Source organism: Pseudomonas sp. SA233, from assembly GCF_054792385.1.
Map to the genome: position 1 here is coordinate 225,714 of NZ_CP096450.1, position 56,633 is coordinate 282,346.

Genomic DNA, 56,633 nt, shown 5'->3' on the forward strand with positions numbered 1-56,633 from the left:
AAAAGTTGGGCTGGTGTTGCGTGTAGCGTAGCCATGCTCGCACTGGCCAAGGCGCTTCAAGTCTTGGTGTGCCGGTACATCTGGCCAGGCTTCCGAGCAACGCTCGCAGATTGAGCTCACCAGGCTCTCATAACCACCGAATTCGCAATCCGGACCTTGCAGGTGGCCAACACCTGCATCCATCCAAGAGGGACAATGATGGCCACCATACTCTCCCAGCAACAGCAGCAGCGTCGGGAGCATGCCGAGCTCAGCATGCAGCCCATCAGCCGGGAAAAGCCTCCAACCATCAGCAAAGAGTCGACGCTCTGCGAGGTGTTCATCAAAGAGTTCAACCAGATCCCGGGGTGGACGTGTTACCCCGAAGCGGCGGGGTTCGATGTGCTGGTGGTGCACGACGATGGCCGTCAAATTGGCGTCGAGGCGAAGCTTTCGCTGAATGCCAAAGTCGCCGACCAGATCCTGCCCAACCACGGGGACGATTTTTGGGAAAGCCCGGGGCCAGATCATCGCCTGGTCATCGTCAGCAAAATTACCGATGCCAGTGCCGGCATAGCCAAGATGCTCCGTCGGCTTGGTGTCAAAGTACTCTGCCCCTATGAATCATGGACAGCGCAGGGCTATGTGCACACGTTCGGACTTGATCATCGGCTCTTCTACGCAGAACGCAGTGCTGCCTCTGATGAACGCATGTTCGACTGGTCGCCTGCAGAGCGCTGCCGAGTACCCTCCATTGTTACAAACCTGCCAGCAGGGGTTCCATCACCTTTGCGGCTCACGCCCTGGAAAGAATCGGCACTGAAAGTAGTGGTCCTCATGCGCAAGCAAGGGTTCATTACCGCCAAACAAATCGCGTCATTCGGCATTGGCGTCAGCGCGTGGACCCAGCCGTCAGGTAGTAAGAGACCGTGGCTAGCTAAAGGCGAGGTCCGCGGTCAGTGGGTTGAAACCGAGCATATGCCGGCCTTCGACAAACAGCATCCTGATATGTACGCCAAGGCGCTTACCGAATTCGAAGCCGAGGCAGGGCAGAGCAAGGTGTCTCCATGACCAGTTCAATATATTCGCGTGCGCGAAAGACGGCCGGCGAAGTCGGATTTTGGGCAGTGCTAATCTGCAGCATCTTCGTGTACCCGACAGAGCTCAATGAGCTGCTGGGTATTTCGTCCCTGCTGGCGCCTGGTGAACTCTTGAATGGGCCCAACGACTGGACACTGTTGGTGCGAGCTAGCCTTGGTCTCGTGGTTGGCGTGGCAGTAACAATCATAGTGTGGAAGCTGCTGGCGGTACTGCTCCCAATGACGGTACAGCATCAACCTGCTGAAGACGGCGGCTCCGGTCAAGGTGAGTGAAATGGCGCTCTTGCACTCATAGACGCTGATGGAGCTGCCCATAATCTGATTCGTAAATCTGTCGAGCCGTTTGCCAATGATCAGAGCCAGGCATGAGCAAGCTATGACCGCACTTTGCTCAATACATCCTCGATCCAGCCTGGCTCACCATATGCCGGCCGGGCGAACGGCTTCCAGTTTTCAGCCTCCTCGATCGCGACAGCCAAGCCCGCAGCGGAGATTTTGAAGCTGAGCTTTCGCCTATCAGCTACCAGAAGCCCCTTGTTCGCTAGTCCACGGGCGATGCCTAGCACGACCAGGGGAGGGGGATAGTAGCTTCGCCCGATCCATGGTTCGAACGGATCGAGGTACTCAGTGGGCTGCTGTTGTCCCTGGTGCAGAATGCGCAGGGCAGTAAGCGACATCGGCTTGCTGGCCGCGTCAATTTTAGACTTCTGCATTGGCAGGCCTTTGAGCACCCTGGCTACCCTCCTGCCGTCAGTTGTGAGCCTGACAAATAGAGAGAGCAGGTCGCCCATGCCTATCGGCCGGTGATCCGTGCTCAACAATCCTCGGTTTTCTAGGGAGTGCCACGTTGAGCCGGCGCCATGACCGACCAGCTTCATTTCAGCGAGTGCGTATCGTAATGGGCCGTCGTACGTCATCTTTCGGACCCGTCCGTCAGGACCATATTCCAGCCACCGCCATTGACTCGCTGGAGCGGAGCCTGGCCCAGAGTTCACTTCCTCGGCTCGCTGGTCTTCGTCATACGCCACAATGAGGTAGGCACGCTGGCGCTCGTTGAGTGATTCAGCGATCTCGGATATTCGGGTGATCAGCTTTTCTTTAGCCATGGCCCTGTTTCGATTCTTGGCACCTACTTAACTTAAGCACTGACGCTTGCCTTTGCCCCGCGGGCCGATCGCCGGCCTAGTCGAGATCGCGGTCTCCACCGCTCTCACCCGCTGCCACTCATACCTCCCTCCACTTTATTGCTCGATGCTCAACATCTCCATGGACCAGGTCATCGCAAGACCTGCTTCATCCAGGAGATCAGCATGTCCCAGAAAATCCAAGCAACTCAAACTGCAGTTCTGGTCGGTGACCGTGAGCAAGGTACGATGCTCGCTGCACTTCGCCACTACCAGGAGTTTCTCCGGAGTGGTGCGTCTGCAGCTCCCGGCCTGCTTGATATCGCAAGCAACGCCGGTCAGCTCACCCCCCTGTCAACCCAAGAGATCGAAGTGCTGTGCGAGAAGGTTAATTTCGGGTCGACCGTCAAGGAGCTCGAATCGTTCGTCGCCAACGCGAAAGCTAAGTGACGGGTGGCGGTATGCATCCCATCATCGAAGCCTCGCGATTGATGAAAGGCGCCCAGATCACCCGCAAAGCAGCAGTTCATGCCAATGGGGGCACCATCTTCCTCTGGGAGCTATCAACCGGAGACACGCTGGAAACCATTCGTTCAACGCATGGCTTCTGTTCAACCGCGTTGAAGGCCATCCCCTTTATCGAACGCGTCAATTACTACAGCGCCATGCGCGGCACCAAGGTAACGGGTAGCTACCAGCTACACGCTTAAAAACGCTCCATCCAACCCGGCCAAGCGCCGGGTTTTTTCTTGTGGATTTACGCGGGCATGAAACGCATCTCCCTAGGCAAGTTCAACGCCTGATGGCGGCACGGTGCCCCGGCACCTCACATGTATGGAGCAGGCGATGGCCACTCTCACCGCAATTCAAGCACGCAACAAGATTCAGGATCACCTGTTGAAGGGGGCGGGTATCTACGCCTACCACCCGCAGCTGGGTGAGCGCTACTTCAAAGCCCGTGTGTGTGACGGGAAGTTAGAGGTTTACAACGGCTACAGCTGGTTCGAGGTGCCTCGCGGTACGAAGTTCAACAACGGCAATGGTTCGGCGGGTGACTTGTTCACTTATTGATCTGCCAGCAAAAAACGCCTTTCAGGAGATACACATGAGCACCCGCACCCCTGTCGCAAAACTGGGCAAGACCATCAACGCCGCTTCAGTCGAATTCAAGGTAGGCCGCACCGTTTACCAGGTTGACGTACCTGCCGGCACCAAATGCTGTTACCTCGTAGGGGGGAGCAATGGTGGTCGCTGGGTCGTAGATGATCTGTCGTTCCTCAACCCCAACTCGACGCTGTATCACGATGCCGAGCACTACGGCATTCCAGTTCCGGCAGACAACGTAACGGAGGCACCTCGGCGCACGTAGTCGGCCGAGTTCTTGCGACTCACCAGCACAGCTTAACTGCTACACCGACACCCTCGAACCAATGGTTCGAGGGTTTTTTTATGCCGCCGACTGGGTCCGGGAACCGGGCGCAGGATGTAGCAGTCCACCCGTCGAGGGCGTTTCGCTTTCGAGGCCCCCTCCAGAGGCGAGTTCTGGCGCTAGAGGCAGCTGGCAATCACCACACACCAGGTTGTACTGGTCACCACCAAGGACAGATTTTTTGCAGCCCGCGCACGTGTATTTCGTTCGTGCCCAGGCTTGTTTTCTCGCACCTCGGCGCCCGCCGCCCGGACCGACCGCTGCAGCGAGTGTGATATCCAGACCTTGATCGAGCAGCTCACGAATGAGGAGACTCATTCCCCCGTTCTCAACCAGGTAGTGCGACACCTTTTGCCCGGTCATTCGACCACCCGGCAGACCGGTACTGGACGGTTGCAGGCCGATTTCAACCATCTTATCGGCCCAGACCTGGTCGTGATATGCCCGCCGCGGGGGCTGCCCGGCATGCTGGCGATACTGATGACAGGCTTGATGCGCCAGCGATTCGATCATCTTGCTGCTCGATAGGTGCGCCCCAATAGCGATCAGGTCGAGGGCCGGGCAGAGCTCACCACTCGGAAGAGCGCCAGGCCGATAGTGGCCATCGGATCCTAGCCGTGTCGAAAATCTGATTTCACAGCCAGGCAATGCCCCAGAAAAGAAGCGCTCGTTGATGACGCGATAGGCCTGGTGCAGCTGCTGCAACGGGTGAGATGGCGGCTGTACGGTTTCCATAACTCTCATTTAATACTAGCTGCGTATAGTCACGCGTTGTCGGTATTGTTAGTATATGTTCACACGTACACATAATCTATCTGCATCATTTCCAATTCTGAGGTTGACGATGAAAAAGCTCGCTGTTGCTATCGCTCTCGCCAGTTGCTCGCTGGCTGCATTCGCCCAGGCCCCTGCGCCCGCAGCAGAGGCGGCTCAGGCCCCTGCAGCAGCCGCTCCAGCAGCAGTTGCAGCGCCAGCAGCTGCCGCTGACATCGAGATCATGACCGTGATCAACACGCTCAAGAGCAAATACCCCTCCACCAACTTCACCAACGTGGAGCGAGCGCCGATCGACGGCATCTACGAGATCACCATGGGCAAGAACATTGCCTACACCGATTCCTCCGGTCGCTACCTGATGTTCGGCAGCATCTACGACATGCAGACCCGCAAGGACCTGACGGCGCCCAAGCGTGCTGCCGCCGAAAAAATCGACGTCTCGAAGTTTCCGCTGGCCGATGCGTTCACCCGCGTGAAGGGCGATGGCTCCCGGAAGCTCTACCTGTTCTCCGACCCGGATTGCCCGTACTGCAAGAAGCTGGAAACCGAGGTCCTCAGCAAGTTGGACAACGTGACCATTTACACCTTCATGTATCCGCTGGAGTCGCTGCACCCACAGGCTCGTGCCAAAGCTGAATCGGTCTGGTGCCTGCCTGAAGCTGGGCGTGCTGCTGCATGGGAAGCGTTGGCGCAAGGGACCCAGCCGCCAGCGAAGAATTGCGACAACCCAATCGAGCGCAATATCGCGCTGGCCGAAAGCATCGGCTTCCAGGGCACCCCTGCGATGGTGAGCGAAGACGGGCGGAAAATGCCGGGCCTGGTATCGGCCGAACGTCTGGAAGCCTGGCTCAACGGCGGCTCCTGATCCCCTCCGACAGTCTTCTCCACGTGGCCATTTCGATGGCCACGTTGGTTTTTGATCACCCGATCATCAAGAGCCCCGGGCTGGGCATTCTCATTGGAGTTGTGATGAAGCTACGCCGCTTATGCGTATCCGCTTTCTTTACCGCCCTCTACCTCGCGTCATCCACCCTTCATGCCGAAGAGCTCGGCAAGTACGGAAACACCTGGGAGATCCAGGAGCAGGATGCAATCGACATGATCCAAGGTCGGTTGAGAGCGATGGACAAGAAAGGCGAACTCGACAAGTTCTGGAACGACTACCGCGACAAGCAGTTGGCCGGAGCCGAAAACCCCAAGCCATTACCCGGCATTGGCCCCGTCGTTGAGCCACAGATCAGGATGTACGACCCGACCTACACGTACCCTGAAACCGTCAAAGACCATTTGGGCAACATCCTGGTGCCGGCGGGCACTCGCATCAATCCGCTGGACCACATCACCCTGAGCAAAGCGATCATCTTCATCGACGCCCGCGATCCCAAGCAGCTGCAGTACGCCAAGAAGCGTACCGACGAGCACCCCCGGGACAAAGTTGTACTGGTCGCAGGTTCGTTCCTGAAGCTCGATCGGGAGTGGGGGCGCCCGGTCTACTTCGACCAGATGGGCATTCTCACGAAGAAATTCGGGATCGAGCGCGTTCCCGCGGTCCTGACCCAAAAGGGTAGGGAACTCCAGATCGAGGAGTTGAAGCTATGAAAAAACTGCTTATGGCCCTGGGCTTTGTCGCAACGACCCTGCTCAGTACGGTCAGCTCTGCTGAAGAAGGCGTGTGCACCGGTAAATTCCCGAACCTGATCTCGGACGTCTGCTGGTCCTGCATGTTCCCGATCAAGCTTTTCGGTTCGACGGAGCTCATCTCCGATGGCCAGGAAGACTTCGACAGTGGCAACAAAAGCGCATTCTGCACGTGCGACAACCCGCCCAAGGTCGGCATTCCCACCTCGTTCTGGGAGTTCGACATGATGACCGACGTTACCACGGTACCGGGATGCTTCCCCTTGCTTGGTGGGGTGAAGGTCAACGTAGGCGTGAACGCAGATGCCTTCGGCTACATCTCTGACGATCAGAGCAGCGGCATCGGCAGCACCCGCGACTCGTTCATGCAGGTCAACTTCTATATCAACCCGGCCATGTATGTGATGGGCGCCATCCTGGATGACACGTGCATGGACAACCGCGGTATCGACGTGCCCTGGATGTCGTTCGCGGACCCCACCCACAACGATGACGAGCTCGCCGGCATCCTGACCCCCTACGCGTTCCCCTTCGGGAGCATGCTGGCGATCGGGGCCATGTCCGCCGATGCCGTTGCAGCGTCTGCAGGCTTCCCGCTGTCGACGATCTTCTGGGCCGCCGGCTCGTACGGCCACATGTACCCGTTGACCGGCCGTAACGAGGCCCACCTGAGCATGGAGCAAACCGCCAGGCTGCAAACCACGCGCATCCTCGCAAAACTGCACGCTGCTGGCACCCAATGGGCAGCAATGGGGGGTGACGCCATGTGCGGCTACTACCCGCAGATCATCATGGACAAGCGGCAGTACAAGCTGACTCGCCTCTACCCCAAGCCTGAGACCGCAAAAATCGCAGGCAAGTGCTGCTCCCCTATCGGGCGGTCGACCATTTTGACCGAATCGAACACTGAGTTCCCTCTCCCAGGATACAAGGACTTTGGCTATGGCATTTTCCGTAAACGCGACTGCTGCGGCGGCGCTACTCTTAGCAACTAGCCTCTTCGCCGGGCCTGCCGTGTCCCAGCAGCTGGAAATGCCTTCCAACGAAGCTATCCAGAAGATCATGCAGGAGCAGGCGGCATCTCGTAGTGCCGCTCTGAACGGGAAGATTGACCCAGTGAAGGCGGGCACGTTCAAGGCCACTGTACCGGTCATCGACGCGCCACCTCCCACCAAAACCGAGTCGCTCGACGACGTCATTGCGCGATTCAACGCTGCCAAGGACGGGAACAAGGGTGGCCATGGCGCGAACGACTTCATCATCTTCGTGTCGTTCTCGATGCCCAAGGACAAGCTTGAGCGACTGGCGCAACAAGCCCGCGAAACCGGTGCCGTCATGGTCGTGAGAGGGTTCAAGAACGGCTCCCAGATGCAGACCAAACAGGCTGCGCTGGAAGTGAATAAGGCCGGCGTGCCGTGGGAGATCAACCCCAATCTGTTCAAGGCCTTCAAAGTCGAATCGGTACCTACGTTCGTTGTGGCTTCTGCAGAAGCAGAGTCCGTTCTGGACGATGGCTGCTCACCAGATGCCACCTTCACGTCGATCACCGGCGACATCAGCGCCATGCTGGCCCTGGATACCATCCGCCTCCGTGCGCAGCCTGAGATCGCGAAGCTTGCTGAGGCCAGGTTGCAGAAGATCTACAAACAACAAGCCCCTGGCACCGTCCACTGACATGATCGAGCCCGGCATCACGCCGGGCTTCGGGAGAAACTATGCAAACCGAACTGACCACCATTGCTTGGGAGCCAGGCTTCAAACTCAACCTGAGTTCCTGGGCTGATTTGGAGATTGCGAAGCGTCGGGGAGAAGGCCCGGGCGAACTATCAGCTTGCGCGTTGAATTCCTGCATCTACTTCCAGGGGCGCTATGTCATGACCCGCGACCTGGTCGAGCACGTCGAAAAGGGCATCACCTGGAACGCGCAGGTTTATGAGGCGTGGAACTATGGCCGGTGCGAAGAAATTCACAGAATCTGCCGAGGGCTTTCACCGTCAGACGCCGACGCTCTGCTGCATGCCAGCGGGTATGCGGACGTCAGCCTGGATGAGCTCAGCGACGCCTCGGACGAAGCAGTCCAAGAGGCGTGGGACGCGCTGTACGGCGAGTAATAAAAAACCCGGCCTCAGGTGAGGCCGGGTGCTGTAAAACGTTAATCAGCTTGAGCCAAGCGCCCAGAACCGAATGCCACACGGCGGGCCACTGCATCCCATTCCTGCACAGTAACCAGCATGCTGGTGCGAGCCTTCTCGTGACCGTTTACCGTCTGGCGATAGTGCAAACGCACATGGCCAGGCGTGACGCTGGGATACCCTTCAAGCTCGAACACGTTACGGAAGCCGTCTACATCGATGTTGCTGGTGGTGTAGATCTGCGAAAAGAACATCCTGAAATAACCGGCCTTAGCCAGCATCACAGCAATCTCAACGATCAGTTTCAAGCGATTGCAGCACGCGCTGATGAACAGAGCGAGCTCAAGCGACAGAGCTTGAACTTTGCGTTTGCAAACATCGGTATCGATAGTCAGTTTCATGGTCATTCTCCCGGGGTGAGTGGCTAAGCCTTGCGTTCGCCTAGTACCCGGTAATGCACATCACGCGACTACAAATCTGATTACCCTTGTGCGGACTCCTCACCGCCCAGAGCTTCCATGAGTGCGGGCACGAGCTTTGACAGCACGCCGACGTAAGTCACGAACATCGCGCCAAAGGCAGCTTCTTCATCCTCCTCATCGGGAATTTCTTTGTTCACGCTCTCCAGGAATACGATGCGCTTGAGGGTCGACTTGTCGGTCAGGATGAAGGACACCTCTTCATTGAATGTCATGGCCAGCCGTACGGGGCGCCGACCTTCGAGCAAGTGCTGTCGGATCTCTTCGCGCTCCAGGCTGATCGAGGCGTAGCCGACCTTGGATTTTTCAAGGTCCAGCCCCTGCAGGTTGACCTCGCGGTCGACCGTGAATTCGTCGGGAGACTCGTTGTTCATCAACCAGGTGGCCATCGCTGAGGAGGGGTCCATCGCTGTTCGGATCAGCGATGCGGGTATGCCAATCGCATCATGGATTTGAGTAACGACATCATCGGCTTTCGCCGGTGAGCTGCAGTCAATGCCGATCAGGCCGGCCGCAGTGTCGATCCATACCTTCTCCGTGCTCTGTGCCTCGAATGCCCTGGGCAGAAGTTCGATAAACGCCTCTTCCTTCATGGCCTTGAGCTGGTCTCGGCTTGGCTTGTAGCCCTTTTCGGAAAGCATCTTCGCAGCCTTCTTTGCCACGTGTCGCTGCAACACCGGCTCGGGGATTTTCTTCTCTTCAAAGCACAGTGTCAGAAGTATCTGCTTCTGCACCTCCAGCACAAGGCCGCCCCCTACTCGCGGTTCTACCCACCCCTGAGTTTTGGTGACACTGCCTGCGCAGGGCGTGAATGCCCTTTTTTCCAGGCGCTTCGCAAGTTCGGCAGGCGCCAAGCTCCAGGGTTCGGTAATCCGGTAGAGGTGAAGGTTCGAGAACATGATGCAACTCACTCCTGGCCGGCTTGCTACCAGCACGATTTGGTGCGCGAAATAAACATGTACGCATAATACTGTCAGATTTATTATCATGCACACACCTATCCTGCCAGTGGAAAAACCATGTCTGAATTCGCCCAGGTTGAGCAACGCGTTCTTCAACTCCGCGCAGAGGTCGCTGAACACATGGATGCGTACCACCGACTCGATGCCCCCCTGATCCCGGACGGGGAATACAACCTCCTGTTTCGTGAACTGGAGCAACTGGAAGCAGCGCACCCAGCTCTCGCTGCCCCAGACTCTCCGACGCAGCGGGTCGGCGGTGGGGTACTCGATGATTTCGAGCAAGCTCAACACGATGTGCCGATGCTGTCGCTCAAAGACGCCATGGACGAGGAGGAGGCCAGGGCATTCGCAAGCGCTGTAGTGGACGAGCTCTCACAGCCGGCGGATATCGAGATGACCGCGGAGCTCAAGTACGACGGCCTGGCGCTGTCGACTCGCTACGTGGCAGGGGTCTTTGTTCGCGCAGTCACGCGAGGTGATGGTACGACCGGCGAGGACGTGACAGCACAGGCCAAAACCATTCTGAATTTGCCGCTGAGGCTTCCTACGCCCATCGACCTTGAGGTACGTGGCGAAGTCGTGATGTTGAATCGCGATTTTGAAATCGTGAACGAACGCCTCAAGAGCATGGGCCTGAAACCACTGGCTAACCCCCGCAACGGCGCAGCCGGCAGCATGCGCCAGCTAGACCCGAAGGTAACTGCCTCCAGGCGTCTGTCGTTCTACGCCTATGGTGCCCAGGAGCTCGACGGCACGGCTGCGTTCAAGGCAACCAAACAATCGGAGATCATCGAAGGCCTGAGGACTCTCGGCTTTAGCGTTGCACCGGAAACGGCCGTTGTCCGTGGCTGGGAAGGCATCAAGGCATTCTTCGATGAGGTAGGTTCGAATCGCTCCAACCTCCCGGTCGCTATCGACGGCGTCGTCTTCAAGGTCAACTCCCTTGCTGACCAAGAGCAGCTGGGTTGGAACAATCGAACACCACGGTTCGCCATCGCGTTCAAGTATCCGGCAGAAGAAGCCGTCTCCGTCGTCGAAGACATCGTGGTGCAGATTGGCCGGACTGGTCCTGCTACCCCCGTGGCGAAGATCAAGCCAGTGCGAGTCGGTGGCGTCGTTGTCTCCAGTGCCACCCTCCATAACGCCGATCAGATCGAGGCCAAGGGCATCATGGTAGGTAGTAAGGTCATCGTTCGTCGAGCGGGGGATGTGGTACCGGAGATAGTCCGTACAGTGCCCTCGGCCGGCGATGAATTCCTCTCCCGCTATTTGATGCCGTCGGCGTGCCCTTCGTGTGGTAGTCATCTGGTGCGCCTGCAGGGCGCCGTGGAGCTGCATTGCCCTGGTGGAATCAAATGTCCAGCACAGAAGCAGGGCAAACTCGCTCATTTCGCATCTCGACTGGGGATGAACATCGACAACCTGGGCGACAAGTCGGTCTCAACCCTGATCTCCGCCGGCCTGATCAGCATGCCATCTGATTTGTACAGCCTGAACGACAAGGCCGTCGCAGCGCTGCCCGGTTTTGGGCCGGTCTCCGCAAAAAACCTCATCGCGGGCATTGAAGGCTCGATGTCGCCCGACCTCCCACGTTTCATCTTCTCGCTGGGGATCGAGGGCGTGGGCGAAGCCACAAGTAAAGCGCTGGCGGCGCAGTTCGGGTCCTGGTCAGCATTCCGGGCCGCGACGTACGCGCAACTGCTGGCCACCGCCGATGTGGGGGACGGTACCGCCACCAACATCACCCGATTCTTTGAGGATTCGACACTCGGTGCTGAGGCGGACCGACTTGCGTTGATCACCACACCCAATGACTTCACTGCCATCGGTGGCGCCTCATTGAAGGGGATGATCGTCGTCCTCACCGGCACTTTCCCCACCCTGAGCAGAGAGGCTGCCAAGGCCCTGGTCGAAGGGGCAGGAGGCAAGGTTTCCAGCAAGGTCTCCAGCAAAACCAGCTTTGTCGTTGCTGGCGAAGCAGCGGGCTCGAAACTCGAAGCTGCCCGGGATCTAGACATTGGCGTCTGGGATGAAGCCCGGCTGCTGGCCACTGTCGCTGGGTGAGGATTACAGGCCGGCGTAAAGCATCACAGAGCATTAAGATTTCATCTGGAGAACCAGAAAATGTCAGTAACTAATGGACCCTACAAGCGCGATGCTAATGGAGTCGCCTATGAAGTCGACTTTGAGTATGTGCGAGATAATGTCCCGCTCGACTGGTTCTTCGAGCACATGCTCGGTGCGAGAGCGAGACCATCAGCAGGTGCAATTCGATACAACATCTGTCCAAACCCCGGGTGTGGAGCTTCTTCCATTCACTCGGTGAAAGTCAGCGTGAAGAACGGTGGGTGGCTGTGTTACTCGTGCGGCGAACAAGGTGATGTAGTCGCTGCAGCAGCTTTTTACTGGGAGAAGTCCCACCGTGAAGCTGGCCTGGACCTAATGGGCGCCGATGTGGAACTGCTCAAGCACTACATTCCACCCAAGCCTATGGACGCTATCCAACGTGATGACAGTGCACTCGCGCTCGTATTGCAACGCGTAGCAGAAGCTCGCACATATCCGTCGAAAGACGCTCTCAAGTACTTTGCTGGCCGTGGGATTTCCGAGGGAGTGGCCCGTGAGGCTTGCAACCGAGGCATCCTGATCACCATCCCAAACAACCCTATGGAGGCCAAGGAGTTCTTAACCGAAGTCGCAGGGCAGGAACTGATGGTGAAAGCGGGTCTGTGGAACCCCGAAAAGAAGGCGCCAGCCTGTGCATTTCGCCCATTGTGGTTCCGGTCGCAATCGCACTGTGCTGCAGAGTTCCGGCTCATGCGTGAGCCCAAAGAAGGGGAGAAGAAGGCCATGCGCTATGGCGGGAAATCTCCTTGGATTTGGGAAGGCTCTGATAGTGAGTTCATGATCGTAGAAGGGCCGATCGACATGTTGTCTGCAGTCGAAATGGGCTCCAAACGTACCATCTTCGCGCTACCTGGATGCGAGAACTGGGAACCTGATTGGTTCAACATGATGGCCAAGAAAAACGTGCTTCAGGCTCTGGATCCTGACAAACCAGGCTTCAAGGCCGCGGAGAACCTCAAGCCAGTGCTAGAGGCCCTGGAAGTCAAGCTTGGAACCTTCAATCCACCCAACAGGGTCGGCGATTTAAACGAGCAGCTCAAGCACATGCGAGGGCTCTTAAACTAACCCACCAAACCCGGCTCATGCCGGGTTTTTTTATGCTCGCAGTGTAGTGATCAGTGAGGCGACTCGAAGGCAGCTCTAGCATAATCTGTAAATTCTCAACACGTACACATACGATATGCGCAGTGATAAACTCCGCTTCACTGTTAGTGGAGCTCTGCCTTGGACCGTCGATCATTCCTGCACTATGCCCTCGGCTTGGCCGCCACCTCAACACCACTGCTCTCAAGCGCCAGCACCTTCTGGGATCAGCCGAGACGCCTCTGGCTGAAGCGTGAGGTCAAACCCGGGCAATGGGAAGAGGTCGACAAGGTCTATTGGAACGGCAGACTCATTTGGTCCGGCTATGACCCCGTGTGCCGGCTCATGCGTGATGTTCACACCGGCAGAGCAGTGCAAATGTCGCCTGTGCTTTTGGACATTCTCGCTGGGATTCAAGGCTGGTTCAAAATCCACGGAATCACGAAACCCATCATTGTACTTTCAGGGTATCGCGAAGAGTCGACCAACCAGAAAGTGGGTGGCAAAAAACACTCAGCCCACCTAAGAGGTGGCGCCTGCGATCTGACGGTGCCAGGCGTCCCGGTAGACTACCTCCGACGACTAGCCCTATACCTTGAGGGTGGCGGTGTGGGTGTGTACCCAGGCCAGGGCTTCATCCATGTTGACGACGGAAATTTGAGGGTCTGGCGGGGGTAGGGAAGTCCCCAGGTGGGTGATTGCACTGACCTGACCTGACCACCTGTTTGAATTCGATTTGACCGCCATGCTTTTCAGTCTGCTGCTTGACTAAGTGGATAGTCCCTGTGACCGGGTTTGCAGAACCGTTGACACGAGATACGCCAGCAGGCGCTGGAAGGGTTGCAGTTAAGGTAGCAGCGCCCCGATTTAGCGGCTCGCCAGTGGCGGCCGACCAGCAGAAGTCTCCCCCTTCAACTATCGTAATTAGCGCGTAGCGCTGATATTTAGACTAGAAAGCCGGCTCATAATTTATTTGGAGAAATGCAATGATAAGCCTCAAAATGGCAAGTGCAGCTTTATCGTTTGTATTGTTTTCAAGCATTACCGCTGGCGTTGCTGCCAAAGATGCGAGTGAGTTGACTGAGTCAGACAGAAAAACTCTGCTCTATGTTGGAGATGCTCCCTGCAATAACGGCGAAGTCACAACGTATGAAAAGCATAAGGGATGTGCCACTAAAAAAATTGGATATACGATCGACGACGCAAGCGCCACTCCTGCCGCTAATTACATAGAGGTTTTCGCGGGAAACGACACAGTAAATAACAAAATGGTCAGCCCGGATTCCAACCATAAAAATGGATCAATGGAGAGCATTGGTTATCTCTCAAAGAGCCCGATTCCCCATGGAGTCAGAATTTACAAAGGTGATGAGCCTTGCAACATGGGTGAAGCAACACTCAGCACTAGAGCTAAGGATGGTCTGAAGTAGTCACGTATTTCTGGCTGACTTCAGCCCTGCCAATTTTAAAAGCGGCGATTCGTCTAAAAAACGATCGAATCATCCATTTTTTCTGGATTTTTAGCCGCCGCGAGCACCTCGCGCCGGCCATTTCCCACATTACAGGCGCACCTCTCCTGTATTCGCCAGTAAATGTCGGCGCGCCATCCACAGGTTCGACAGGGCGAACAGCGTCACTAACTGCGCCGTGTTCTTCACCAGCCCTCGAAAGCGAACTTTGGTGTAACCAAACTGGCGCTTGATCACCCGAAACGGGTGCTCGACCTTCGCCCGCACCTGCGCCTTGGCCTTCTCGACCTTGCGCTTGGCTTTGTAGAGCGGGCTGCTCTTGCCAAGCTTCTTGTAAGTGCTGCGGCGTGCCGCGACCTGCCAGATCACCGCCCGGCCTTCATGTTCGGAGCGCTTTTCGACGCCCGTGTAGCCGGCATCGGCGCAAACGACGTTTTCGTCGCCGTGCAGTAACTTGTCGACCTGAGTGACATCCGCCACGTTGGCTGGCGTACCGACTACGCTGTGTACCAGACCCGACTCATCATCCACTCCGATGTGGGCCTTCATGCCGAAGTAATATTGGTTACCCTTCTTGGTCTGGTGCATCTCCGGGTCGCGTTTGCCGTCCTTGTTCTTGGTCGAACTCGGCGCATTGATCAGCGTGGCATCGACGATGGTGCCTTGGCGCAGCGACAGGCCGCGATCTCCCAGGTAGCCATTGATCACGCCAAGGATACCGGCCGCCAACTCACGCTTCTCCAGCAGCCGGCGGAAATTGAGGATGGTGGTCTCGTCCGGAATGCGCTCCAGTCTCAACCCGGCGAACTGACGCAGGATGGTGGTCTCGTACAGCGCTTCCTCCATCGCCGGATCGCTGTAGCCGAACCAGTTTTGCATCAGATGTACGCGCAGCATCGCCATCAGCGGATAGGCGGGTCGGCCGCCTTCGCCCTTGGGGTAATACGGCTCGATCAAGGCAATCAAACCCTTCCATGGCACAACCCGATCCATCTCGATCAGGAACAATTCCTTGCGGGTCTGCTTGCGCTTACCGGCGTACTCGGCGTCGGCGAAGGTCATCTGCTTCATCGGAAACTCGGGCGGGTGGAGAGTCTGGGCATTTTGCCAAATCAGGAAGTCTTCTTCAGAGTTTCCCTAAGGGGTGCAATGCGGTGTTCTTAGGTTACGCGCTGCCTCTTCAATAGCCAGGTTACTGATTTGGAGACATGTGGCCAAGTGGAGTGCAATATCACCAGGCTCTCGCTCAAAGGAGAGCCTGGTTGCCATGAGCCTGCTTAGAACATGCTGGACCAGGAGATCTGGTTAACCAAGGGCTTGTGGGGCAACAGAGCCAGGTCCACGGCCCTCAGTGCTGGGTTACGGCCAGTGAGGTACCAACAATCATTCTGCTGACTCAGCATGTACCGATCACAAAGTCTCTCCAGAGCCGAACGATAGGCCTCAGTGACATTGCCCTGGGACGCCTGAGCCAGGAGCTCTGCAGATCGGATGCCGGGCTGCCCCCATGCTACCCGAGCAAGATCGAACCCCTCATTACCGGCCAGAATGAAGATCTCATCTGCAACAGCTTCGGGCACGGGGTCGATCATGAAAGGGAACTCGACCGGGAACACATACCAGCGTAGCCAGAATTCGTAGTGGATCCGCAAGCGGATGACATCCTTGCGAGCGCCGAGCACTTCACAGCACTTGTCAAATGCCCAGTCTCCAAGGGTCGGTCCAAATACCCACTGCGCCGCAGTGACATACACCTCGGTTGGAAGCTTTTTCGCGAACAAGGCCTCGACGTTGGCCTTGATGATGCGGAAAGCAAGGCGCGCAACCCCATCCTCGAAATCCTCCTCATCAAGCCGGCGCAGCTCATCCTTCCTCAGTTTTCGTCTTTGCGCTCCAGTGTTGGATAGATTATTGAGTGCGGCGAGCCCAAGTTCTTCAGCAAAAGGATATGACTCGACCACAGTTTCGTCAGCCCCCAGAAAATCCACTTGAGCGTCGTCTGCAGCGCCATCAAGATCGAAGGCGTCAAGACCTTCGAAAAGATTGGCGCTATCAAAGCTCTCAAGCCAGTTACGAACATCGCTAGGATCAGAAAGACCGCCAGAATCGTCAGATAGAAGCTCAGATCCGAAGACATCATTTTCTTCCTCGTTGCCCAGTTGCATATCAGTGAATTCGTTCATTGGCCCCACCCTTAAACCGGAACTGTTTGCGTGAATTGGTCTGCGCCGGCTACCCGGGCATGCAGGCGTCTGGTAGGCCTTCTGATGTCCGCACTGGTGGTGACCCTCTCTTCGCCCGGGGCAGCTACATGTGCCCAAATAACCTGGTTTTCACCGGAAACAATTGCGTAGTCAGTGCTGGTCATCGAGCTCAGTTTTTGAATCAGTTTCCCCTCGCTCTGGACCTGTTCCGATTCAGTCGCCAACAGCTGGGAGTAGACCTGTGCCGTCGCATCGGATTGGGGTTTAAAAAGCACCACGTTGCGCGCCCGGCTCAGACAAGCCTCGCGAAGGTCCAAAGACTCACGCCCAAGATCGTCAAGCGACCCAGCCGCAACCCAAACGCTCAATACCTGTTCAGTCTCTGGCGAGAGCAACTGCTCGATGCTGGGGTCATTGCAACCACCAGGATCAGTGAACACCGCCAGCGCAGTGGGATCGGAAGGCTCACCAATCGAACGCGCTACGGCATCCGCCAAATTCGAGATCACAATGCGGCGAAGGTTTGACGCAGCTCGGCCTCGGCCAATGTAGGGAATTGCGAGATACACGATCTTCCGCGTTACCAGAGCCCCATGTAGCACCACGTCTGGGTGATAGCTGTTGAACACTTCACCCGCTCTACCGGCGCCGAGCATGCACAAGCTCCCAGCGAGCCCCGAGAAGCTTCCTTTCAGCTTTTCCACACAGATATCACCGGCTGCGTCCTGGAAAGCTTTGCAGGCCTGCTGAAGGGCTCCCAGCTGAACTGAATGGGGGAATGCCGAGGCCATATACTCCTCCAGCGCTTCGATAGCGTCTGGCTTCATCACGAACATGCCGAGATCAAGGTACGAGTAGGGCAGGCCAGCAAGCTGCAGCGAGGACACAATCGCTCGAACGAGCGCTGCACTTGGAGCTGAACTGTATGCGCCCGTCGCGTCCTTATCCGCGAGGAAATTCAAGACATGGCTGGCAACCTTGGTTGGAGCAGTGTGCAGCACCGGATTGTAGGTGTGGCTCAACGCCGGACTGCTAGGGTTTACGATGAGTAGATCGGCACCCCGGCCAACGGCTGTGCTGGCGCTGATCATGGTTGCCAGCAGTGATTCGTCGATCGACGCCCCAACCACGAAGACGGCAGCGCCGGCAGTAATTCGACTCCGAATCACCGCCCTGATCAGTTGCCCCTGACCTTCGGAATGTTCATCGAGCACAAGGGTATGCCCGGGCACAACATCACCGCCCTTTGACGTGAGGCTATTCATCTCTCAACTGCTCCTGTGGTTTTTTCCGCCCGCCAGTGGGCAGACCGCTGCCACCGAGGTACTTGTCGCTGTTCTTGAAGAAATCTGCGCCCTTCACGGGCGCCCTGCGGAAGTGATTAATTCGGATGGGGCCGATTTCCTTCTGCAGCTTCCGGTCGATGCTGATCATCGGTACCCGAACGTTGAAGATCTGATCGCCGCCGTACTGGATGATGCATTCGCCCTTGCCGAGCGCTTTGAGGTCATCCGGCGAGACTTTGTATTCCTCTTGCTCACGCTCGCCGATCGACATGCCCGCGGCGGCCCCGGTGCCACCCTCTGGTGCCACATTGAGAAGCGGCGTGCTGCTGCTCTCATTCTGTGTGCCACTCAATGACTTCGTGACGCCGATCTTCATACCGATCAGGTCTGCACACTCGACGGCTGTCGCCTGAGTACCGATCTTGAAAAAGATCTTGGTCCAGGTGTTACCGATGACCATCTCTTTGAAGTCAGGGGAAACCACATCCAGGTTGGCCAAGGTCTGGGCGGCAGGGAACAGCGCCATCTGTGCGCTTCGCCCCTGCTCGAAGGGACGAGCCAAGGATTGAACAGCGTAGCTACCCAGCTCATCCATGAAATTGAAATGCGGGGGGTTAGGGCGCTCTTCTTCTGGCAGCGCCTGGATCCATGAGATGGCCGTCCGCATGTCACCGAGGAACATTTTGCCGAAGTTGGCGGCAGCTTCGTTTTTACCCATCGTTGGGAGCGCGACATAGATGATCTTCTTCGCCCGAATAGCTTCGAACAGATCGATCTCCGGGGCATAGGTGTTCATCACATCACCGAATTTTCCCGTACCGAACATGTACATCCGGCCGCCAAGACCACCGAAGGTCTCCTTCATCCGCTTGATGTCGACCATGTTCTCCATGCCCGGCTTTCCACCAACCTTGTACTGCTCAAGGAACAGGGAAAGGTTTTTGGTGGCTGGGTTGTGTGGCTGGGACTTCTTCAGCAGTGTTTCCAGCTCCTCGATCGCTTTGTGGTTCATCAACAGGATGGTGAAGTCGATGAAGTTGTAGGCGAGGCCTGCAGCTTGCATTGCCGCTACGAGGGTAGTGATGCCTTGGTTCGCCGACTGTTTGTAGTGGTCAGCGCCAGGGTTATTTTCGGTGGACGGGATGATCGACAGGATGCGAGCGGCGACCTCATCAGGGTCACCACGCAGAATTGGGTTGTAGGTGTTACTGAGCGATGGGTTGCCCGGGTTAAGGATCAAAAGGTCCTGCTCGCGGCCCGCCCAGCAACAGTATTGGTAGATCGTTTGAATGTCGTCCGCGTTCATCTTGCCGTCGATGAACGTCAGACCTCCGCCACGCTGGATCTGCTGGAACATCATCAGCTTACCCAAGACAGTTTTACCGACGCCCGACTGGCCCAGGATAAAACCATGTCGCATGAAGTCTTCATCAGGGACACGTACAGGCTGGCCTGTGTCAGTGGTGAAGCCAAGCAGCAAGCCATCACCGTTCGCCAGGTCGGTAGCCGAACGGATATTGATCTTCGACTCAAGGAGGAGCTGGTTTTTCCAGAAATCAAAGACACGGTTGCCCATGTATGCCGCACCCGCAGCGCCCATGGCGAGGGGGAGGGTGGCCGGCACTGAGCTGAAGAAAGGCGATGTCAAAAGACCTCCAGCACCGATCGAGCTCAGTGCCAGAGTGTCTTTGAAGCCGCCAATTTTCGAGCGAAGTATCTGATCCATACTCATGGAGGTGAGCCTTTAGCTACGCACAAAAAAAACCCGGGCGCCGTGAGGCACTCGGGTTGTGGGGGTTAGAGAAACACGCTCGACTTATCAGTCTGCGCATTGGCTTGGTCATGCTCATCTGCTGGTAAGCGCAACAGTGGCGATTGCAAGAGCGTTTGGATTTCCATCTGCGACAGGAGCTTGTCCTGCGCGATGACTTCCCGCGTACCACGAACGTCTTTCACGGTCTGACCCGTTTGTTCAATATGTGTCAGTTGGTCCTTGTACTTCTGATACCGAGTCTTCTCGGGAGGTTGCGAAGTTGCCTGCTCCTGGGTGTCCGACTGGCCAGCCCCGTCCGGGGTGGTCGTACCTGCAGTTGCATCGCTTGCCTGTCCTTGCTGCTTGTCCGCCCGCAGGCCTTCGACGTATTTCGAGTCATCAAACTTGCCAGTGAAGACATCAGCACTGAAGCCGAGCAACGACAGGCATTTCGAGGTCGCGTCCGTAAAGCTCTTCTTGGCGTGGTCCTCATCACTAGAGATGATTCCGAAGGCATCTCGGGTGATGTAGACGGTCGCTCCGAACTGCTTCACTGAGCCGCGGAAACCGTGCTGCAGATACCACAGCTCTACGTAGACTTTGTGAATGACCTCTTTGCCAACTACTTGGCCATCCACTACGAACGGCTTCCCGTCGATGTACGCTTCGCTGATCAGCTCGACACCCCAGCCAAGACCAATCGGCCCGAAGGCCTCAGTGGCACGTTTGACCTGGTAGATGGGTGCAATCGCGGTCCCTTGGAACCCCCCCTTGTTGAATGACTTGGTCTCATCAGGGTCGGTTACCTCTACCTTTTTCCACACCTCCAGGCCGATAGAAGCCGCGGCTTGGCCCTGGCCGACCCACAGCGAATCGCCGTTGGCCTGACTTTGGTGGGATGCTGCTTCTGTTCTGGTTTGCATTTTTGACTCCTACGACTCTGCAAAGAGGGAATACCTAATGCAGAGGTATGAAGCACAGCTGCTGATAAGGTGGGGCGGGTTAGACGTCTAACGCATCAAAAGCGATTGCAATACGTAACACGTCACTATATTTTAGGCGCCACAACAGACTGTTGCAACAAAAAGCATCCTGACTGTATTATCGCTACGTGTTATTTCGCAATCAAAACCAACGAGTATCCTATGAACACCTTGAACAGAGCCATTCTGCTTGCATCGCTTGCGCTCTCAGCAAGCACCGCAGGTGCCGTTGATGTGCGACAGGTAGTGGTTCCCGATAGCTACGGCGTTGCGATTGAACCCGCGCATGCAGGTCACGCGCTCGTTGAATCTATTCGTGACACCCAGCAGAAAGCCGAACGCCCAATCTGGACCGTGACTGAGCCAGCTAAGCCTCGCGCTCTGATGCCGGCAGAAGAGGCTCTGCTCGATGCAGAGGATGCAAGGATCGCCGAGGAAGCACGTCACACACGGACCACGCTCTATTTCGACTTCGACAAAACCAAACCAACCGGTTGGTGGCCGCTGACAAACGTGATCGCTGACGCTCTCCGCATCGGTAGCACCATTACCCTGATCGGTTATGCGGACGAAGTGGGTGAGGCGATTTACAACCAGCACCTGTCCGAGAGCCGGGCAATCGAAGCTGCGCGCTACCTGATCCGGCAAGGTGTTAAGAAGCAAAGCATCAAGGTTTACGGCCGGGGCAAGCGCGACCCAGTTTCGAATTCCGACAGTTCGTTGAACCGTCGGGTTGAGGTCGACATCGTGAAAGCTGCGGAGAAGTCTCTGTGAAAGAGATCGATATCCCGCGCTACGTAGACAGCCAGACGCAATTACTCTTCTGGGAGATCGATGAAGCGGTGATCTTCATTGGCTGCCTGGGCGCAGGCATCGCGCTAGGGGGCTGGGCAACGATCGCTTCCCTCGCTGGCGGCTGGTATGCAGTGAAGCGGTTCAAGCGGTTCAAAAGCGGTGCGCTGGATGGTGTTCTTCGCCACCTTTGCTACTGGGCAGGCGTTATGCCGCTGAACAAGCACTACGACGATTCCTTGAAGCGCGACTACTTCTACTAATGCTTTAACATGCTTTTATTCGTACGCGTTATGTATCAAGTAACGCACAGGGGCCGCAATGAAAATCAAGTCCATGCAGAAAACGATGGAGGGGCTGAAAAGTCTCACCAGCTTCCTGATCTTGTCGAACGTAGGCCTTTCGGTAGCAGTTGCGCTGCTTTCCATCAACCAAATGGGGCAGCACGAAACAACCCGCTTAGTTCCACCAACCCTGGACAAGGCGGTGAAAGTGGGCTGGAACAACGCGGACGACGAGTACCTCAAGTCCTTTGGCCTCTATGCCTCAACGCTGATGGGCAACGTCACGCCGAAGAACGTGAACTTCATCGCCGACTCCGTGAGCGCCTTCGTTGATCCGAAGATCTACGCGGACGTTCGCAAGCAGATGTTTGTGCTGGCCAACGATCCCGTATTCGCAACGAATGCCGGCTCCGTGTCCTGGACCCCCACGGACATCAGCTACGAGAAGGACACGAAGAAGGTCTTCATTCTCGGCTCGATGGAAACGCGCAGCGCAGTTGGCAGGCCGAAGCAGGACTACCAGGTGGTCGAGTACGTCATCGAGATGCGCGCAGGCCGCCCATGGATTGAGGGCTTTAACCACTATCCGGGCAACAACCCCAAAACACTCAAGTGGCTTCAGTCTCACCCACCTAAGCCAGCAGAACCTACCAAGGAGGCGCTTCAGTGAAACGCTCAGCCATTGCTTTAGTCGTGCTGGCCACCATCCATGCATCCATCTCATGGGCTGATGGGATGGCGGAAGTCAAGCTACCGCCTGTTCCTACAGCCGCAAAACGTGTCAAACCTGTCGAAGCGCAGCCACTTCCAGGCTTGGGCGTGATGCCCGGTGCCGACTCAGATTCGCGCACCCAGGTTGTTCGCGTGAGCTCAGACCGGAACGAAGTTATCTACGTTTCGAACATCTTGCCGAACCGTATTTCCACACCGTTCGCTTTACCTAAAGCTGTAGACCAACAACCTGACGATTTGGATATCTCCCAGATCGGCCAATCTCTTTATGCGACGATGAAAACCAAGGATAAGCCAGTCGCACTTTACGTGACCGGCTCCAATCCAAATGACCCAGTTATTTCCTTGACCCTGATTCCAAAGGAACTTCCGCAGCAGACGATTACGTTGCAGCTGGACAAGCCAATGGCAGAGCCTGGTGGTCATGGGTCTGAAAACCACGCTCCCGACAGCAACAATTACACCGACACTATCCGCTATGTGCTCCGTGAAGCAGCCCTCGGAAAAACCCCTGAAGGTTTCAGCGAAGGTTTGCTGCCGGCATCGGCAGCTAACATCGGCAATGTAATTGCTTACCCGAAAGTCCGCTACTCCGGGCCAGAATACGATATCTATCGTTATAGTCTGCAAGGAACCTCTAAAACTGACGTTGACCTTGACGAGGGCACTTTCTACAGCGAAGGCGTCCGGGCCGTTTCATTCTTCCCAACCGCCACTCTTCGTGCCGGCATGACCACTGACGTATTCATCGTCTCTGATAAGTCGGCAACGAGGAACTAAACATGGCGATTAATGACCAGTTGAAGGAAAAGTGGAACGATCTCAGTCCGCGTATGCGAACCATCGTCGCCATTGCCGGCCTTTTCAGTTTTCTGATGATTGTCGGCACGGTAATTGTCGGCAACGACAAACCTAAGGCCAACACGAAAGCCAGCACGACGTCCGATACAAAACTGCTGTTGCCTCGCGGGGATAACAATACTCCCGAGCAACTCATGGCTTTGATGGCTGCACAGAACAAACGGCTCGATGAGTTCGGCAGATCGATCAAGCAGATGGATCAGGATCGCAGGGATGATCGGCTACGTGCACTCGAAGAACAGCAGCGTATGCAGAAACCAGACCCAGTGACTCAGGACACGCTTCGCGAGCTGAAGCGCGTGAGTGATCGACTGGAAAAGCTGGAGCAGGGCAAGACTAGTGCAGCTCCAGCTCTGAATGGCGCATTGCCTGGTTATGAAAGTGCCACTGGCACTGCTGAAGCCGTGCAGGAGGCGAAGCCGAAAGTAGCAACTCTGCGAATCACCGGTGGCACGCAAACTACACGTAGCGAGGCCCCAAAGCAGGCAGAGAAGCCAACTCCAGCAATGCCTGCCGGCTCGTTCTTCGAAGCGGTGCTGCTGAACGGTATGGATGCTCCGACCAGTTCCACGACGCAGAAGAACCCTGTGCCAACAACTATGCGCATCAAGTCTGACGCAGTGCTTCCTAACAAGTACAACGTCGACGTCAAAGAATGCTTTGCGCTGGCTTCAGGCTACGGCGTTCTCTCCAGCGAACGCGCCATGCTCCGGACCGAAACGTTCTCCTGCGTACGCAAGGACGGCAAGATCATTGAAGGAAAGATGGAAGGTTACATCGTTGGCGAAGACGGGCGTGTAGGTATGCGTGGCCGTCTCGTATCGAAGCAGGGCCAAATGATTGCCAAGACTTTGGTCGCCGGCGGCCTCTCCGGCCTGGCTCAAGGTATGACCCCGCAAACAATCCCTCAATTGAGCCTGAGTGATAGCAGCACGACTCAAACACAAAGCGCTGACGCTTCGACCATTCTGCAAACTGGTGTTGCTAAAGGCTTCTCTACTTCCGCGAACGAGATCGCCAAATTCTATATGGAGATGGCTCGCGAAATGACACCGGTTGTTGAAATCGACGCCGGCCGAAAAGTTACGGTCATGCTGGTGAAAGGGATCGAACTGAAATGATGAAAGGTAATCATATGAAACGTTCAGCATTAGCCGCAGCGCTGTTGCCTATTGCTCTTCTGAGTGGCTGTTCGTCCTGGCTGAATACCGCCGGTGAAGACGAGTTCTCGTGCCCAGGCATGCCGCAAGGCATCATCTGTAAGTCGCCAATGGCTGTTTACAAGTCTACTGAACAAAGTCCCGCGCTGACAGACAGCGATATGCCAATTGGTCAAAAGGCACCGAGCGTAAAGTACGGTGACAATATGGGAAAGACTGCCGGCTCTGAGCATAACCTCAAGGTGTCGAACGGTGTGCCAGGGCCAGTTGTTGCAGATCTTGCCCGTCCGGTTCGAGTTCCGGCCCAGGTTATGCGGATCTGGATCGCTCCCTGGATCGACAGTAAAGACGATTTGCACTTTCCGTCCTATCTCTTCACCGAGATCCAGCCACGCACCTGGTCGTTTGGTAAGTCCGAATATTCCGGCCAAGGCATGGTGGTTCCACATCTTGAGTTAACCGCTGTACCACCAGTTAACGTTCCAGCCCCTAAACCGGAAAACGTTGCTGCAGAACCAACCAATTACGGACCGCAAGTTTCGTCGTCCGCAATCCCATCCACAACTGACATCAATCTGAACTGATAACACTGGGAGCTACACAATGACCGCACAAATCGCACAAATCGAGACCACCGCAGTAGCAGCTGCTCCATTCAAGAAAATCGACAAGCGTGCACTGCTGAGCATGGCTGTTATCGGCCTGGCTGTGGCCGCCGACGTGACCGCAGGCGCCGACTCCACCTTCAACGAGATCGTTACCAGTCTCGACGGCTGGATGACCGGCTCCCTCGGTAAGGTCTTTGCTCTCGGCGCTCTGGGTACCGGCCTGGCAATCGGCGTGGTCAAGCAATCGGTCATGGCCGTTGTGACCGGGGTAGCTGTAGCGCTCTCCGCAAGCGTTGGCCCAGGCGTGCTGACGAACATCTTCACCGCAACGCTGTAACGCCCCTCAAGGCGCACTAGGTCGCTAGTGCGCCTTTTTCAACTGGCTCTGCCTGCGGGTTGCCCTCCAGGCCTTCCAAGCCTACTCAACCACCAATTATGGCGAACAGTGAAATGGCAGCCTCGAAAGCGACGCTCAAAGGGGACAGAAAATCTACCCCTCAAGAAAAACTCAATGTTCGGGCGATTGATCCCGACTCCAAAATCTTCTTTTGCTCCGACGGTAATGAACATTATCTCGGGGCATGTTTTGTTTCCGACGCCCTGACAGGCGCCAGCGCTTCGACTGTTGACAAGCTCCAGTCTGCTCTGAGCATGAGCTTTGCTCCAGGCACCTACATTCAGATTGCGATGCTTGAGAGCCCCGATGTCGGCGAATACATCGATGCATATCTGAACAGCAAACCTGCGCTCAACCCGATCCTCAAGGCACTCTCACGCCAGCATGCGAATCTGATTAGTGGCGGAGTCGATGTCCCGCTGGTCCAGCGCAGCGGTGTGATGCTCAACCGTCAGCGCATTATCGTTACGGTCAAATTCCCGTGCCGTAACGATCGCCCAGACGATGCTGACATCGCGGCCACGAAAGAATCGGCCGACCGGGTCACAGAGGCTCTCAAGGCAGCGTCGCTTAACCTGTTCCAGCTCGATGCTGTAGGTTATCTGGTGCTCATGCGGATCCTCACAAACCTGTGGGACTCTCCCCGGTCACACTACGACGAAGAGCAACTGATCAAGGATCAGATCTATTACCCAGGCGACTCCATCAATTACGATGATCCGTCGACCATCAATTTCAATGACGGCACTCACTACGCGAAAGCGCTGAGCGTTAAACACTTCCCGCAGCGCACCAGCCTCGCGATCATGAACCACATGATCGGCGATCCCAACGGACTCTCGAACCAGATCACCGAGCCGTACTACATGGTGTTGACCATCCACTATCCGGATCAGGTCGTGAAGAAGGACGAAGTCAAGCAAACGTCCTCAATCATCAACCACCAGGTCTTTGGGCCGACAGCACACCTGATACCCATCCTCAGCTACAAGAAAAAAGGTATCGACACTCTAATCCACGAGATCGACGGCAAAGGCGCGATCATCGTTGAGGTGAACTTCACGATTTTCCTCTTCTCGCGTGACAAGCAGCGCCTGAACAAGCTGTCCGCCGGCCTGCAGGCATACTACACGTCTCTGGCTTTCGAGCTCCGGGAAGACCGGCGCATTTTGGAAGCGCTCTGGAACAACCTGCTGCCATTGAATACCACAAAGGAAGGGGTCAAGAACCTCTATCGTTTCCACACGATGGCAGTGCGACATGCCTGCCAGTTCCTCCCGATACTCGGTGAATGGACTGGCAGCGGGATGGCCGGCGCTATGCTCATGCTCACCCGCCGCGGCCAGCCGGCTCTGGTTGATCTGTATGAATCGAGCACCAACTACAGCGGGATCATTTTTGCTGAGGCTGGTGCTGGCAAGTCGTTCTTCACACAAAAAATCGCCGCGGATTACCTCGCTGCTGGCGCCAAGCTGTGGGTGATTGACGCCGGCCGAAGTTACCTCAAGCTGTGCAAGATGGTTGGCGGTGAATTCATCGAGTTCAAGCCTGACTCGGATGTGTGTCTGAACCCCTTCACGCACGTTGAAGACCTGCACGAAGAAATGGATATCCTCAAAGCCACCATCGCCAAGATGGCCGCCCCCGAGGACACGCTTGACGACTACCAGCTGTCCCGAGTTGAACAGGCCATCACCAGTACCTGGGAGAAGTACGGCAACCGCGCAAACATTACCGCCGTCGCTGATTGGTTCATCAACCAGTCAGACGACCCAGAGTGCCTGCGACTGGGGCGCCAGCTGTTCCCGTTCGCCGGCGGCCAATACACCAAGTGGTTCGATGGCGAGAACAACCTGGATATGAGCAATGCGTTCATCTGCATGGAGCTGAGCGACCTGAAAGGGCGCCCAGCGCTTCAACAGGTGGTGTTGCTGCAGCTGATCTCGCGTATCAACCATGACATGTACAAAGCTCAACTGGGCGAGCGGGGCCGGAAAAAAATCCTCATTGTCGATGAGGCCTGGGAGATGCTCGACGACCCAATGATGGCCAAGGCAATGGTCGCCGCATACCGTAAAGCGCGGAAAGAAGACGGGGCGGTGCTGGTGGTCACGCAGGCTATCGGCGATGTCTATGCGTCGAAAAACACCGAGGCTATCGCCGCGAACTCGGCCTGGCAGTTCATCCTGCAGCAAAAATCTGAGTCGATTGACTCTGCGATCGACAGCAAGCAGTTCAAGATCGAACCTTACGGGGCTCACATGCTGAAGACGGTGCACACCATGCCCGGCAAGTACAGCGAGATCATGGTCAAGCGTAGCGAAACCGACTGGGGCATCGTGCGCCTTGTAGTAGATGAATTCCACAACGTGACGTTCTCCTCGAAAGGCGCAGCTCGTAACGAGATCCTCGACGATCTTGACCGTGGCATTGATGCGGTAGAGGCCGTCAACAACTTCATGGCTCGCCAGAGCTCAGCAGCCTAGTAGGCAGCAGATAACGCCTGCTCACAGCCCGGTCATCAGCCGGGCTTTTTGTTGCCTTAAATAATACTGTTGTCGTAATGCTACGTGTTATGCTTCCACGAACAACTGCGCACTGAGCGCTGCCTTTTTACATCGCTACTAGGAAACACCGAGATGACTGATACCGCGGACAGCCAACAACAACCCGGGGAACAAATCCGCCCTGATGACGACCAGGTGAGGACGAAGCCAGAGAGTGTTAGTAAAGCCCAGCAATCACCTGGTGGTGTTTCCTTTCTGACATGCGCCATCGTGGCTCTCGCTGTATCCGGCTTTACCAGCTTTATGGCCTATCACTTCGCCGGACAGAACATCAACTCTGGCGCCCAGGTAGTGCTGGTGGACGGCACAAAGCTCGCCAATGCGCAGATGAAGCGAACGCTCGATAAGGCCGGAATGAGCCCCGAGCAAGCGCAGGCAGACGGTCTCACATTTGTGACTGACCTTCAGAATGTGCTGAAGGCATACACCGATTCAGGGGTACTGGTCATCAACTCCTCGGTAGCCCTCAATGCCCCTGCAGGGTTGAACGTAACCGATCAGGTTGCCCAACACCTCGGCCTTGAGCTGGAGTGATCTCATGCGCGCTAAAGCACTGGCGACTCGACTGGTCTCCCCATTCAAAACCTTGCGAACGGACAAACCACGTCTCCGCTTTCTCCGAAATTCGATCCTTGGTATCGCAGCAGCTTTCATCGTCGCTATTGCAGCGGTTACGACATTTCGCCAGGACTACCGGATTGGCGTTGACCTTGCGTCAGTCCGCTGCTTGCCCTGGCGCCTTTACATGATCACTTACGGCCGGCCTGCTGACCTGAAGCGTGGCGATTTTGTAGCGTTCGTGCCAAAGGATGGCCTTATGGGCGAACACTTTGAAGGGAAGACCGTCGGAAAAATGGTTGCTGGACTCCCGGGCGATAAACTGGTCGTGAAGAATAACGTCGCTTACATCGGTGATCGCTTGATCGGTGAGCTGGACCTCATCGAGAAACTGGGCAAAAAGCCTGGCGATTTGGATCGAGTCATGACGGTGCCGGCGGGCAAGATTCTTGTCATCGGAACAGAGCCTCGGAGCTACGACGGTCGTTACTGGGGCTTTCTTGATGAGAAGCTGATCATTGGCAGGGTAGGGCCCATCATCTGATGAAAGCCTCATTCAAACGATTTAATAGTATGCGTACGCGTTATGCATTGACTAAATGCTTGTTGGTATTCGCTGCTGCATCTCTCGCCGTTTTACCAGGTGCTGCCTCTGCTGAATCCGACAGTGGCTCTCCAAGGTTCATCGAACGCAAGGCAGAAGGCTGGTTCTTCTACAAAGACCCTAAAGAGAATCCACCGCCTCCGCCGCTGATCCGTCAAGAACCCAAAGCTCCCGTAGGAAAGCCTGCCTCCGAAGAGCCCAAGATTCAGCCGTTCTCTGTTTCGTGGTTACGGGAAAACATGCCGAAACTGCTGGATGCCGCGATCGACGATCCTAGCAAGGAAAACGTTGAGGCTTACCTATATGCGCAACGCGTTGCCATGGACAAGTCACAGCGCTATGCAGAGATGACAACCCGAGTTGTGGCCGCCGACCCATTTTTGGATGAAAACAACCGCGTCCCTATCGCGACCTACACGAAACCGTTCTTCCTGCGCAACGCTCAGGCTGGTGTAACCGAAGCACTAAAGCATGTTGCGACCGTTGGCGGTTTGTGGGTTTTCTTCGATTCGAAGTGTGAGTTCTGCCGACCTCAAGTTAATACCGTTCAAAAGCTGGCCCAGGAATACGGATTTGTCACGAAATTTATTTCCATGGATGGCAAGCCACTCCCGAATGTGACTGAATTCGAGAGAAACTCCGGGCAAGCTAGCATCCTGAACCTTCGTATTACACCAACTACTGTTCTTGTTGTTCCGCCGAATAATTACTACATCGTATCGCAAGGGATGATGGCCCAAGATCAGCTTGCAGAGCGGATCATCATTGCAGCTGATAGCAACAATTTACTACCCAAAGACATTGCTCAGAAGATCAATTCCTATGACCGAGGCGTCTTGACTAATGAAGACACTCAACAGGGTGCAAGTGAAGATCCAAAGCAATGGGTTAAATACCTGAAGGACAAACTGGAAGGCCGCTACGAGGGGGGCAGCAATAATGCGGAATAAATTTAAGCAGCTGGTTTCGTTACTACTTGTGGCGACGCTTAGCATGGTTTCAATACCAGCGTCAGCAGGGCTGGCTGACGCATTAGACGGTATGTTCATGTCGAACAGCACCAGCGCTGGGGCTTTCTCCAGCCAGAGCCGGGGGGGTATGGTCGGCGGTGGCGCAGCCCTCCGAAGTCCAGTTCGAAACATTAACCTAGTCGCGTTCGATCCACCCCGATTCTCCGCCGGCTGTGGCGGGATTGATATGTTTGCGGGGTCATTTTCGTTCATTAACGCCGACGCCCTGGTTGCACTTTTCCGTCAGATTGCCGCTAACGCTGTTGGCGTGGCGTTCAAAGCTGCCATCGACGCGATCAACCCGGCGCTAGGCAAGCTAATGCAGGATTTCCAGAATAAACTGCAAGCCCTGAACCAGATGATGAAGAACACCTGCGCAGTCGCTAACTCGATTGTTAAGTCGTTCACAGATCCGTCAGCTCGAAAAGAGATGGTGGATCAAGCATCGACGGCAGCATCTGCTGCAACCGGTTCTTTCTCTGATCTGTTTGCTGGATTGTCGGATCTATTCAGCTCTCCGAACAGCAGTTCTGACAAAGGTACGAATAACGGAAGTTGCGAAGAGTGCGGCAATCCTGTTTGGAAGGCACTTACAGACACCTCTTCCGGCCAATACCTAGGTAATCCTGATAGTGGAGAGGCCGATAGCAACCTCGCTAACGAAGTTGTGATGAGTATGATTGGCGCAGTTGTAATGACTGCCCCAGACAGCTCCTCGAAAAACTCTGATGGTTCTGAGAAGCCTAAAGTTGGACAGATCTATAGCCCCACTTTGACGTTGATGAACTTCAAAAATGGCTCAAGCACCAACAGCACCCCGCTCAAAATACTGCACTGCAACAACGGGTACGAGCGCACCAAGTGCACGAGCATTAACCCCAACAAAACTCTGAGCTTTGATGGCACCTTGGGCTACACCAACAAAATGCTCTTCGGTTACGCACAAGGCGCAACTAGTGGCACGGCTAGCACGTCGATCGTAGGAAAGCTTACGAGCTGCACGGGCAGTTCCTGTGGCTTCACCGCAGCTCAGAAGCAGTTCATCGAATCTATCAATACGCCAGCTCTGGCATTGATCAGAAAAGTTCAACAATTCCCGGGGGCTATTCAGGGTGTTGCTGAGCAAATGGCTCCAATTATCGCCAATGAGTTAGCGGTTAAATATGGTGAGGCTGCTTTGTACGCCGCCAATCAGACATTCAACGGAGTCAAGGGCATAAAGCCAGACTTTGTAGATCAAAACATTAACAAACTAACTCAAGAACTGGCAGCAATCAGGTCTGAACATGCGAACTTCCAACCTAAAATTGTTGCCACTGAGCAATATATCAACATGATCCTTACCAGCAACCCAGCCATCTTCGTCAAGCCGGGCCTCTAGGAAATATTATGGACTTCACTGTATATGTACTGGGTGATGTTTCTACCTTTTATAACACGCTCAACAGCGTAGCAATGGTATTCAACGCCAAAGGCTTCATGACTGGCGTATACTTGGTAGGAGGCTTCATTGCATTGATCTCTGGGATTATGTTCGTAATCCAGAAGGGTGCCTCGGAACAGTTCATTCCGGCAAACGGTCCTGTTGGGGGGCTCTTTGGTTTTGCCATGATGGTTGCTTGCTGCACCATCACAGCCGATGTGAAAATTGAAGACATTTACACTGGGACGGTTAACAAAGTTGACAACGTTCCGCTAGTCATAGCGGCACCAGCCAGCCTATTCACAACAACCATGTATGGCCTATTTGAGAAGATCAACACGGCTTATCAAAGTACTTCTGGAAGTTATATGGCTGTTACTCAAAATGGCTTTGTGACCCCATTGAAATTACTGCTCACTCTGCGTAAAGGCGTGGAGAATGTTGATCCGTATCTTGTGGCTAGCCTGAAACAATATGTGATTGACTGCGTTCCTGGATCGACGACTTTCAGCATAGAGGACTTCCAGCAGTCCACGAATATTGTCTCTTACGTGCTAGGCCATTCCCGTGGCTCGGGCCTAACCACCTACTGGGACAATGTGAATATTGGTGGCAAAGCGCTTTCTTGCCCGGAAGCGCAGACAACGCTATCAGCCAAGGTTGACGCGTTCCCATCTTCGGCAAATGCGAAGAAGATGATCAATGCAGGCATGAAGGATAAAAGCCCGTCGGGCAGTGCCTACACACCTGACGATGTAATGGCTGCGATTACCAACCTGGTACCTTCGCTCTGGTCGTCAGCCCAAAGCGCTGACGACTTCATGGTAAACGCACTGTTCTTTAATTCTATCGTGGGAACATATAACTGCCTGGACAGCATTTCCGATCAAAACAGTTTCAACCTTTGCATGACTTCCTTGACTCAGCAAGACGAGCAGTTCCGCTCCGATGCTGCGGCATCTGGTAGTTTCTTTGCCAAAATGATGATGCCGACAATGGTCTTCCTTCAAATCCTTTTCTTCGGATTCGCCCCTATCGTCATCATTTACAGCCTTTTCAAAGGGGCTGGATCTCTGATGATGTATGTAAAATTCTTAGGTTTCGGAATTTGGACAACATCTTGGTTGCCATTTTCCGCAGTCATTCAGATGTACATTCAAAACGATGTCGCTGAAAAGATGGCTGAATTCACCGAGAAAGGCCTCGTTCCAAGCAACCTGAAGGCCGTCTACTACGACGTCCTGGCGACACGACTCGGTACTGCCTCGGACATGCTGGCGGCAACACCGCTAATTTCTGCAGCAATGCTCGGGCTGACAGCCTACGGCATGGTGAGCCTCGCCAGCCGCTGGTCCGGCCGAGACCACAATGACGAGAAATTGCAATCTCCGGATATTCTGAAGAACGGCCCCCACGTCGATGTTGCAAGCCGTAACCAATACCAGTCGGAGCATTCCGGTAGCGTCAAAAACGGGCTATCGCTGAATGGCGCCACCTGGAGCAAAGCAGATCTGAAAAATACGCTCAGTACCTCCACCCAAAGTGCATTCGGCTCCGATCATTCGAAGCGGAGCGAAAGCTCTTCTGCAGTCGAAGCGGCTCTACGGCAAATGTATTCGCATAAATCTGGTGATAGTTGGACGGATCAGCGTATGCAATCGCTTGATCGACAGCACACCAACATCTCCCAACAGGCAATGAAGCTTGGAGATAGCATTGGTCAATCCTTGGGCTTCTCTGGTAAGGAGCTGAGTCAGTTCAGGGAGGCATTCGATGCCAAGGTCGGAATCAGCGGCATTTTCGGAGGTGTTTCTGCCGGTATTCAGAACGCAACTGCTAAGGAAATGACCAAAGCCCAGGCGTCTACGATCGCATCCCAATTTGGTGCGGAGATCTCTAAGAACGAGAGCGACATGTCTGGTTGGAAGGCTGCGGTTGCTAGTACATTCTCTCACAGCACTGGAAGAGAAGCCGCTACGGAAAACGCGCTGGGTCGCCGCCTCAGTGCAACCACCGCCGATACCCAGTCGTCTTTCAATCGCTTCCAACAAGCTACCTCGGCGGAAGCTGGCGTTTCTGCAAATGTGCAGATCAGTGAGGAGACCACAGGCGGGAATCTCACGCGGTCCCCGCAGGGCATGCAGGCCCTCAACCAGGCTATCGCCGGGCTTAGTGATTCGCAGCGCAGTGCGTTCAACCAGAAATTCCCCGAGCTGGAAACACGCTATGCCCAAAATTCCACGGGAATGGTAGGTGCACGTGAGTCCGCTCAACTGTGGGCTCTCAAGTCGATCGGCGCTGAAACTGAATTCGCGAATGTCATTTCGGCTATGACGGGCAACGTTGTGGGTGGTCCAACCGAAGGAGATGCTGGAAAATTCAAAGGCGTAGGTGGAAAAGCAGCCCAGGTCAGTGACAACCCAGCCGGTCCGGTCTCTCGTGCGAACATCGGCAACCCGTCGATGAATGTTCCTGGAGTCAATCCAGATCAGATCGGACCTACAGGCGCTCCGCAGCAAAGCGAACTCAGAGAGGTATCGTCGGGAATGGATCCATACCGCTCTTACGAAGACCGCGAGACATATGTTTCGTCCCAACTGCCGAGTAGCCATGCCAAATCGCAGGAGCAGATGCGGGCAGGTAAAACGGCAATTGAAAATTCTGACCCTACGATTAGCCCGGAACAGATTCGCGACACAATGTCGACGAAACCTATCACTAACACAATGGTGGGCGTTGGCCAGGCAGAGCAACAATGGGAACAAGAGAACCCTAAAACTGCGATGGCCGTGACGGCTGCTACGATGCTTGTCCCCGGCGCAGGGTGGGGAGGCGCAGCCCTCAAAGGTGTGCAAGCTGGAAGGGCCGCTATGGCTGCGCGAGGGGCGGCAACTGCTCTCAAGACCGCAGAGGCTGGTACTGAGGTTGCGCAGGCAGCACGCGTTGTCAACGCCGCCGGCCACGAAGTACCAGCTTTGCTCCGTGGCCAAGGTCAAGCTTCGCGTGTTGTGAACGCCGAGCATGTGGCAGAGGCGGCAAAAACCGCAAAAGACGCCACGACGGCCGCGCGCACAGCGGGTCGTGAATTTACCGGCGCTACTAAGCTTGCTGGGAACGTATCAGTGGTTCCGGGCATGATGATCGCTTCCGACCAGATGGCAGATAGCTACAACGCTGATGTGGCCGCCAACGGCAAGCCCGAGCGTTATGAGCCTGGTTCGAGCGTGCGCTCAGTGCTTCAAAGCGAAGCTGCTCCGGCACAGAGTGGTCAGCCTCTTGTAGCTCCAATGCCGGCGCCAGCTGATGCTCTCGCTCCTTTAGGTGGTCATGCAGGCAACTTGATGGCTGCTCCCGGCGAAAATGGGCAATCCCCAGCGCTAGGTCAGCCCCTTGTCACACCGATGAACACGAACGCTGAAGCTGGTGACCTGATGACAGGGTCTGGAGGGGGTTTAATGACCGCCGGGCCTCAATCGCCGGCTAGCGCCGGTCTTTCAGCAGGAGAACCTCAACAAGCAGCCTCAGAAAGTGGTCAAGGTAGCCCATATGGCGAGGGCATGATGGGGGCAGCGGATGCGTACCAGTCCCCGTTCTCCGGCGGAGAGAAGCCAGCGCCAGCTACACGAGTAATGACGTTGCAGAACACTGTTGTGGGCCCGGAGGACAAGGGTGACGGGGACGCCAAGCCGCCAACGACAAGAGGAGGCAGTCACTAACCATAGGTACTGAATAAAGCCCGACATAGTCGGGCTTTTTCGTACCATGCCGGTGTGCAACCTTCACCTCTGCCATCTCCTACAACGCTAACCAGGCATTCCGCTGAATCTTTGACGAGTGCCGCGGGGGCCTGGAGCAATAGCATGGCGGTCTAACCAGGTCGCAGCTTGCTCTACAAATGCAAAACCCCCGTCAGTACGGGGGTTAGGCGTATTCACAAGCTTTAACGGACAAACCAGACACCCGGTATTAACGCTCTTGCATCACCTTAGAAATCATACCGTTGGCCAGGTTCATATAGAGTGCACTATCGCCTGAGACGTCGTCAGGCGTGATCACATACTTACCGCTGATCACCATGGACGGTGTGGCGTCGACGCCATATGTGAGGAGCTTGGCAAATGCTCTCTCCAGTCTTTGTTGCGTGACGTTATGCCAGGCCTCATTGAAACCCTGGACGTCTGCCATCGCTACCGCTCTCGACCACGTGCCAGGGTCCTCCATTGTCATGCCGTTTTGCTGGATCAGCGTATAGGCCGCTGACATGAATGCAGCAAGTCGGCTCGGATCTGCATCCTGGACAGCGAAGAATGCACGAGCTGCGATGTAGTTCCCTTTGTCGGGAACCGCTACAGGAAGGAACTCAGCTGACCAGCCGGGCGGCAACGTTTTCGCCCAGCGTGAGAAGGTCTGGTCGTATGAAGCGCAGACAGGGCATGCGAACGAGAAGAACACCACTACCTTGTGACTGTCTTCTGCCTGAGCCGAAACCTCCCTATACGGCAGTGATGGCTGCGACTCCTGCGCTATCGAGAGGACTGGAGTGGCCAGTAGGGCTGCCATAGCCATCTGCGCTATAAACTTCTTCATATAACCGTTCCTTGCTGATCAGGTTCTGCTCGATGAGCATGTCGAAAATCGATTCTTGATTACGCTCGGCACGCCACAACTCAACAGTTTCCTTCAGTGCTTTGAAGTTAATTTCTCGGGCGGCGGCTAGGTCGTTCAAAAACTCGACAGCACCCTCGGTGAAGCCAAGCGCATTTACTACGTCATCTTGTGAGGCAAACTTCAGATCGATGAGGGCTTGCCCGAACTTTTTCACCTTTCCTTCAATAGTGCAGCGGAGTTGCAGCTCCGCTGCCTGATTCGCTTGAGTAAAGGTGATTATGCCTTGCGCAATCAGAACATCGCCGATGCGTCTGACTGTCGGTTTGACTGAGTCGTCTTTAATCAGGGTCCGCACCCGTGACATAGTGGTCACGCCATCAGTCACCATCCGCACGGCGGATTGGCCTAACGTGTCGAATTGGTTTTGTCGCGCAGCAGCGTTAAGGACTGTCATCTCGCTACCGCCACTGACTATGGCTGAGCGAACTTGCTTGTCCGATCTGATAAGTTCAATAATTGGGCATTTACCGGAGAATGCTTCTTTCGATGCCGCTATTGGTACGTATCCAGTCACTGCTGGTAGCCCATTTTTCTTCAGCCACATACGCTCAACATCATTTATGGGCGCCCACTCATGTTCTACATCCGCCCGCAAAGTTGGGACCAGCCTTTGCGCAATCACGCCAATTAGAACGGAAGCTAGCGTCTGGGCGTCGACACCCAGATCAATGATCCGCGGGACAGCTTGAGCGGCGCTGTTGGAGTGCAAGGTAGCGAATACCAGGTGACCAGTGTTCGCAGCCTGAATGGCAATCTGTGCGGTTTCCTGGTCACGGATCTCACCAATCAGAATGACGTCTGGATCCTGACGCAATAGAGCCCGAAGCCCCAAGGCGAAACTGAGCTGGGGTGTAACGTTGATTTGGACAAAGCCCTTGACCACATACTCGACAGGATGCTCGATCGTACAGATGTTAAGCGTTCCATCGTTGATTGCGTTGAGCGCAGCGTAGAGGGTGGTGGTTTTCCCTGAGCCGGTTGGACCGGTGACGAGGATCAACCCTTGAGGTTCGTTGATCATCTCGCGGAAAGCATGCTCAACCAGCATTGGCATCCTGATGCGTTCGAGGTCCATCGACGCGTTTTCTTGATCGAGCAACCGGCATACGATTTTTTGCCCGTTGTGGCTTGGAACCAAGCTCACTCGAACTTCTAGCTCAATACCCGGATATCTCAACCCGATGCGCCCGTCGATGGGAATCTGATGCTGAGAGAGGTCCATGGTGGCTCGCGATCGAATTTTCGTATCGATCATTTTGCCCATCGCCGGCTCTACGGTATCAAAGTGTCTGAGCTTGCCGTCTTCACGCAATTGAATATACACATGCCCTTGAACCCACTGAAAATGAATATCCGGGATTCTTTTCTGAGCAGCCATCAGGAACAAATCGTTCAAGTACGTGGCCGCAGGCTTATCCGATGGCGAGTTGAAAATAAAAAGATCTGGCTCTTTTGCCACAGTCAGCTCCTATTTAGCCTGGCCGCTAGTGCAAGTGAGTTCTGGGCCATAGAACAAACGCGAGATGAAATTTTGCACGGCTTTATCGGCTGCAATGCTCCAGAGCAGCAAATCAATCCGTGAGTCAGTACTGAGATAGTTCGTGCCAGCCCAACGAACCGCATCAAAAACCACTCGTATCGGTAAAGCCCCACGGTCTACTCGCTCACAGGGCTCTTCAGGCGATACTGTGTACAGTATCCACCCGAATAACAAGACAGCAAAACCACTGCTGAATAGCTGTTTCATTTATAGACCACCATAGTTACTCATAACTTTCTGAATATATATCCGCTGATTTTTCTCGTTGGGACTGTTGTATGCGCCAACAGCTTTCCAGACGTGGCCGTGAGAGGCGATGTTGCTTGCTAGGATCCACGCCCCAACATTTGCACTGACACAGCGATCTAAAAGCTCTTTCTCACCGATGCCGTATTTCGACAGCGCAGGGAGCCAAGATGAGTTGATCTGCATCAGCCCAATGTCCCAGCTGCCGTCGCTGTTCTTAGGGCTCACTGCGTCAGCTTTACCCGGGCGATTTTCGGTGATCTGGATGGCGCGGAGCAGCTTCTCGCTGACCCTATAGCGGGCAGCGGCGTCGGCGAAGCAGTCCGCGTGAGCAGCCGAGGACATCTCGGTCAGCACACCTGCCAGAAGAAAAAGGAGGGATAGTTTTTTCATGCGCTTAAGAATACATTACGCGTATCAATAAACAAGGCGTATCAGACCATGGCTTTATCGAATCGACTGCCGGCCTTGTTGGCGCTGCCCCTAGCGCTCGCCAGCGTCACCTGTGCAGCTAACAGCTCCGCAGACACTTCCGCCGCTGCATACTTCAGTAGCGAAGCCGCTGGGGACTCCGGCCTTCCAGATATCTCCTCTGCCATGAAGGGACTACTCTCTACCGCCCGTGAGGGAGGCGACGTGCTTCGGACGTGGGCAGCCTACAAGGCCGGAGATAAGGCCGCACTGCCGAAGCTTTTTGAACTCGCCCAGGGCGGGAATAGCCGAGCACAGAACGTGGTGGGCTATCTGCTGGACCACGGCGAAGGCGTCAAGAAGGACAGCGCTGCCGCTGCCGCATATTTCTCAGCCGCCAGCACTGACTACCCCCTTGCTAGGTACAATCTGGCCGTCCTTACCTTACTTGGCCGTGGTGTTGCGAAGGATGAGGCCAAGGCGATGGAGATGTTCGAGTCTTCTGTGAAGGACGCATCCGTCGACCTCGCCGCTGTACGCCTGTCACTCTACTACCTCAACAAAGGCGACCGTGACAGGGCCTGGACATGGGCAAACGAAGGCGCCAATCGCGGTAACGTGACTGCCTACTACCTCCTTGGGCGCATGCTCTACGAGCGGGGAGAGTATCAGGAAGCGTACAACTGGCTGACGAAGGCGGCGCAAGCCAGCGAGCCCAACGCGCCGGCTATCCTCTCGGCCATGTACAAAAATGGCCATGGCATGAATGAGAACAAGAAGATGGCTGCTTCCTGGTGGATGATCTACGTCGGCCTTAACAAGGGAAAACCGGGGATGAATTCGGGTGGCATATCGTCCTTCGGGCTCAGCTCAAAAGAGCAGAACGACGCGACCAGCTTCGCAACCAACTGGCTTGCGACACATAAGCACATGAAGCGCCCTGACTACGACGCCACACTGCTCCAGGCCAACAGGAACGACAAATCTTGACTCCAGGCGTACAGCGCCGCGGCTAGCAAAGCCAAGCCAAGAATGGGCCACGAGATGAGGGCCAATCGCCAGTCTGTCCTCGATGGCCAGCAGTGCAGGATTATCGGCCCTGCCAGAATCCAACAGCTCAGATCCACCAAAGTCAGTCCCCCCGAATGATTCGAGGTTCGCCAAAAGGCGAGCGCATAAAGGCCTGGCAAGGCAAATAGGGGCGCAAGAGCAGTTATCCAGGCATTCGCCCAGGTCAGGCGCTCGAACTCTACTGACCCTAGGATAATTTGATTCCCTTCGCGGCGGGGTATGAGCGACATTCCGACTGGCTTCGCCTTCGTGAAATACCCCACCAGGAGGTGGGCTATTTCATGGGACAGAACCCCAGCGCTCCTAAGTAGAGACGTTGCTAGCCACCGGGGTGGCAACGCTCTGACGACAACTGCCATTGCGAGCATCGGCACCACGTAACCACGAGGGCTTGCGAACGCAAACTCCATCGTGGCGCGATAGAACTCATCCACCGTGTCGACCTCGCACAATTGTCCTTCAGCATTGGTGACCGGGCGGCGATCGGCACGGCCTCATACAAATCTATCAGATTGCTTTCGATGCCTGAACTGACTTACAGTTACGTGTAAAATACTGTCAGTATCTGGAAAGCAAAAATGCGATTCAAGACCAACCTTTTGCCCCTGTGCACCTCCCTCATCGTCCTTGGCGCAGCATCCTTCACAGCGCACGCCGACACCTCGAAAGAAATTCTGATCGAAGCCGTGAAAACCGGCCACGCATCCGCCGAATTAACCGGGGACCAAGCTGACGTCTGGAAAGCCAAAACCCACTCACGCGAACCAGTCATGGTGGAGGCCAAGGTCGTTGAGCAACTCCAGCAGCCCGGCTGCGCCCGCGTAGCAATCCAGTTCACGCAGCAAGAGGTTCCCAAGGTCAACGGCGGCTCCGGCCCACTCGAAGTTGGCTGGGGGATGAACGTCTGTGAAGACGGCTCCCCGCCGGCAGACCCAAGCCTGTTCACTCAAGACCCGCACTCGCCAACCAAGGTTAACAAGGTTCAATCCCAATGAAATTCAGAACGCATAGCTTACTGACCTTGGCCGCGGCTCTGGTGCTATCTAGCACTGCTGGGGCTGACCCACACTCTGAGGGAACGGAGCTCGGCAAGTCTAACCTCAGTAAACTGTCCTCCAATGTGACTTCTTCCAATGCCAAGGCGATGCCGTTCTATACGGCCACTCCGTCGCAATCATCACAGTTTGGCAGCACCTCTCTCTTCAACGTCGGAACTGCACGGATCAATAGTTGCAAAACGGAACCCGATGGCACCGACCAGATAGCGAACCAAGAATGTGACGCTGTCAACTTCCTGGCCAAGAATCCATATGAGCGTGTCAAAGTCAATGTGGATGAGAACGACCCGATTATCAGTGGCATCGGCGAGATCATCAATAACGCCAAACCGGGGGATATAACCGAGAACTGTGGAACCAAAACCACAACCACGCCAGACATCTACTCCACTGAAGTCTGTAACATATATAACTTAAGTGAAGAGAAGGCCTGCTCGATGGGGCAGATCGTAGATGTTGATGCCAAGGCAAACTTCCAGTGCAATGTGACACACAATGCGATTCAGACCGTCCAGTGTGATCGTTACCTAACATTGGCATGCCAGCCACCTATTGTAGGATGCGACAACGGAGGTATTGTGCCAGGGACAACACAATCTGACATGTATACATCGTGGTCGCTGGCAAACTCTAACGGCACCTATGCACTTCAGTTCGGCTCCATCGGTGACAACTACTGGAGCGATGGTATTTATTCGCGTTCGCTTGAGTTCCAAGTTAAAGACCCGACGATGCTCACCCAGTTTACGCTAGCATCCGTGTATTACGACGATTACATCCTAATTAAGATAAATGGAACTTACTTGTTCAGTGGCCCCTATGGCGGAACTCAGCTGTCCCTGTTCAGTAATGGTAAAGTTAACATCGGCGATGGAGTTCAGCGCAACCGGGAACTTGGTAACAGCTGGGGGGCGACACCAAACATTAATCTTATTCCGTACTTGGTTGCGGGTGTCAACAAGCTTGAGACGATCACTGCTGTTGGCGGCGGGGGCGAAACCTACATCACAATGTACGCTCGGATGCTGTGCAATGGCCCCTGCACCGAAACATGGACTGATCAATGTAGTGCGCTGAATGCTCGCACTAAGTAGGGGGTTATAACAGATGAGTATTCAGAAAACATTGATGAAACTGATACCGCTAGTATTAGTTTTTTTTGCAACAATCTCCCATGCCGCGGATTGCCGCAAAACAGGGGAAACATGCGTAGAGGGTGCCGAAACAAGAAACATCGCGGGCAACCTTATTTATAAGGCTTGCTGGCGTTATAGATCGACATACCAGTGCGTTGAACCTAATTCGATTGACTATTGTGCGGCTATTTCAAAGGTTGCCGGGTGCTATCAGACCTCTACGTCCTGTATATCTACAGCCTGGAACGGCACCTGCTTAGTGGAGCAGAGAACCTACAGATGTGACAACCCAGCAACAGCAAAGCCTTCAAACACTATCCAGCTTGATAATACTTACACCATCACTCGCGATGAGTTAGATACCACGCAGTGCGATCCACTGGCTGATAATCCACTCTGTTATCTCGCTTCTCACACATGCGTCGAAGGCCCAGAAACGCGTGTCATAAACGGCTTGCCAGTCTACAAAGCATGCTGGAAGTACGATGATGACTACTCATGCATCAATCCAAACAAGGAAAATGATTGTCAGCAATACGAGGATAAAGGCTGTACAAAGATCGACGAAACATGTATCGAGAGCACTGACCCGATTGGCTGCGTCATGGCCCAGGTCACATATAGCTGCATTACCAAAAAAGGTGAGACTACTACAACCGAGGACTGCAGCACTAAAGTTTCCTGCTATCAGGGTGTCTGCTGGGATACAAGTTACCCATCGGATACTGATTTCGCCAAAGCTGTTGCAGCCAAAGAGGCCGCACGTGAAGCCGGCGTATATGGCTCGGACGGTGAGCTGTTTGGTGGGGAAGATGAATCATGCCGTAAGGGGTATGGCGGCATCAAAAACTGCTGTGGTAAAAGTGGTGGAGCTGAAACCAATTTTTCCATTATGGGCCAGGTAGCCACCTCAGTAGGTGGAGGCTTAGCGAGCTATGGCTCGAAGTACATGTATGACTTTGCATACAATAACGCCGAGTGGGTGAAGCAAGGTGCCTCTGCGCTGGGGGCCTCAGCTCCCTCCGCTCCAACCCTTAGCTTCGGTGTCTACGGGCTGAGCTATGCAGTGGGTGGAGCAGCAGCCGTTCCCGCAACGGGAATGTTAGGCGGGCCTGTTTATGCTCTGGGAAATGGTTTTTACTTCGACCCATACAGTTTTGCGATTGCGGTTGCAATTCAAGTGGTGATGGAGCTCAAGTCGTGCGAACCGGAAGAGCAGCAACTGGGGATGCACCGCGGTGCAAATCTCTGCCACTTCGTCGGCAGCTACTGCTCCAAGAAAGTGTTTGGTGCCTGCCTGGAGACAACTGAAGCCTACTGCTGCTACAACTCGATCCTGGCGAAGATCATCAACGAGCAGGGCAAGCCGCAGATCGGGAAGGGCTGGGGAACGCCCGAGAGTCCTAGTTGTGGAGGATTTACGGTTGAAGAGTTCCAGCAAATCGACTTCTCAGCGCTCGACCTGTCTGAGTTTGTAGATGACATCATGAATGCGACCGTTCTTCCAGAGGTAGAAGACATTCAGAGTGACATCTCGCAGAAAGCCAGCGAAAACACATACAACTAAATCAAACCTACTGTACGGCCCCGCGGATAAGCGGGGCTTTTTTTTGCGGATTTTCTAGCCCGCCCCCGGCAAATATGCGCCAGACCATGGGCTGATTAATGTGAGGCTTAAGAGATGAGTTACACGAGCACATAACGGCTCCTGATTATTTTTGCTGCGTTTTACAAGCGCGTGTTGCACATACCGTCAATGTGAAGCTAACCAAAGATCCTCAAATCCGCGCTCTCAAAGCAAACCTCTTATTCAAGGATGCATATTATGAAAAAGCTCATCGCTACTCTGCTGATCATCACCACGGCTACTGTCATGTCTGGCTGCGCTTCGAATATGACCAGCCGGGACTACTCCCAGGCAACTGCTATGCAGAAAATGAAGGTTGAGCTCGGTGTTGTCGACTCAGTCCGTGACGTGAAAATCAACGGGAAGCCTTCACCGATCGGCGGTATGGCTGGTGGTGCCCTCGGAGCGATCGCCGGCAGCAATGGCGGTGGTGGTTTGGGACAACTGGCCGTAATGGTTGTCGCTGGCGCGGTCGGCGCAGCGATTGGTGCAGCAGTCGACAAGAAAGCCCATGATGCTGACGGGATCGAAATCACTGTGAAAATGAGCAGCGACGGCAGCTTGCAGGCCGTCACCCAGGCCAAAGATCCAGCAGAGACCTTTACCCCTGGTGATTCGGTTCGTTTGATCACAGGCCAAACTGGCAACTCTCGGGTCAGCCACTAAAAAGTTTCACCCCAAAGCCCTAGACGACATACATCGTCTAGGGCTTTTTTGCGTCAAGCACTTTTGATTCTCATGGGTTATAGTTACGCGTGACTATCCATCCTCGATCACCAGCCACGAAATCTGATTATGCATGACATAGGGCGACTTACTCGCTTGGGGTTCACAACGCTGCCCGAGTGCCTTTTGACGGTACCAAAGGAATACAGGGACTTTCACGAGCCCATTGAGGTGCTTCCCTTGCCAGATATCGGGCAGGCCTCATACATGGCTCTGACCTTGATTGAGCGAGCGATCTTTGATCGTAGCGGCGTTGCACTGCAAGAAGTCAAAGGAGCGTTCCGCGGATACGTCAAGGTGGTTGACGGGCGAGGGCAGCGCTTGCACATCAACTTGATAGGTAAGCCTTCGATCGAACCGTGGATGGGGTACGACTTTGGCGCAACTGTGCACACTTACGGAGAGGTGGTCACCTTCGAAGGGCGGCCAACCATGTCGAATCCGATGGTCATACCTCCGGCGATGATTGGACGTGTGATGCCTGTCTACCAGGGCAAGCAGAATCAGGTGAGCGCCGAAGTTCTTGGCGAAGCCGTCACCGCGGCTATGGCGCACATCAATGAGGCCGCCTGCCTGTTGCTGGAACAGGCCCTGATGCACGAGGATGACTTTCGAAAGCTCACAGGCCTCAACGACCCTGCTGACTTGCTACGCAACCTGCATTCACCCCTTTCAGTCCGGGAAGGAGAGGAGGCGGTGAGAATTGCCAAGGCCGTCTGCATACAGGCGTTGGTTAATCGCGTCGAAGCGCATCGGAACCGCCCGGCAGTGAAGGGGGCTCTCCTGCGAATCGACCGGGACCAGGTGGCTGACCTGATCAAGCGAGCACCTTTCAAGCCTTCTGCTGACCAGCTCCAAGCAATCGATGAGATCGTGTCAGACCTAAGGTCACCCTATCCAATGCAGCGCATATTGTCGGGCGATGTCAGTACCGGCAAGTCATTCACGTTCATGATTCCAGCCGCCGCGAGCTATCTCGCTGGGGCCAGGGTCGCCATTATCGCGCCTGGCCAGATCCTCGCCCAGCAACTGGCGGCTGAGCTGAGCAGCCTCTTTTACGAGATTCCCGTTGTCACCGTTGTAGGCCCTGTTGGGAAAGCCAAGATCGACCTGTCATCTGGAATCGTGGTGGGCACCACAGCAGTTATTTCTGCAGCAAGCAAAGAAGGGATCGTCTTTGACCTGGTCATCGCTGACGAGCAGCAACGATTCTCTGTAGCTCAGCGAAAGAAGCTCATCGCGCCTCATACCAACTTCCTTGAATCAACAGCAACCGCGATCCCGCGAACAGTGGCGCTGGTCCAACTGGGCGGGCTACCGATCTCAATCCTGAGGTCCACCCCGGTACCGCGGGACATCGTCACAAGGATCATCACCCACAACGCCAGGCAGAAACTGCATGATCTGGTTATGCAGGTCATCAAGCAGGGCGGACAGGCTGCGTTCGTCTATCCCGTGGTGAATGGTGAGGCAGACACTCGGAATGCTGTGGAGGCAGCCTACGAACGTTTCCGGAAGCTTCTGGGAGACGATGTAGGTTACATTCACGGCAGCCTTCCCGAGTCGGCCAAAACTGAAACCATAGAGAAGATGAAATCTGGCCAAATCAAGCTGTTAGTCGCCTCAACTGTGATCGAGGTTGGGGTAACCTTCCCGGGTTTGACACTGATGGTTGCAGTGAGTCCAGAACACTTCGGCGTAGCTCAGTTGCACCAGCTCCGTGGCCGAGTAGCTCGGAAAGGAGGCCGCGGATTCTTCATCATGTATCTTCCCAGTCCAATCAAACAGTCAGCGTCCTCACGCTTGAGGCTGCTGACCGCTTGCAATGACGGGTTTGTACTGGCCGAAAAGGATGCGGAGAGTCGTGGCTATGGCGATCTGAGCCTAGACGGAGAGAGACAATCTGGTGCCACGCGACCTCTATTTTTTGGCCTGAGCCTCACTCGTGGTGAAATAGAGGCCGGGGCTGTACAAGCGGGCCTCATTCCGGCTCAGCAATAGATAGGGAGGTCAAATTGGCCGCAAAATCAACACCGCTCGCAGTCAAGGTAGCGATTTACCAGCGGCTACTCGCAGGGGACATAGCCCGGGATGTAGGCCGCATGTATGTCATCAGCCTGCCTACCATCTGGAAGTATGCGAATGACGCCGTCGCTGAGCTGCGCCTGCTTGAGGCAGTTGAGAGTTCGCCAATACTCATAGGCTTCTTGAGTCGAACCGTCAAAATCCAATGCTTCCAGTATGTGGACGACGAGGTCGTGCGTGATCTGATGGCACCGATCTTGGAGCCATACCTTAGCCAGGCAGAGAAAATAAACTTCGCTGGTCGCGAGAGCGCTGATCAACCGCTGTCGACCAGGGTAAGTCGGACAACCGAAGAGGACTTTCAAGCGATCGTCGCAGAGATGTCGCAGTCATCCCATCCAGGCCTCACACCCTCTGCACTCCTGCGCGACATTGTCGAGGACTATATCGCCCGTTACAAAGCCAACGGGCGGGCGCTACTGCCACCCCTAGACCATCAATCACTGTCGCCGGCCCCAGTACAGCCTCCAGCGCCTTCACTTGACGGCGCAGCACTGATGAAGGACCTCCATGGCGCTCTTCGCGACCAGTTGATGAAGCATGGCATCGAGCTGCCATTGACTGACCAGTGATCTTCTAATCACGTGTCAAGCATCCCCCTTTGTAAGGCGTAGGCATAGCCGATGCCGTCATTCAACAACAGGGGATATCCATGAGTCTCGCTCAAGCGCAGCTTCCTGCAAAGTCCAACGTCTCGATGCGTCACATTTACCTTTACACCCATCTGCTGATCGCGGAAGCGAACAAGGCGGGTCGACGGGTGCGCATCATCTGGGGGAATATCAAAACGGCTTCGATTGGCCCTGATCACCAGGAGTCCGGCGGGTTGCTACTGACCTTGCCACAGACTGCTGCTATGGGTACTGATGAAGATCTCGAACTGATTAATGGTCTACTCGACCATGAAATCCTCTGCCATGGCCTTCACACGGATTTCTCCGTCGTGATGAAACCAGATATCTCCGGAACATTGCTGAACGTTCTTGAGGATCCACGTGGTGAGCTTTTGGCAAAGCCACGCTTTCGTGGAGCCAACACCAATATCCACAACGCCCTAAAGATCCTGAAGAAAAGAGGGATTTTTCACGGGCCTGTCGCTGGCCAAGAAACCCCTCAGTCAATCTTGGTCGCCTGGCTGGTCACTGAGCTTCGTAGCGAGCTCCTTGAACAAACCTGCCTGCAGGAGTTCTCTCTCGCTTACCGTGCTCTTGCTGTCGCAACATTTGGAGCGGCGCTAGTTGATCAAGTCAAGGCAATTGCAGTGAAAGGCTGCAATGCACCGGATACTCAGGGGGCAAACAAAGCTGCCAATGAAATTGTCGATCTGCTGAAACTTACCAAGGACCAACAAACGGCTGCGCCCAAGCAAGGCCCTGGTAGCCCGTCCGACACGCAAGGCGAGCCCGGTTCTCCGGGTCAGACTGAAGGGAAAGGTCAACCAGGAGATATCTCAGACGCTCTCAACCAAGTCCTTAGCGCAAGCCAGAGTGACTGCGGAAGTTATGCAAAAGGTTTGGAAGATATAATTTGCTCTAGCCTGCCTGGGGTCAATCAGAATCGGGCTGGCGGATATCAACCAGACTTATCCAACGAGATGCAGGAAATGAGTCTGTCGAAGTCTGGCGGATCATTTGAAAATCGACGCCTTCTTCGGGCTGGCGCTCAGAAAACGGCAGCAATGCTATCTGCAACCTTCGAACAGTTTATTGAAGCTATTACCCAAAATGAGGTTTTGACAACAAACGAGGGAAGACTTAACACCCGAAAACTTTGGCGGTACGCAGTAGGCGACGATCAGATCTTCACCAAAAGAAAGCAAGCGGAGGAAATCGACACCTGCTTTTATTTGTTGGGTGATGAAAGTTCGTCCATGAGAAGTCGACTTGGACCCGAACCTGAAAAAGGTAAGGACGACAACAGGATCACAGCGCAAGAAGCTTGTAACCGTGTTTCGGTCGCAGTGGGTGAGGTGTTGAATAATACGTCCATACCTGTCGGAATTGCCACTTACAACACGGTGATTCGGGAATGGCACGCATTTGAAGATAGCTGGGCTAGCACGCTGCAACGGTATATGCCTACTCCCAAGGGACAAACGAAAACTCACCTTGCTGTGGTATGGGCGCTGAAGAAACTCATTGACCGGCCGGAGGCGCGCAGGATCCTGATTGTCATCACCGATGGCGACCCAGGTAACAGCGACATGCTGAGGTCGGCCGTTGACGAGGCAGCGCTCATGGGAATCGAAGTACGCTTCGTCCTGATCGGTGATGAACACTACAACCTATTCCAGGATGCTGGGATGGCCTGTGGTGTAGCTAAGACTGACAACGACCTGGCTACAGCCGTATTTGCGGCGCTTAAGCAGGGTTTCGTATAGACCACAACGTAAGACCAGCCGGACTCCTTGGGGTCCGGTTTTTTTATTCTTCTACACGCGTGTTAGGCATCCCCTTGTACCAGGCCTTCGCAAGAGGCCATCCATTGTCTACAGGGAATCGATCATGACCGCTTTTCAGTCCATCAATGAGCCACAACTCGACGCCGTAATCGACACACTCAACCCAATCGCTGTTCGTCTTGCACCAGAAGTTTTTGGTACCGACGCGCCATTTTTTGTTGGCTTGCAGACCAAAATCTTCAAAGAAACCCGGTTCACCCCAAAAATTGTTCCATACAGTTTTGATCCGGATTTACTAACTCGCTTAATCGTTTGGGCAGCCTCAGCTGGACTTGCACAGGACTTTTTCAAGGCCTCCATCAAGAAAGCGACCTACATTTACGGCCCCTCTGGCGCTGGTAAAACAACCTTGGTAGAAGCCTTCGCGTCACGGACGGGCAGATCGGTGTTTACAGTCCAGTGCTCTGAAGAATCTACGCTTTCCGACCTGTTCGGTAGCTGGAAACTCTGCGGCCCTGACGGGATGCAGTGGATCAACGGGAAGGTGTGTCAGTGGGCTAAAACCCCTAACTCCATTCTTCTCCTGGACGAGTTCGATCAGTTGCCACCTCAGATCCAAATGGGCCTCAATGGAATCCTCGATGGTAAGCCAATCTTCCTTGATCAGACTGGCGAGTTGATTCACATCGCGCCAGGTTGTTTGATCGCAGCTACCGGCAACACGAATGGTAGCGGTTCCGCTGGCGGTAAAGGAGGTAGTGCTGCGGGTTACAGGGGCACGAAGAAAATGAACATCGCCACGATTGACCGTTTCAACGTCATGTACTGCAACTACATGGAGGAAGGCCGGGAGGCCAACCTCATTGTTGAGCAGACCGGCACCCCCGTGGTCATCGCGCAAGCGATGGCAACCCTGGCTGCCAAGATCAGAGCCAATTTCATTGCTCTGACTGAGGACGCTGGGGCTGGTGGCATGGCCCTTAACTTCACAATCACCACCCGGAACGTGCTGAACTGGGCGATGAACTACAGGCTGCTCATGCAGATGGGGAAAACGACCGAGGAAAGCCAGAAACTGGCTCTCCAAATGACGGTTCTGGATTTTGCTCAACACCATGAAGCCGCGTCGATCTTGAAGATCTGGTCGACCATCGTCGGTACCGTCTAACGCTTCACCATACCCCGGTTCGCCGGGGTTTTTTCGTTTATGGGCGCCTGTGAGACATCTCCTGACACTGGGTCTTTCGCAAGAGATCCGTTCTTTCAATTTCAGGAGAGTGAATCGCCCCTGGTTTCCTAGACACTCTCCAAGCTCAGGAAATAGCGTTTCTCATACTCTATTGGAGACAGCTGCATAGCACTGCTGTGTCGGCGTTTAGGGTTATAGAACATTTCGATGTAATCGAAAATATCACTTCGGGCTTCTTCACGGGTTGTGTAGATCTTTCTTCGGATCCGCTCCCGCTTCAAAAGCTGGAAAAAGCTCTCGGCTACGGCATTGTCGTGGCAGTTTCCCCGCCGACTCATGCTGCTGATTACATTGTTAGCCTTCAAGAAGCTTTGCCAATCTGAGCTACTGAACTGACTACCTTGATCTGAGTGAATCATCACTTGCTGCTGTGGCTTGCGTCGCCACACAGCCATCAACATTGCGTCGATAGCCAGATCGCTGCACATCCTTGGCTTCATTGACCAACCAATTACTTGGCGTGAAAACAGATCCAGCACTACCGCCAGGTAGAGCCATCCTTCATAGGTGCGGATGTAAGTGATATCTGTCACCCAGACCTTGTTCGGCTCACTAACCTTGAACTGCCGCGCGAGGTGGTTGGGCGAGGCCACTGTTGGTTTTCCACCGTAAAACCCTGGACGCCGCCGATAGCCCGTTTGCGAACGCAGCCCCTCCGCCTGCATCAAGCGCCCGACTCGATTTCGTCCGCATTCCTCTCCTAGCTCACGTAGGTCATCGTGAATTTTGCGGTAGCCGTATACACCTCCGCTTTCTAGCCAGGCGTGTTTGATCAAGCCAAGCAGACGTTGATCTTCTTTTGCTCGGGCAGATTGAGGCTCGGCCAGCCAGGCGTAGTAGCCGCTGGGGTGCACCTTGAGGGTTTGGCAAAGGCGCCGCACCGGGTAATCAGTCGAGTGCTTCTTGATGAAGGCGTACTTCAGCCGCACTCCTTGGCAAAGTACGCGGCGGCCTTTTTTAAGATGTCTCGCTCTTCCGTCACGCGCTTGAGTTCAGCGCGCAGCTTGCGCAGTTCGGCCTGCTGATCCTCGTCTTGCTGACGCTGCTCTTGGGGCTTGCTGTAGACCTTGATCCAGGCGTAAAGGCTGTGCACAGACATGCCCAGGCGCTGGGCGACATCGGCGACGGGTTTGCCTTTCTCGGTCACTTGCTTGACCGCTTCGATCTTGAATTCTTCGGGGTAACGCTGACGACTCATGGCACCTCCTATTTGGGCCTCATTATGAGGCTTGGAGGTGTCTACGAAACCAGGGGCGATTCAGAGCCATCATGAGCACAACCAATCAAACCGATGACCTGGGTATCAGCATCCTTCAGGATGTTGTGCTTTTTGACTACATCATTGGTGGCAGCACCGGTGAGAAGACAGTTGATGGCGACGACTTCATCCGTGAGGTTGGCCGCATGCTGCCTTCAGGCTCGTTTGCCTGGGTCAACAAGTCCCGGTCGGAAGCAAAGCGAGAGATTCTCAAGGTAGGGGTATCTCGCAAGGTGAACAATCGTATCCGAGGGTACTTCGTTCCTACTCAGCACGCCAAAAAGCTTGCAAAAGTACTTAATGCGATTAAAGAGAAGTACCTAGAGGAGAAAGCTAAATTCCTCAGCGGTCTTCCAAAAATGGTAGAGGACTGGGCTAGTTCGGCTACTAACGCAGGTGTAACACAGGGTGGTAAGTCTCGTGCAGACTTGATCCGCCAGCATGCTCCTCAGGTTTCAGTACTTGAAAGGATGCTGACATTCGACACTTCGGCGATTCGTATCAACGACACCAGCTACTTTGGTGAAGATGATGCGCTTCAAAAGGAGGTCAAAGGCTTAGTCGGGCAAGCTGCATTAGAGATTGCGGAGGACGTTAATCGCTCCTGGACTCGCAAAGGCAACGGGAAAACCACATCAAGGATCTTGGGCTTGATTCGTCGCGTTCAGGACAAAGCTGAAGCGATGAGCGTTCTCTCAAGCAAGTTCTCTAACCTGGAGCAGATGTGTGCTTCGGTATTAGCGGCTGTCCCTAGCGGACCGAGCATTGAAGGACTTGCTTACATTCAGGTATCTAGCTTGCTGTCATTCTGCATGGATCCTGAAAAGATTCTTGGAGAACATGCGACTGAGTTTGATCCGTTGAGTGTTGAAGCGTCAGATCCGGCCTCAGTAGTGGATCAAGACAGCGTTTTCTTCAGTAATTCGGCGCCTTCCTCTGTTCAGCCACAAGTCGAACACGATGAGGTGACTATTGTCCCTGAAGTCTCGGTGATCCCACCACTTCCAACTAGTCATAAGTCAGAAGATAATGTCTTCTTTGGAACAGCACCTGATCAACCCCTAATCGAGCCTGAGAAGGCGGTAGCATCGGATACGAACTCGCAGGCTTTAACAACTGCGTTCATTTTCTAACCCACAAAAAACCCCGGTCAATGACCGGGGTTTCTTTTTTTCTCTATGGATGTGGGTTAAGCAGTCGGCGAGCCTTTCAGATGAGGCAGCTCGATTTCCGCCTTAGCCAACAGCTGGCGCCCGGAGAGCTGCTCATACAGCAACACCATGGTCATGCGAACGGCGAGAGGGGTTTGATCCCATTCTTCCTGTTTCGGGATATAGCCAACCCAGGTGGGATCGCTGCCCATCTTCTCAATCGACAGCCAGAGTTGCTCATCAAGATCTTTTTTGTAGACAAAATCTTCTGGCGTGAAGAAATCAGCCAGGTTGTAAACTTGGATGAGCGGAAGACCAAGGAAGTCGGCCACCAACGACAGCTTTTCTTTGCCAAGCGACCGAATCTGGCGATTCCCGTTAGCCAGGGAGTTCCAGTAGATGACTGTGATACCCATGACATCGGCAATTGCACGGTCGGGCAGCCCTCGATCGACGATCACCTTCTTAATCAGCTTGACGAGGCGGGAGCCTGGCATGGTGTTTCGAGTGCTTTTTGCTGCAGGTGAATTTTCTTTTGGCGCTGCTTTGGCCTTGGCTGAAGCACGAGGTCTCTTAGGCGTGGCGGCAGCCTGAGGAGCCTGTGCCTCGGCCTCAGCAACACGTTTTCGAGCTACTGGCTTCGCAGCAGCTTTTGCAGGTGCTTTGGCAGGCGCTTGAGACTGCCGTCCTGTCGATTCACTTGCGGTCTTGTCGCTAGCTTTGGGCATTGTGCGGCTCCGGTTTGGTCGCGGCGTCTAACATGATTCGGGACGCTCTCTAGACAAATAAAGCAGAGAAATCCAGTATTAAATGGAAAAGATTCTACACAGTTAACAACAAGATTCAAATCTCTTGTTCCGGTGGAAAAAGAGACTTCTTTGACCTGGTGTGTCCCTGTGGCGGTAGCTCTGCGGGCGCTTCACGCGAGACAAGACGATTTTGATTCATCTTGTATTATTGGTACGTGTTGCGTATTCTTTGGAAAACCACGCCATTCACGTATCGAGGTACTCAATGCTGCCCCAGGACGCAAAGCGGAAGCCTGATTCCTATTCGTATCCAAACGGGATGCTCAACTCTGGCTACATCGCCGGCGTCCTGCGGTTCAATGATCCGGTCGAAGGTCTCTGTTTCATCCAGCAGACCCGTTCGGAAAACCACATGCTTCCCATCCACTACGACCCCAAGAAGTCGCCGATTCCTCGGGAGATCAAGGAGTGGGACCTCATCATGGCGTTCGTTCACACCGATGGCGCCATGCAGGGTGAAAACCGTATTGCACGGCTCAAGAGCATCCGTTTCGAGGCGCCGAACGTTATGCACCTGGGCGGCCGCTTCCGGGATGACTTTATGCGGAAGTGGGATGCTGTCGTACATGCCGCCGCAAAAGACTCTGGCACTCCGGCCTCGGTTGCAGCGCTGGAGCAGCAGCCCGGCGCCGGTACTGAAGACCGTCTCGACTCCTTCGACTGGAAGGCGATGGATCTCAACAAAAACGCCTCGAACCAGATTCGCATTGCAGGCTTCATCCAAGCCAAGAATCTGGAACGCAACCGGCGACACCCCGTGGACGGTACGCCAATCAACGACCGCCTGGTGGTGCTGATTCGACAGTCGAAAGACACCGATGCCTGCATCCCTGTTCGGTGGTATGGGCGTAATCTGCAGCCGCTGTCCGAAAAGCTTGCCCGCGGCATGCCCATCATCGTCAACGGTGAGTTCCGTATGGACGTCAAGGCCATCTCCCTGCCTGATGAGGAAACAGGGATCGCTGAGGTGTCCAAGATCCCATACATCCAGGCCAAAGATATGCCGGCTCCTGTGACCCCCGATTCAGGTCATATCAAGATCGTGCCGGGCTGGGCCGCTGAACTGTTCAAGAGCCACGGCACTCAAGCTTCGCAACCGAAAGAAGGCGGTGCAGAACGCAGCGCTTTGTTCGCATCGGCCTTTGGTTCTGAGTCGGCAAGCAAGCCTGCAACCCCAGGTGAGCAACAGGACGATTAAGCTGGGGCTGCCTCAACCCGTTTCGTGAAGCCATCGAGATCCAGCATTGGAGTCGGTGGCTTTGTTGTTTCTCAGCCATCAGTCACAGCCGGCAGCTGAGGAAGAAATCAAATTCTGTATTGGAAGACTAAGCCGCAATGGGCAAGACACTGATCATCACTGAAAAAGCAACCGTAGCGGTCTCTATCGCGCAAGCGGTCGGGGGCTTCAGTAAGGTGGAAACATGGCTTGAGAGCGAGAACGCAATTCTTGCCCCCGCGGCCGGCCACCTGGTTGAAATCTACTCCGAGGAAATGGCCAAGGCCGGGCGGGACATCGGCAATTTGCCAGTGATCCCTGACCATTTCGACCTGAGGGTCATCGAGCCCAAGGCCAAGTTCTACAACGTGCTTCAACGCCTTATGCGGCGCCCGGATGTCACTGCTGTAGCGAACGCGTGTGACGCCGGCCGCGAGGGTGAACTGATTTTTCGGCTCATTTACAAGATGGCTGGGTGCACAAAGCCGATGCTTCGGATGTGGATGAGATCCATGGTCGATGACGCCATCCGCCAGGCATACAAGAATATGCAGCCCGGCGCTGACTTCGACAACCTTGCAATGGCGGCTGAGATACGAGGCGAGGGCGACTACATCGTAGGCATTAACGCAAGTCGGGGGATTTCCCGCCTCTACGAGCGTGAGACAGCCAAAGCAGAGATCTTCCCGCTCGGCCGCGTGCAGACCCCTACGCTGTCCCTGGTTTGTGCTCTGGAGCTGGCCATTCTAACCTTCCGACCGGTTCCCTATTGGGAGGTGCACGGCAGTTTTGGGGTGGCCGCTGGTAAATACACCGGCAAGTGGGTGGCACCACAGCCCTCCGAGGCGAAGGGCGGATCCCAGCACCGGATCATGGATCGAGCAAAAGCGGATGCTCTGATCAGCAAGTGCTCTGGAGTAGCACCGAGCAGTGTGGTGGATGAAGTCAAGCCTGCCCAGACAGGCCCTGGCAAGCTATACGACCTCACCTCACTTCAGCGCGAGGCGAACCGCAAGCTTGGATTTTCTGCAGCTTACACGCTGGAGATTGCGCAGAAGCTTTACCTGGAGCTCAGCCTCACCACTTACCCACGAACAGACTCGGCTTACCTCCCTGATGACGCAATCAACGACACGAAGAAGGTCATGGGGATGTTTGGAGGAACCCCCTATGCAGAGCACGCGCAACGCGTGCTAGATGAAGGCTGGGTGCGACCCAACAAGAAGATTTTCGACTCGACGAAGGTGTCGGACCACTTCGCAATCATTCCTACCGGAAAGCGAGCAGGGGACCTAGAGCCGGACGTTCAGAAAATCTATGACATGATCGTCAAGCGCTTCATTGCCGTTTTCCATCCAGCGGCTGAGTATTCGGTGACTGTCCGGCTTACGACGGTGGCTGACGAACTCTTCAGGTCGACTGGTCGTGTGCTTGTCTCCCCAGGCTGGATGGTGGTTTACGGAGCCGGGATCGTCGAGGACGCAACCGATCGAGATGGTGACTCCGACGACAAGAAAGAGCTCGCACGGTACGTCAAGGGAGAGTCAGTCACTCCGCAGGGCATCGAGCTGAAGATGCTCAAAACCAAGCCTCCAGAACGGTACACCGAGGACACGTTGCTGGGCGCGATGGAGACGGCAGGGCGCCTGGTAGAGGATGAAGACCTTCGTGAGGCGATGAAAGAGCGGGGACTGGGTACACCGGTCACGCGCTCTGCAATGATCGAATCGCTCCAATCCACCAAGGACGGTGCCGGCCGAAAGAAAGAGCCCTATCTCATCCAGCAGAAGAAGTACTTTGCTCCCAGCGCAAAGGGGATGACTGTCTACCGTTTCCTGGTCGACAACGGCATCGATGCCCTTACGTCGCCAGTTCTCACCGGGGAATGGGAGCACAAGCTCCGTCAGATGGAAAAGGGGGCGTACAAGCGGGACGCTTTTAAGTCCGAGCTTGCAGAGTTGACGACGGCAATCCTCGACACCATCAAGAACAAATACGCAGGTGTCCAGGTCAAGAAGCTTGGCGCTCTTTGCCCCACCTGTGGTGGCGCAGTTGAGATCCAGGCCCGAACGTTCATGTGCGAGCGGCAGTGCGGATTTTCCATATGGCGGGAGATTGCCAGTCGCATGCTAAAAGTATCGGAAGCAGAAACTTTGCTCCGGGACAAGGTAGTGCTTGGGCTCAAGGGCTTTGTCAATCCGAAGAAATCCACCAAGTTCGAGGCAGGGCTGAAGCTGCTCGACACCGGCAAGGTCGAGTTTTACTTCGACCCGACGGCGAACACTCGGGACTCCAAAGGGAATGTCGTTTCCTGCCCGAAATGCCAAGGCGGCATGCGCAAAATCAAAGCCCCCAAAGGGCACTTCTGGGCCTGCGTTGATCGAGAGCAGTGCAATCACACCATGAACGATCGCGACGGCGATCCAGTGGAGCGGCCGAAGTCATTTCCATGTGACCTCT

General features: G+C 54.9%; 55 protein-coding genes (2 of these 55 cut by a window edge). 41 read left to right on the forward strand and 14 right to left on the reverse strand.

Features of this window, described 5'->3' with window-relative positions:
• From M1D87_RS27645 to M1D87_RS27655, 3 genes are all read left to right on the forward strand, one after another.
• Window positions 1–114, forward strand: partial view of a hypothetical protein gene (locus M1D87_RS27645; RefSeq protein ID WP_190295225.1) — the 3' portion only. It extends 351 nt beyond the left edge of the window; the window shows 114 of its 465 coding nt (coding positions 352–465); the start codon falls outside the window, past its left edge; it ends in the stop codon at window positions 112–114.
• Window positions 115–195: 81 nt separating this feature from the next.
• Window positions 196–1,050 carry a hypothetical protein gene (locus M1D87_RS27650; protein WP_144000593.1) on the forward strand — a complete coding sequence of 285 codons (855 nt, stop codon included), beginning with the start codon at window positions 196–198 and terminating at the stop codon, window positions 1,048–1,050.
• Complete coding sequence (locus M1D87_RS27655) at window positions 1,047–1,352, forward strand: hypothetical protein (protein WP_144000594.1); 306 nt, start codon at window positions 1,047–1,049, stop codon at window positions 1,350–1,352. The genes M1D87_RS27650 and M1D87_RS27655 overlap by 4 nt, the downstream gene beginning before the upstream one ends.
• Window positions 1,353–1,453: 101 nt before the next feature.
• Here M1D87_RS27655 and M1D87_RS27660 read toward each other — a convergent pair whose 3' ends face one another.
• The gene (locus M1D87_RS27660) at window positions 1,454–2,185 is read right to left on the reverse strand and encodes a hypothetical protein (protein WP_024717771.1); all 732 of its coding nucleotides are present in this window, start codon (window positions 2,183–2,185) and stop codon (window positions 1,454–1,456) included.
• Between the two features lie 204 nt (window positions 2,186–2,389).
• On the opposite strand from M1D87_RS27660, the gene M1D87_RS27665 reads away from it, so the two are divergent.
• From M1D87_RS27665 to M1D87_RS27680, 4 genes are all read left to right on the forward strand, one after another.
• Window positions 2,390–2,653, forward strand: coding sequence for a hypothetical protein (locus M1D87_RS27665; protein ID WP_023662259.1), 264 nt, complete (start codon window positions 2,390–2,392; stop codon window positions 2,651–2,653).
• An 11-nt stretch (window positions 2,654–2,664) separates the two neighbouring features.
• Window positions 2,665–2,913: a hypothetical protein gene (locus M1D87_RS27670; protein WP_031325018.1), complete on the forward strand. Its 249-nt coding sequence runs from the start codon at window positions 2,665–2,667 to the stop codon at window positions 2,911–2,913.
• A 136-nt stretch (window positions 2,914–3,049) separates the two neighbouring features.
• Window positions 3,050–3,274, forward strand: a complete 225-nt coding sequence (locus M1D87_RS27675; protein WP_024717770.1) for a hypothetical protein — start codon at window positions 3,050–3,052, stop codon at window positions 3,272–3,274.
• 34 nt (window positions 3,275–3,308) lie between these two features.
• Window positions 3,309–3,572, forward strand: coding sequence for a hypothetical protein (locus M1D87_RS27680; protein ID WP_023662257.1), 264 nt, complete (start codon window positions 3,309–3,311; stop codon window positions 3,570–3,572).
• A gap of 78 nt (window positions 3,573–3,650) precedes the next feature.
• Here M1D87_RS27680 and M1D87_RS27685 read toward each other — a convergent pair whose 3' ends face one another.
• Entirely contained in the window at window positions 3,651–4,367 is a 717-nt protein-coding gene (locus M1D87_RS27685) for a SprT family zinc-dependent metalloprotease (RefSeq protein WP_016486942.1), read from the reverse strand.
• 109 nt (window positions 4,368–4,476) lie between these two features.
• On the opposite strand from M1D87_RS27685, the gene M1D87_RS27690 reads away from it, so the two are divergent.
• Genes M1D87_RS27690 through M1D87_RS27710 form a run of 5 tightly spaced genes read left to right on the forward strand, consistent with a single transcriptional unit; the run spans window position 4,477 to window position 8,158 of the window.
• Window positions 4,477–5,274 (forward strand): DsbC family protein, encoded by a 798-nt coding sequence (locus M1D87_RS27690; protein WP_016486943.1) that lies wholly within the window; start codon window positions 4,477–4,479, stop codon window positions 5,272–5,274.
• A gap of 35 nt (window positions 5,275–5,309) precedes the next feature.
• Window positions 5,310–6,008 carry a type-F conjugative transfer system protein TraW gene (gene traW / locus M1D87_RS27695; RefSeq protein WP_023662255.1) on the forward strand — a complete coding sequence of 233 codons (699 nt, stop codon included), beginning with the start codon at window positions 5,310–5,312 and terminating at the stop codon, window positions 6,006–6,008.
• Window positions 6,005–7,042, forward strand: coding sequence for a TraU family protein (locus M1D87_RS27700; RefSeq protein WP_016486945.1), 1,038 nt, complete (start codon window positions 6,005–6,007; stop codon window positions 7,040–7,042). The genes traW and M1D87_RS27700 overlap by 4 nt, the downstream gene beginning before the upstream one ends.
• Window positions 6,990–7,721, forward strand: coding sequence for a type-F conjugative transfer system pilin assembly protein TrbC (gene trbC, locus M1D87_RS27705; protein WP_023662254.1), 732 nt, complete (start codon window positions 6,990–6,992; stop codon window positions 7,719–7,721). Before M1D87_RS27700 ends, trbC begins: the two co-directional genes overlap by 53 nt.
• A gap of 41 nt (window positions 7,722–7,762) precedes the next feature.
• Window positions 7,763–8,158, forward strand: a complete 396-nt coding sequence (locus M1D87_RS27710) for a hypothetical protein (protein WP_023662253.1) — start codon at window positions 7,763–7,765, stop codon at window positions 8,156–8,158.
• A 41-nt stretch (window positions 8,159–8,199) separates the two neighbouring features.
• On the opposite strand, the gene M1D87_RS27715 is transcribed toward M1D87_RS27710, so the two are convergent.
• Together M1D87_RS27715 and M1D87_RS27720 are read right to left on the reverse strand one after the other, a co-directional pair.
• A complete protein-coding gene (locus M1D87_RS27715; protein WP_023662252.1) occupies window positions 8,200–8,580 on the reverse strand; it encodes a hypothetical protein in 381 nt (126 codons plus the stop codon).
• 80 nt (window positions 8,581–8,660) lie between these two features.
• The gene (locus M1D87_RS27720; RefSeq protein ID WP_023662251.1) at window positions 8,661–9,557 is read right to left on the reverse strand and encodes a recombination-associated protein RdgC; all 897 of its coding nucleotides are present in this window, start codon (window positions 9,555–9,557) and stop codon (window positions 8,661–8,663) included.
• A 120-nt stretch (window positions 9,558–9,677) separates the two neighbouring features.
• Here M1D87_RS27720 and ligA point away from each other — a divergent pair, with 120 nt between their 5' ends.
• The 4 genes from ligA to M1D87_RS27740 all read left to right on the forward strand — a co-directional run bounded on the left by ligA (window position 9,678) and on the right by M1D87_RS27740 (window position 14,260).
• Window positions 9,678–11,684: an NAD-dependent DNA ligase LigA gene (gene ligA, locus M1D87_RS27725; RefSeq protein WP_144000595.1), complete on the forward strand. Its 2,007-nt coding sequence runs from the start codon at window positions 9,678–9,680 to the stop codon at window positions 11,682–11,684.
• A gap of 60 nt (window positions 11,685–11,744) precedes the next feature.
• Window positions 11,745–12,812: a toprim domain-containing protein gene (locus M1D87_RS27730; RefSeq protein ID WP_023662249.1), complete on the forward strand. Its 1,068-nt coding sequence runs from the start codon at window positions 11,745–11,747 to the stop codon at window positions 12,810–12,812.
• Window positions 12,813–13,007: 195 nt separating this feature from the next.
• Complete coding sequence (locus tag M1D87_RS27735) at window positions 13,008–13,508, forward strand: YcbK family protein (protein WP_223817438.1); 501 nt, start codon at window positions 13,008–13,010, stop codon at window positions 13,506–13,508.
• A 308-nt stretch (window positions 13,509–13,816) separates the two neighbouring features.
• Complete coding sequence (locus M1D87_RS27740) at window positions 13,817–14,260, forward strand: hypothetical protein (protein WP_144000596.1); 444 nt, start codon at window positions 13,817–13,819, stop codon at window positions 14,258–14,260.
• 129 nt (window positions 14,261–14,389) lie between these two features.
• Here M1D87_RS27740 and M1D87_RS27745 read toward each other — a convergent pair whose 3' ends face one another.
• The 5 genes from M1D87_RS27745 to M1D87_RS27765 form a co-directional block, all read right to left on the reverse strand.
• The gene (locus tag M1D87_RS27745; RefSeq protein ID WP_014819624.1) at window positions 14,390–15,370 is read right to left on the reverse strand and encodes an IS5-like element ISAch1 family transposase; all 981 of its coding nucleotides are present in this window, start codon (window positions 15,368–15,370) and stop codon (window positions 14,390–14,392) included.
• 206 nt (window positions 15,371–15,576) lie between these two features.
• Window positions 15,577–16,482: a hypothetical protein gene (locus M1D87_RS27750; protein WP_016486953.1), complete on the reverse strand. Its 906-nt coding sequence runs from the start codon at window positions 16,480–16,482 to the stop codon at window positions 15,577–15,579.
• An 11-nt stretch (window positions 16,483–16,493) separates the two neighbouring features.
• A complete protein-coding gene (locus M1D87_RS27755; RefSeq protein WP_054902899.1) occupies window positions 16,494–17,768 on the reverse strand; it encodes a type IV secretory system conjugative DNA transfer family protein in 1,275 nt (424 codons plus the stop codon).
• A complete protein-coding gene (locus tag M1D87_RS27760) occupies window positions 17,761–19,521 on the reverse strand; it encodes a type IV secretory system conjugative DNA transfer family protein (protein WP_028699870.1) in 1,761 nt (586 codons plus the stop codon). Before M1D87_RS27760 ends, M1D87_RS27755 begins: the two co-directional genes overlap by 8 nt.
• Window positions 19,522–19,586: 65 nt before the next feature.
• Window positions 19,587–20,465: a hypothetical protein gene (locus M1D87_RS27765; protein ID WP_023662246.1), complete on the reverse strand. Its 879-nt coding sequence runs from the start codon at window positions 20,463–20,465 to the stop codon at window positions 19,587–19,589.
• 222 nt (window positions 20,466–20,687) lie between these two features.
• On the opposite strand from M1D87_RS27765, the gene M1D87_RS27770 reads away from it, so the two are divergent.
• The 13 genes from M1D87_RS27770 (at window position 20,688) to M1D87_RS27830 (ending at window position 35,237) form a co-directional block, all read left to right on the forward strand.
• Complete coding sequence (locus M1D87_RS27770) at window positions 20,688–21,299, forward strand: OmpA family protein (RefSeq protein WP_023662245.1); 612 nt, start codon at window positions 20,688–20,690, stop codon at window positions 21,297–21,299.
• Complete coding sequence (gene traL / locus M1D87_RS27775) at window positions 21,296–21,580, forward strand: type IV conjugative transfer system protein TraL (protein ID WP_016486958.1); 285 nt, start codon at window positions 21,296–21,298, stop codon at window positions 21,578–21,580. Before M1D87_RS27770 ends, traL begins: the two co-directional genes overlap by 4 nt.
• Before the next feature lie 58 nt (window positions 21,581–21,638).
• Window positions 21,639–22,271 (forward strand): TraE/TraK family type IV conjugative transfer system protein, encoded by a 633-nt coding sequence (locus tag M1D87_RS27780; RefSeq protein ID WP_016486959.1) that lies wholly within the window; start codon window positions 21,639–21,641, stop codon window positions 22,269–22,271.
• The gene (locus tag M1D87_RS27785) at window positions 22,268–23,113 is read left to right on the forward strand and encodes a TraK domain-containing protein (protein WP_023662244.1); all 846 of its coding nucleotides are present in this window, start codon (window positions 22,268–22,270) and stop codon (window positions 23,111–23,113) included. The genes M1D87_RS27780 and M1D87_RS27785 overlap by 4 nt, the downstream gene beginning before the upstream one ends.
• A gap of 2 nt (window positions 23,114–23,115) precedes the next feature.
• Window positions 23,116–24,315: a TraB/VirB10 family protein gene (locus tag M1D87_RS27790; RefSeq protein ID WP_023662243.1), complete on the forward strand. Its 1,200-nt coding sequence runs from the start codon at window positions 23,116–23,118 to the stop codon at window positions 24,313–24,315.
• A 14-nt stretch (window positions 24,316–24,329) separates the two neighbouring features.
• Window positions 24,330–24,938 (forward strand): type IV conjugative transfer system lipoprotein TraV, encoded by a 609-nt coding sequence (gene traV, locus M1D87_RS27795; RefSeq protein WP_081259067.1) that lies wholly within the window; start codon window positions 24,330–24,332, stop codon window positions 24,936–24,938.
• Between the two features lie 19 nt (window positions 24,939–24,957).
• On the forward strand, window positions 24,958–25,299 hold the full coding sequence (traA, locus tag M1D87_RS27800; RefSeq protein ID WP_039614012.1) for a TraA family conjugative transfer protein: 342 nt from the start codon (window positions 24,958–24,960) through the stop codon (window positions 25,297–25,299).
• Between the two features lie 113 nt (window positions 25,300–25,412).
• Window positions 25,413–27,845 carry a type IV secretion system protein TraC gene (gene traC / locus M1D87_RS27805; protein WP_144000597.1) on the forward strand — a complete coding sequence of 811 codons (2,433 nt, stop codon included), beginning with the start codon at window positions 25,413–25,415 and terminating at the stop codon, window positions 27,843–27,845.
• Between the two features lie 153 nt (window positions 27,846–27,998).
• Window positions 27,999–28,460, forward strand: coding sequence for a hypothetical protein (locus M1D87_RS27810; protein WP_144000598.1), 462 nt, complete (start codon window positions 27,999–28,001; stop codon window positions 28,458–28,460).
• A gap of 4 nt (window positions 28,461–28,464) precedes the next feature.
• Window positions 28,465–29,028: a S26 family signal peptidase gene (locus M1D87_RS27815; RefSeq protein ID WP_023662240.1), complete on the forward strand. Its 564-nt coding sequence runs from the start codon at window positions 28,465–28,467 to the stop codon at window positions 29,026–29,028.
• Window positions 29,029–29,057: 29 nt separating this feature from the next.
• Entirely contained in the window at window positions 29,058–30,038 is a 981-nt protein-coding gene (gene traF, locus M1D87_RS27820; RefSeq protein ID WP_023662239.1) for a conjugal transfer protein TraF, read from the forward strand.
• A gap of 43 nt (window positions 30,039–30,081) precedes the next feature.
• A complete protein-coding gene (locus M1D87_RS27825) occupies window positions 30,082–31,479 on the forward strand; it encodes a conjugal transfer protein TraH (RefSeq protein WP_223817439.1) in 1,398 nt (465 codons plus the stop codon).
• A gap of 8 nt (window positions 31,480–31,487) precedes the next feature.
• Window positions 31,488–35,237, forward strand: coding sequence for a conjugal transfer protein TraG N-terminal domain-containing protein (locus M1D87_RS27830; protein ID WP_023662237.1), 3,750 nt, complete (start codon window positions 31,488–31,490; stop codon window positions 35,235–35,237).
• 250 nt (window positions 35,238–35,487) lie between these two features.
• Here M1D87_RS27830 and M1D87_RS27835 read toward each other — a convergent pair whose 3' ends face one another.
• The 3 genes from M1D87_RS27835 to M1D87_RS27845 form a co-directional block, all read right to left on the reverse strand.
• Window positions 35,488–36,108 carry a thiol:disulfide interchange protein DsbA/DsbL gene (locus M1D87_RS27835; RefSeq protein ID WP_223817437.1) on the reverse strand — a complete coding sequence of 207 codons (621 nt, stop codon included), beginning with the start codon at window positions 36,106–36,108 and terminating at the stop codon, window positions 35,488–35,490.
• The gene (locus M1D87_RS27840; protein ID WP_023662235.1) at window positions 36,014–37,648 is read right to left on the reverse strand and encodes a GspE/PulE family protein; all 1,635 of its coding nucleotides are present in this window, start codon (window positions 37,646–37,648) and stop codon (window positions 36,014–36,016) included. The genes M1D87_RS27835 and M1D87_RS27840 overlap by 95 nt, the downstream gene beginning before the upstream one ends.
• 288 nt (window positions 37,649–37,936) lie before the next feature.
• On the reverse strand, window positions 37,937–38,368 hold the full coding sequence (locus tag M1D87_RS27845; protein ID WP_039614013.1) for a lytic transglycosylase domain-containing protein: 432 nt from the start codon (window positions 38,366–38,368) through the stop codon (window positions 37,937–37,939).
• A gap of 48 nt (window positions 38,369–38,416) precedes the next feature.
• Between M1D87_RS27845 and M1D87_RS27850 the strand changes: the two genes are divergently transcribed.
• From M1D87_RS27850 to M1D87_RS27890, 9 genes are all read left to right on the forward strand, one after another.
• Window positions 38,417–39,376: a tetratricopeptide repeat protein gene (locus M1D87_RS27850; RefSeq protein ID WP_039614014.1), complete on the forward strand. Its 960-nt coding sequence runs from the start codon at window positions 38,417–38,419 to the stop codon at window positions 39,374–39,376.
• A gap of 659 nt (window positions 39,377–40,035) precedes the next feature.
• Entirely contained in the window at window positions 40,036–40,452 is a 417-nt protein-coding gene (locus tag M1D87_RS27855; RefSeq protein WP_039614015.1) for a hypothetical protein, read from the forward strand.
• Complete coding sequence (locus M1D87_RS27860; RefSeq protein WP_039614016.1) at window positions 40,449–41,609, forward strand: hypothetical protein; 1,161 nt, start codon at window positions 40,449–40,451, stop codon at window positions 41,607–41,609. The genes M1D87_RS27855 and M1D87_RS27860 overlap by 4 nt, the downstream gene beginning before the upstream one ends.
• A gap of 13 nt (window positions 41,610–41,622) precedes the next feature.
• Window positions 41,623–43,218 carry a conjugal transfer protein TraN gene (locus M1D87_RS27865; protein ID WP_177337045.1) on the forward strand — a complete coding sequence of 532 codons (1,596 nt, stop codon included), beginning with the start codon at window positions 41,623–41,625 and terminating at the stop codon, window positions 43,216–43,218.
• Between the two features lie 258 nt (window positions 43,219–43,476).
• The gene (locus M1D87_RS27870; RefSeq protein ID WP_039614017.1) at window positions 43,477–43,944 is read left to right on the forward strand and encodes a membrane protein; all 468 of its coding nucleotides are present in this window, start codon (window positions 43,477–43,479) and stop codon (window positions 43,942–43,944) included.
• Between the two features lie 267 nt (window positions 43,945–44,211).
• Window positions 44,212–46,005 (forward strand): helicase-related protein, encoded by a 1,794-nt coding sequence (locus M1D87_RS27875; RefSeq protein ID WP_232859932.1) that lies wholly within the window; start codon window positions 44,212–44,214, stop codon window positions 46,003–46,005.
• 101 nt (window positions 46,006–46,106) lie between these two features.
• Window positions 46,107–46,661, forward strand: a complete 555-nt coding sequence (locus M1D87_RS27880; RefSeq protein ID WP_177328662.1) for a hypothetical protein — start codon at window positions 46,107–46,109, stop codon at window positions 46,659–46,661.
• A gap of 80 nt (window positions 46,662–46,741) precedes the next feature.
• Window positions 46,742–48,469, forward strand: coding sequence for a VWA domain-containing protein (locus M1D87_RS27885; protein ID WP_039614020.1), 1,728 nt, complete (start codon window positions 46,742–46,744; stop codon window positions 48,467–48,469).
• Between the two features lie 124 nt (window positions 48,470–48,593).
• Window positions 48,594–49,658, forward strand: coding sequence for an AAA family ATPase (locus M1D87_RS27890; protein WP_023662227.1), 1,065 nt, complete (start codon window positions 48,594–48,596; stop codon window positions 49,656–49,658).
• Between the two features lie 128 nt (window positions 49,659–49,786).
• Here M1D87_RS27890 and M1D87_RS27895 read toward each other — a convergent pair.
• A protein-coding gene (locus M1D87_RS27895; protein ID WP_421091906.1) for an IS3 family transposase occupies window positions 49,787–50,937 on the reverse strand; the annotation gives its coding sequence in 2 pieces (ribosomal slippage) (window positions 49,787–50,703 and window positions 50,703–50,937; 1,152 coding nt in all).
• 71 nt (window positions 50,938–51,008) lie between these two features.
• On the opposite strand from M1D87_RS27895, the gene M1D87_RS27900 reads away from it, so the two are divergent.
• Window positions 51,009–52,130: a DUF3150 domain-containing protein gene (locus M1D87_RS27900; protein WP_421091856.1), complete on the forward strand. Its 1,122-nt coding sequence runs from the start codon at window positions 51,009–51,011 to the stop codon at window positions 52,128–52,130.
• Between the two features lie 56 nt (window positions 52,131–52,186).
• Here the strand turns inward: M1D87_RS27900 and M1D87_RS27905 are convergent, their stop codons facing one another.
• Window positions 52,187–52,876, reverse strand: coding sequence for an XRE family transcriptional regulator (locus M1D87_RS27905; RefSeq protein ID WP_223817440.1), 690 nt, complete (start codon window positions 52,874–52,876; stop codon window positions 52,187–52,189).
• 286 nt (window positions 52,877–53,162) lie between these two features.
• Between M1D87_RS27905 and M1D87_RS27910 the strand changes: the two genes are divergently transcribed.
• On the forward strand, window positions 53,163–54,155 hold the full coding sequence (locus M1D87_RS27910) for a hypothetical protein (protein WP_023662224.1): 993 nt from the start codon (window positions 53,163–53,165) through the stop codon (window positions 54,153–54,155).
• Between the two features lie 137 nt (window positions 54,156–54,292).
• On the forward strand, window positions 54,293–56,633 hold the 5' portion of the coding sequence (locus tag M1D87_RS27915) for a DNA topoisomerase (protein WP_024717739.1). Its footprint extends 194 nt past the window's final position; only the first 2,341 of its 2,535 coding nucleotides appear in the window; it begins with the start codon at window positions 54,293–54,295; the stop codon falls past the right edge of the window.

What these genes read in the sequence shown, in the direction of transcription:
- M1D87_RS27670 (WP_031325018.1), top strand. Translation starts at nt 2,665, where the DNA reads ATGCATCCCATCATCGAAGCCTCGCGATTGATGAAAGGCGCCCAGATC.
- M1D87_RS27905 (WP_223817440.1), bottom strand. Translation starts at nt 52,876, where the DNA reads ATGCCCAAAGCTAGCGACAAGACCGCAAGTGAATCGACAGGACGGCAG.
- M1D87_RS27875 (WP_232859932.1), top strand. Translation starts at nt 44,212, where the DNA reads ATGGCTCTGACCTTGATTGAGCGAGCGATCTTTGATCGTAGCGGCGTT.
- M1D87_RS27655 (WP_144000594.1), top strand. Translation starts at nt 1,047, where the DNA reads ATGACCAGTTCAATATATTCGCGTGCGCGAAAGACGGCCGGCGAAGTC.
- M1D87_RS27745 (WP_014819624.1), bottom strand. Translation starts at nt 15,370, where the DNA reads ATGAAGCAGATGACCTTCGCCGACGCCGAGTACGCCGGTAAGCGCAAG.
- M1D87_RS27910 (WP_023662224.1), top strand. Translation starts at nt 53,163, where the DNA reads ATGCTGCCCCAGGACGCAAAGCGGAAGCCTGATTCCTATTCGTATCCA.
- M1D87_RS27650 (WP_144000593.1), top strand. Translation starts at nt 196, where the DNA reads ATGATGGCCACCATACTCTCCCAGCAACAGCAGCAGCGTCGGGAGCAT.
- M1D87_RS27665 (WP_023662259.1), top strand. Translation starts at nt 2,390, where the DNA reads ATGTCCCAGAAAATCCAAGCAACTCAAACTGCAGTTCTGGTCGGTGAC.
- M1D87_RS27675 (WP_024717770.1), top strand. Translation starts at nt 3,050, where the DNA reads ATGGCCACTCTCACCGCAATTCAAGCACGCAACAAGATTCAGGATCAC.
- M1D87_RS27780 (WP_016486959.1), top strand. Translation starts at nt 21,639, where the DNA reads ATGAAAATCAAGTCCATGCAGAAAACGATGGAGGGGCTGAAAAGTCTC.
- M1D87_RS27660 (WP_024717771.1), bottom strand. Translation starts at nt 2,185, where the DNA reads ATGGCTAAAGAAAAGCTGATCACCCGAATATCCGAGATCGCTGAATCA.
- M1D87_RS27855 (WP_039614015.1), top strand. Translation starts at nt 40,036, where the DNA reads ATGCGATTCAAGACCAACCTTTTGCCCCTGTGCACCTCCCTCATCGTC.
- M1D87_RS27685 (WP_016486942.1), bottom strand. Translation starts at nt 4,367, where the DNA reads ATGGAAACCGTACAGCCGCCATCTCACCCGTTGCAGCAGCTGCACCAG.
- M1D87_RS27690 (WP_016486943.1), top strand. Translation starts at nt 4,477, where the DNA reads ATGAAAAAGCTCGCTGTTGCTATCGCTCTCGCCAGTTGCTCGCTGGCT.
- M1D87_RS27680 (WP_023662257.1), top strand. Translation starts at nt 3,309, where the DNA reads ATGAGCACCCGCACCCCTGTCGCAAAACTGGGCAAGACCATCAACGCC.
- M1D87_RS27770 (WP_023662245.1), top strand. Translation starts at nt 20,688, where the DNA reads ATGAACACCTTGAACAGAGCCATTCTGCTTGCATCGCTTGCGCTCTCA.
- M1D87_RS27865 (WP_177337045.1), top strand. Translation starts at nt 41,623, where the DNA reads ATGAGTATTCAGAAAACATTGATGAAACTGATACCGCTAGTATTAGTT.
- traF (WP_023662239.1), top strand. Translation starts at nt 29,058, where the DNA reads ATGCGTACGCGTTATGCATTGACTAAATGCTTGTTGGTATTCGCTGCT.
- M1D87_RS27830 (WP_023662237.1), top strand. Translation starts at nt 31,488, where the DNA reads ATGGACTTCACTGTATATGTACTGGGTGATGTTTCTACCTTTTATAAC.
- M1D87_RS27750 (WP_016486953.1), bottom strand. Translation starts at nt 16,482, where the DNA reads ATGAACGAATTCACTGATATGCAACTGGGCAACGAGGAAGAAAATGAT.
- M1D87_RS27700 (WP_016486945.1), top strand. Translation starts at nt 6,005, where the DNA reads ATGAAAAAACTGCTTATGGCCCTGGGCTTTGTCGCAACGACCCTGCTC.
- M1D87_RS27730 (WP_023662249.1), top strand. Translation starts at nt 11,745, where the DNA reads ATGTCAGTAACTAATGGACCCTACAAGCGCGATGCTAATGGAGTCGCC.
- M1D87_RS27825 (WP_223817439.1), top strand. Translation starts at nt 30,082, where the DNA reads ATGGTTTCAATACCAGCGTCAGCAGGGCTGGCTGACGCATTAGACGGT.
- ligA (WP_144000595.1), top strand. Translation starts at nt 9,678, where the DNA reads ATGTCTGAATTCGCCCAGGTTGAGCAACGCGTTCTTCAACTCCGCGCA.
- M1D87_RS27810 (WP_144000598.1), top strand. Translation starts at nt 27,999, where the DNA reads ATGACTGATACCGCGGACAGCCAACAACAACCCGGGGAACAAATCCGC.
- M1D87_RS27890 (WP_023662227.1), top strand. Translation starts at nt 48,594, where the DNA reads ATGACCGCTTTTCAGTCCATCAATGAGCCACAACTCGACGCCGTAATC.
- M1D87_RS27880 (WP_177328662.1), top strand. Translation starts at nt 46,107, where the DNA reads ATGTATGTCATCAGCCTGCCTACCATCTGGAAGTATGCGAATGACGCC.
- M1D87_RS27900 (WP_421091856.1), top strand. Translation starts at nt 51,009, where the DNA reads ATGAGCACAACCAATCAAACCGATGACCTGGGTATCAGCATCCTTCAG.
- M1D87_RS27765 (WP_023662246.1), bottom strand. Translation starts at nt 20,465, where the DNA reads ATGCAAACCAGAACAGAAGCAGCATCCCACCAAAGTCAGGCCAACGGC.
- M1D87_RS27790 (WP_023662243.1), top strand. Translation starts at nt 23,116, where the DNA reads ATGGCGATTAATGACCAGTTGAAGGAAAAGTGGAACGATCTCAGTCCG.
- traW (WP_023662255.1), top strand. Translation starts at nt 5,310, where the DNA reads ATGGCCACGTTGGTTTTTGATCACCCGATCATCAAGAGCCCCGGGCTG.
- M1D87_RS27740 (WP_144000596.1), top strand. Translation starts at nt 13,817, where the DNA reads ATGATAAGCCTCAAAATGGCAAGTGCAGCTTTATCGTTTGTATTGTTT.
- traV (WP_081259067.1), top strand. Translation starts at nt 24,330, where the DNA reads ATGAAACGTTCAGCATTAGCCGCAGCGCTGTTGCCTATTGCTCTTCTG.
- trbC (WP_023662254.1), top strand. Translation starts at nt 6,990, where the DNA reads ATGGCATTTTCCGTAAACGCGACTGCTGCGGCGGCGCTACTCTTAGCA.
- M1D87_RS27760 (WP_028699870.1), bottom strand. Translation starts at nt 19,521, where the DNA reads ATGAGTATGGATCAGATACTTCGCTCGAAAATTGGCGGCTTCAAAGAC.
- M1D87_RS27715 (WP_023662252.1), bottom strand. Translation starts at nt 8,580, where the DNA reads ATGAAACTGACTATCGATACCGATGTTTGCAAACGCAAAGTTCAAGCT.
- M1D87_RS27755 (WP_054902899.1), bottom strand. Translation starts at nt 17,768, where the DNA reads ATGAATAGCCTCACGTCAAAGGGCGGTGATGTTGTGCCCGGGCATACC.
- M1D87_RS27835 (WP_223817437.1), bottom strand. Translation starts at nt 36,108, where the DNA reads ATGAAGAAGTTTATAGCGCAGATGGCTATGGCAGCCCTACTGGCCACT.
- traC (WP_144000597.1), top strand. Translation starts at nt 25,413, where the DNA reads ATGGCAGCCTCGAAAGCGACGCTCAAAGGGGACAGAAAATCTACCCCT.
- M1D87_RS27850 (WP_039614014.1), top strand. Translation starts at nt 38,417, where the DNA reads ATGGCTTTATCGAATCGACTGCCGGCCTTGTTGGCGCTGCCCCTAGCG.
- M1D87_RS27815 (WP_023662240.1), top strand. Translation starts at nt 28,465, where the DNA reads ATGCGCGCTAAAGCACTGGCGACTCGACTGGTCTCCCCATTCAAAACC.
- M1D87_RS27885 (WP_039614020.1), top strand. Translation starts at nt 46,742, where the DNA reads ATGAGTCTCGCTCAAGCGCAGCTTCCTGCAAAGTCCAACGTCTCGATG.
- traA (WP_039614012.1), top strand. Translation starts at nt 24,958, where the DNA reads ATGACCGCACAAATCGCACAAATCGAGACCACCGCAGTAGCAGCTGCT.
- M1D87_RS27720 (WP_023662251.1), bottom strand. Translation starts at nt 9,557, where the DNA reads ATGTTCTCGAACCTTCACCTCTACCGGATTACCGAACCCTGGAGCTTG.
- M1D87_RS27860 (WP_039614016.1), top strand. Translation starts at nt 40,449, where the DNA reads ATGAAATTCAGAACGCATAGCTTACTGACCTTGGCCGCGGCTCTGGTG.
- M1D87_RS27845 (WP_039614013.1), bottom strand. Translation starts at nt 38,368, where the DNA reads ATGAAAAAACTATCCCTCCTTTTTCTTCTGGCAGGTGTGCTGACCGAG.
- M1D87_RS27710 (WP_023662253.1), top strand. Translation starts at nt 7,763, where the DNA reads ATGCAAACCGAACTGACCACCATTGCTTGGGAGCCAGGCTTCAAACTC.
- M1D87_RS27870 (WP_039614017.1), top strand. Translation starts at nt 43,477, where the DNA reads ATGAAAAAGCTCATCGCTACTCTGCTGATCATCACCACGGCTACTGTC.